The sequence below is a fragment of the Vibrio sp. YIC-376 genome (genome assembly GCF_052353105.1).
In the GTDB taxonomy this organism is placed as follows: domain Bacteria; phylum Pseudomonadota; class Gammaproteobacteria; order Enterobacterales; family Vibrionaceae; genus Vibrio.
Map to the genome: position 1 here is coordinate 403,008 of NZ_JBBWFK010000003.1, position 57,671 is coordinate 460,678.

The window sequence follows — 57,671 nt, forward strand, 5'->3', positions numbered from 1 at the left end:
TGATCCGGCGAGAAGCAGATCACACGGCTCTCCCCTTTTGCGCTATGAAGTTGAAAAAGAGGATCATCACTCACTAGTGAATCAGGGGTTTGCTCGGTAAGGGCAGCAAAGTCGTTCTTAAAAACGAAAGTGCCTCGGTAATCCGGATTCACATCACCACTGATTCGCGTATTTGTTGGACACAAAAAGCAGGTATCGTCATAACTTGGCTGACTTTCAATATTGAGTGTTTCTTGTTGTCCCTGCCACGGTCTTTTTGCGCGATGAGGCGACACCAACACCCACTCGCCAATAAGGGGATTAAAACGACGATGAGGATGCTCTGCAACATCAAATGATTGAGACATTATGTTTCCTTTAAGATTAAAATTGGTAACCATTTGGATTGCGCTGTTGCCAGTTCCAACTGTGCTCAACCATATCCATTAAATCGTGATTCGCTGTCCAACCAAGCTCTCGCTCAGCCTTATCCACTTGGGCAAAGCACTGAGCAATATCACCCGCTCTCCTTGGTTCAATGCGCACTGGCAACTCCCTACCCAGCACCTTATTCATCGCAGCCACCATATCTAATACGCTGACACCGTTACCCGTTCCTAGGTTATAGACATGCAATCCGCTGATGTGACCACGTACTTCCAGTGCTGCCACGTGGCCTTCTACCAAATCTTGCACATGAATGTAGTCACGTACGCCTGTACCATCCGTCGTTGGATAATCGTTACCGAAAATAGACAGGGTGTCTCGACGTCCAATCGCCACTTGGGTAATAAATGGCATTAGGTTATTGGGAATGCCTGTTGGGTCTTCTCCAATCAAACCACTAGGATGAGCACCGATAGGATTGAAATAACGTAACAGAGTGATACTCCAATCAGGATTGGCGGCTGAAAAGTCACTTAAGCAGCGTTCAACCATATGCTTACTGGTCCCATAAGGATTTGTCGTGGATCCAGTAGCAGCGGTTTCTGCAATAGGGACACTCAGAGGATCGCCATAAACTGTTGCTGACGAGCTAAAAATCAACCGATGAACCTTCGAGGCTCGCATCGCAGCGAGTAAATTTAGCGTGCCTACGACGTTGTTATCGTAATATTCAAGAGGTTTAGCCACCGATTCACCCACCGCTTTTAACCCGGCGAAATGCATCACGGCATCGATATCATGCTGCTCAAAAATGCAATCAAGCGCCTGGCGATCGCGAATGTCACCCTGATAAACAATTAACGGCTGTTCAATCAACTTTTCTATACGAACAACAACTCTAGGATTACTGTTACTGAAATTGTCGAGCACTATCGGTTGATGCCCTGCTTTGGCCAAAGCAACACAAGCATGGCTACCAATGTAACCACATCCCCCTGTCACTAATACGTTCATGAATTACCTCTTACAAATTAGGTTTAACAACGGCGTCAATCGTTCAGAAAAGTGCTCTTCCCGAACTGACGTTGAGCCGTTGAGTAGTGATCCTTTGACGTTGGCTTTAAAGCGACAGAAATGTACTGTGCGCCCGCTCGTCGAAACATAGTCATCAAGCATCTGCACACCAAGATGATCAATGAAGTTGACACCTCGCCCCAGAATAATCAGTTGCTTAGCACTGACCTTCTGTAGTTCCTGATGTATGTATTGAACACAGCCAAAGAAAATTGAACCATTAATGCGGATCACCGCGATATCTTCTTGTTCATCAATATTCAACACATCACGACTTAACAGCTCGATGACAGGACGAGAAGTTCTGCGTAGATAAAAGAAAAGAGAAGTCGCGACACCAACATAAATAGAAAACTCCAAGTGAAGAAAAAGAGCGGCGAAACAAGTCACAGTTAGAATCCACGTCTCTTTGCTGTCATGCTTTGCAATAACTTTAATGTGATGAACATCCACCAGGTTCCAAGCAACTACCAGCAATAGTCCTCCCATCCCAGCAACCGGTATATAGGAGGAGTAAGGAGCAAATAACACCATGATGAGTAACAGAAAGAGCCCTGCAAATACGGCCGCTAGTGGGGTTTGAGCACCGCTAGCGTAATTAACGCCACTACGAGTAAACGACCCGGAAGAGACATAACAGGAGAAAAAAGAACCAACAACGTTTGAAATGCCCTGTCCAATAAACTCTTGATTACTATCAAGTTGCTGGCGTGATTTCATCGCAACTGAGCGGCTAATGGAGATAGCTTCTACAAGTCCCAATACCGCTACAGCGATAATTCCACCGAGCATTGGATGAACATAGTTAAACCCAGTAAAAGGAGAAGAGAGTTTTAAATAGCTGCTGCTGACTTCTCTAACCATCAACACCTCGCTCCCAGCTTTATTCATCCAAAATGCGAAGAGCATTGCGGTCAAAGTTGCGAACAGCATATGAGGTAATTTGGGCCAAATGCGTTTACACACCACGCATACCACGATAGTGACTAGCCCCACTAGAAGCTCTTTACCATTTGCTGTGTTGAGGTGACTGAAGAGTAAAACTATGTTTTCAATTGCCGTTTCACCAGAGTCATAGTGCAAACCTAATACATGTTTTAACTGGCTGATACCAATAACAATAGCGGCTCCTGCGGTGAACCCAAGTACTACAGAATGGGAAACGAAATTTACCACGACACCAAAACGCAATAATCCGAAAAGTAGTTGGATAATCCCGGCACATAAAGTCAAGGTAAAACAGAGCTGAATATAAAGCGGCGTACCCGGCTCTGCAAATTGACTGATCGTGGTAAAAACAATCACAGATAACGCGGCGGTCGGCCCAGAGATCAAGTGATGTGAAGAGCCAAACAGCGATGCCAAAATAGCAGGAATAATTGCAGTGTATAAACCAAATTCAGGCGGCAAACCCGCAATCATGGCATAAGCAATACCTTGGGGTAGCACAATAATTGCGCCAGTAAATCCGGCCAGGATATCCGCTTTCAGCGATTGAAAGCTCAACTTTGATAACCACTTTAAAAACGGAAAAAGCAGCGACAATTGGCGATGTTCCACAGCGCTCATCACTATTCCTCTAACAACAGTCGATTGATGACGGGGAGATGACTACCACTCTTAACTTACGATGGAACTGGACGAGCACACCGAAAAGGAAACGCCTCCGTATCCCAAAATTGGTTTACACAAAAACATCGTTGTTCTGCTGCTTTAAAGTAGCTGAGACATTTTTAGAAGCGGACTTCTAATCACATTCAAGTACGGTTTTCGTGCTTTGACTAAACGTGCTTTCCTGTCTTTACCCACGACTTCATACATAAACAGAATGAATGAAAAAACTATAAACAATCAAAGTTCATTAATCAACATTAATGAAATTCCATTTCATTTTTATTGTAAATATAAACTTAATTATGTGATATGCGCTGTAAAACGTCGTTTCAAAAATTATTTTATTAAAATTTGAATGATAAAATTCAGATGTGTTCATTATTCACCCAATTTTGTGTAAATAATTTAATATAATAGCATTGAGAAACAAATTGAATATAAATCCATATTCAATTAATAGATTTTTCATATTAATCATTAAAAATGATACTTTATTAACAAAGGGGAAAACTCCATATTTAATTTTAATTAGTATTGGCCCTATATAAATAGTTACTAGTTAAAATAAGGTATAGATATACCCAAACAAACTCGAGATGCTAGGTTCAGCGAGAATGAGTTGGTTTACAGATGCGGCAACGATTTGAAGATCTAGTGGTTATAAATCAAAATTCGTTAACAAAGGCTTTGAGCTAATACAACTCACCCTTCAGGAGCGTGTCACTGAATCCTTAATTTTGAAGTCGTTTGGGTATATAAATCTTTTAAGAAATTTTAAATATTAAAGAGCCCGTTTGGGCTCTTTTTATTTGTACCAAAAGCAAACGATCGTCTCATTTTTTCTGTTAAAACCTACCAAGTTAATAATCACTAACATTTAAAAACATTATCTTAAATCAAACACTTTAAACTTTAGGTTTTATTGACAACAAAACAAAATTAATTTCATTTACAAGATGTTTATAGTAATAAGAACACCAACAACTTTATATTAACAACTTATTTTCATTCAAAAAATACCGATAAGAAACAAAGCACATAAAATTAAAGCAATACTTTTTTAAATTTGAACAGCGTCGAGAAATTTATTCATGAAATAATGTTTCATTTTAAATAATCACAAATATCAATAATATTCACATGGCAAATAAATTACTGTTAAAACAAAAATGGAATATATTGATATGCAACATAGAATCAATCTTTCTCTGCTCTCAACCGCTGTACTGGCTGCCCTTGCTTCTGGATCAGTTTTCGCTAATGACGTAGACCCTAACGACATTCTTAACCAAAGTGCGGCTGCTGTAGATCTAGCTTCCGAAGCCAAACAAGCGTTTTATGATGGTTCCACTTCTAGTCTACATTCATTTTTGTACATTCGTGACCGCGAACAAAAAGACATGACGACAGGAAAATGGTCACCAAACATTGAAAACCAAACCTTGCAACTTGCTTGGGATTACAAATCAGGCTACTTCAAAGACACGATCGGACTAGATCTCTGGGCTAATACCAACCTACAAGTAGGTAATACTACGGGTATGTCTGAGATCCTTTACTATGATCACGATTGTAAAAACAACCCGGCATACGATGATAATGGTTGTGAAAAATCTTATGCTGCACTGTCTGTTGCCGCGCTAAAAGCCAAATTTGGTAACGATGACATGGGCTTAGCCGTTCGTGGTGGCTACACACAAATCAACATTGGTACTATCCGCTCAAGCTGGGGATTAAACCCACACGCTTACCGTGGTATTGAGGCAAAAGCACACTTTGGTGACCTGATTTTAGGCTACGCGATTGCAGATCAATTCAAAAACGATTGGCGTAAAGAGTTCTTGCCAATGACAACGAAATGGCACCAGAACCAAACGAAAGATGCTGATTCCACGAATACCGTCATCGACAACATCCAAACCGTAGGCGCAATCTACAAGTTCGACCAAGGTCAAATCGATCTAGGCTATGGTATTGGTAAAGACTACCGCACAAACTGGCAGGCACTGGGTAAGTACAGCTTTGATATGGGCTCTGCAAACGTAGGCCTAAGCGCGTTCTACCACGGTTCGATCCTAGAAAAGAGCGATCTAACCGCAGGCGTTACGACAAACAAAGAAGAAGCTCAAAGCTACATCGGCCTTGGTGCCAACATCAAACACGGCGGCTTTACCTGGATTGCCGGTATTAGTAGCACAGATACTGGAGGCCAAGAGCTTAACTATAACTTCCGCCTTACCCCTTGGGCTAACTCGGATAACCGTAACTTCCAGCAAACCACTTCTGGCCTAGATGATTACAATACAGACGGTACAAGAGCTGTAAAACTGGCAGTAAACTACAACTTCGCAGACTGGGGACTTCCTGAGTTAACTGCAGGTGTTGGTGGCAACTATGGTACTAACGTTCGCTCAAGTGCTACAGAAAATGAATACGATGGTTCAATGCACTCTTTTGACTGGAACATCGGCTATAAATTCATGGATGGCGCTTTGGAAGGTCTGAATATTCGCACTTACCGCAGCAAATTCCGTGGAGACGACATCGTGCACAAAGCAGATCGTAACGACCTGAAAGTGCTGATTTCGTACAGCGTAAAACTAAAATAACCTTACTACTCATACCCTGTCTTTTGCCCGGCTTAACGCCGGGCCTTTTTTTATCTCAATTTAATATTAGTAGCGGAATTTCCAATCTAGGTATACTTAGTCGTTAGAAGGCCAATGTTTCAAACCATAAACTTGTGACGTTGCATAATCGGAAATCAGAAGTCTGTTCTCCAGTGAAACTATCACGTCTTTCTCCGCCCCCCATTATCGTCGATTTCATTGATTTCTTTTTGCAAGATCAGCTCATAAAGCCCCAATGCAGGACATACAGTCCGTGGACACTCTAACGTCACTCCTTCGATCCCCTGAGTAGTAATAATATCCTTCGTATCTTTTGACTTAACCAATAAAAACACACTGAAGAACAACTATCGGCAGCAGTAATGGCAGATGGTCGATAAAGTCGTTACCAGGAGCTATGAGACAGGATTTAACCTGTTATGGAAAAACAAAGCGAATGGAATGCGTAGATACAACGAACCAATATGGACTGCCACAAACAGCTAAAGCAACGATCGTTGTGTCTAGATTCGATCAGCAAAAAGGGAAGTTAATGAAAAACGTACAGTCCAACCCATGACTGGGCTTTATGGGGAAGCGTGAAAGTGAAGCGAGATAATTAAGCCTCCTGTCGGACAGGAGGCTTTTGTCGAAGAATAATCGTTAGGTCGCAATAGCAACCATCTACGATTTCTACCGGTATAAATGATGAATTATTTAACCTGAGATCAGGCTGTTTAGATTGGCATTATGCAATCTTTTTTGCTTCTAACTCTGGCGGTAACTCTGCAACCGGTACAGCAGCAATCAACTGTTTCGTATAGCTTTGTTGAGGGTTGAAGATGACTTGTTCCACGAACCCCTGTTCGACAATATGGCCATGCTGTAGCACCAACACGCGATCACAGAAATACTTAACCGTCGCAATGTCATGGGTAATTAAAATAAACGCGGTTCCGTAAGTGTTTTGAAATTCGATAAGTAGATCCAGAACTTGAGACCGAAGCGAAACATCAAGTGCAGCGGTTGCTTCGTCGGCAATGACGACTTTAGGAATCGTCACAAGTGCGCGAGCAATAACGATACGTTGGCGTTGCCCCCCCGAGAAAGCATGTGGATACCGGCTGGAAAACTCAGGTGGTAATCCAACCCACTTCATAATGTTGCGAACACGCTCTTCGCGCTGTTGTTTGTTCATCTCTGTACGCAACTTAATCAGCGGCTCTTCTATGATATCAAAGACGGTCATACGTGGGTTTAACGACGACCAAGGGTCCTGGAAAATCAAACGTAAATCGGCAAACAGAGGATCGCGTGTTTGGCGTTTGTAGTCGGAGAGTTCAATTTCACAATCAGTTGATTCATCGACGTATTTTATCGAACCCGTACTTGCTGGAGACATACCTAGAATTGCACGACCTAAGGTACTCTTACCAGAACCAGACTCACCCACAATACCCAAAGATTCACCAGGGAAAAGGGTTAAGCTGGCATTATCTACTGCCGTCATAAAACTCTTTTTCTGGAACATTTTCGAAGGCTTTTCAAAAATTTTGCTTACGCCACTGAGGTCTAAAATCGGACGTGGCGCATTGTCGACATCGAGTTTAAAGGGCACTTTAACCTTTGACGGCTTTTCTAACGAGCGAGTCGCTTCCATCAATTTACAGGTATATGGGTGCTGTGGATTTTCGAAGATCTGTCTGACTTCACCACACTCCACCAACACGCCTTTCTCCATTACCGCGACGCGGTCTGAGATTTGCGCTACCACACCTAAATCGTGAGTAATGAACAAAATCGCCATACCAAACTGTTGTTGCAACTCCGCGAACAGGTCGAGAATTTCCGCCTGTGTGGTTACGTCAAGTGCAGTCGTTGGCTCGTCAGCAATCAAAATGTCTGGATTTGACGCAATTGCCATCGCGATAACCACACGCTGGCGTTGGCCTCCTGACAGCTCGAACGAATATTTGTTAATCAGCGTTTCAGGCTCCGGCATCTGAACCTGATAAAGTAACTCTAATGCGCGGGCATGAGCGCCCTCTTTAGTGATGTTCGGGTCAACCAGACAAAGCACTTCTTTGATTTGGTCGCCGACTGTGTGAACCGGGCTCAGCGCTGCCATTGGCTCTTGTGAAACCAACGAGATGTTAAAGCAACGCATATAGCGCATCTCTCTACTACGCGGATCCATTTGGGCGATATCGATAATCTGCCCTTCTTCATTATGGTAAAGAATTTCACCTGAATCGATACGGCCCGGTTTGTCCAATAACTGCATAATCGCAGAAGAAGTCACCGATTTACCGGAACCCGACTCACCAATCACTGAGAGTGTTTCGCCGCGATAGAGATCAAAGCTTACACCTTTTACCGCGTGGAAATGTTCCGTACTGGTCGGGAAGCTCACATTAAGGTCTTTTACTTGTAAAATGCATTGTTTCATTATTATTTCGCTCCCTGATCATGATATGGGTCACACGCATCACGCAAACCATCACCAACAAAGTTCATTGCTAAGATAACTACTACTACCGCCACTGCAGGTATCAGTAGCCAAGATGCTTCTGCTAGCGCACGGATGTTTTGCGCTTCTTGAAGTAATACACCCCAACTCACCATCGGCGCTTGCAATCCAAGCCCCAGAAAACTCAGCGCAGTTTCACCCAAAATCATCGCCGGGATAGCCAGAGTCACAACTGCAATAATGTGGCTGAGGAAGTTAGGCACCATGTAACGGCGGATGATTTCAAAAGGACTGTTGCCATCTAGCCAAGCTGCAGCTACGTATTCTTCACTGCGCAGTGACATAAAGCGGCTGCGCACCACTCGAGCCATATCTGGCCAAGAGACTAAACCGAGGATAATGGTGATAAGGAAATACTTAGTCAGCGAACTCCACTCCGCAGGGAGCGACGCAGATAGCGCCATCCACAAAGGTAGTGTTGGAATCGACTTCATAAACTCGATACTACGTTGGATAAAGTTATCGATAGCGCCACCAAAGTAGCCAGAGATACCGCCAATCACAATGCCAAGAACAAAGGTGGTAAATACCCCCATCAAACCCACCGAAAGAGAAATTCGTGCGCCATAAATCAAGCGTGAAAGCATGTCACGACCCATTCTGTCTGAACCCAGAACAAAGAATGGTTGTTTAGGATCGTGCGGCACGATGAACTTACGATTCATTGGAATGAAACCGAGAAGGTGGTAGCGCTCGGTCTCACCAAAGAATGAGAAGTAAACTTTCTTGCTCTCATCTAAGGTGTAATGACGTTTCAAAGTGCGAGGATCTGTTTTGCTCTCGTAAAACTCAAGATGCGGAGCCCAACGCCAACCATCTTCCGTCGATTCAATCAAACTTACAACTTGAGGTGGTGCATAGGTGTAACGACGCCAGTTGTCACTCGGGTCAAATGGAGCGAAAAATTCAGCGAAAATCGCAATAATATACACCCACACCAAAAACCACATGCTGTACCAAGCCAACTTATGTTGACGCATTTTCAGGCCAATTAACTGCCATTGGGTCGCAGTCGTCAAATCGAGAGTTTGCTTTTTACGGCCCAATAAACGGCCAAATAGATTGATTGATTGCGTCGTCATGACTAAAACTCCTTCGCTACACCAACACGCACACGGGGATCAACCCAATAGAGCAGCAAGTCTGAAATTAAGGTACCAATAATGGTGAGAATAGACATAATGAGCAGGACATCACCCGCAACAAACATGTCTTGAGCCCGAAGTGCTGAAAGCATCAAAGGACCTAATGTGGGAATGTTCATTACTTGGCTCACGATAATATCGGCGCCAAGTAACGCAGGTAACATCCAGCCGATGGTAGAAACGATTGGCAGAATCGCAATGCGTACCGGATATTTCATGATCAATTTCGCTTCGGTTTGACCTTTAGCTCGCGCCGTTTTTACATAAGGTTTTTTCAACTCATCCAATAAGTTCGCGCGCATAATCCGAATAATGCCAGCTAATCCCGCAGTGCCAACCACCAAGATGTAAATCCAACTGCGTGATGCGGCATCAAGGAATTTTGCCCAAGACATTGGCTGGTCAAGGAACTCTTCAGAATAGAGTCCTGACACAACGGTATCGAAGCTGTAATAGCCAATCAGCAGAGCTAAAATGGCGATAACAAAGTTAGGCGTGGCCATACCGATGAAACCTAAAATAGTTGCCACGTAGTCGCCCCAAGAATATTGGCGGAGTGCTGAATACATACCGATAGGAATGGCGATCACAAACTGAAAAAGAAACACGGCAGCAGCCAGTGATACCGTAGGCCAGATGCGGGGTTCGATAGTTTCCCATACTGGCTGGTTGTTGGTGAGGGAGATACCTAGATCCCCAGTGAGTAACCCGCATATCCAGGCAAAGTAACGCTCAAGCAGTGGTTTATCCAAACCATACATCTCACGCAGGGTATAAATCATTTGTGGGTCAACCGTTTGTCCCATTGATTGTAACTCTGCAATTTTGGAAGAGGCAAAATCTCCCGGCGGCAAATCGATTACCGCAAAAATAACGATAGACACGGCCAATAATGTCACCAGTATCGACATCAATCGCTTACCTATAAACAGAAAAAAACTGCTCATTGTTGTTCCTTAATCCCAATCCTATTCGGAATATTTAATTTGGTTTATGAAGGCCGAAACCTCCGCTGTCAGGTGAAGAAAAATGGTGATTGGACCCCTCCAAGTGCAACCAATTTAATAACCAAACCCTACATTCATTTTTATTAGAACTTACAAGAATTTATTTTTAAAACGCATTTTCATTTTTTTGATAACAAGATCATCATTAAAGATTTGAAGCGTGATATGCGCCGAATTATTCGCATCGAAAATTTACTTTTAATTACCATTCACCCAACAGATAATTAAAACCATAGGGATAACACTTAACGACTTAAGGATTATCAGCGATGAAATCCAAGGTGAAATGAAATTGTGAAAAACGAGAATTCGAGAGCAATAAATCACACTAAAACAGTGTGTAATTCTCTAATTTTCATCTCCTCCACTTCCACGTAAGGCCTTTATTTCATGACCAAATTATTCACATAGTGGTTTGAATCGGTTGCGATTCTATTGTCTATACAGAGCCAGTTTTCGAAGCTGAATCTCATGAAGGGAGATATTTGAAAATAACGTTTGAGGCTCATTCAAAGATCGTTGTCACGAGCTTTTGAAAAGCTTCGAATAAGAGTTTGTGAGGAAAAAAGTGACGTAATGAATGAACAATTTTGTTCACGAACAGAGAGAACTCACGGTACTGAAGACAAAATACACAAGGAAAGTAAAAAGGCACAGTAAACACGGCAGCAACTCGTAAAAATTGAACTGAGAACGCTGAGGTCATATTAAAATAAAAAATCTATATTTCAATAATTTATATTTTAAAAAGTCAAATTACGAGTCAAATAAAGGCATTAAACTCGCTCAAATATATTATTTCTTTTCATAAAATAAGACTCGGCTGTCAAAGCCGAGTCTTATTTGATTTAGCCTGTCACGCTAATGACGATTTACTGCTGTTTCCACAACTGGCTCATACGCATTGGCCCAGGAGTAGGGAAAGTCCAGGATTGAGGCATATTTTCAGGTACGTTTTGCAGCTTATTATTAACCACGACACCCACAGGTAGTGATTCCACCGTACCAATCACATAGAAATGTTCTTTGGCAATATCAAGAATCTCATCCATGCATTTAGCCTGAGTTTCTTGAGATGAAGTATTTTGAATCTTCTGCCAAAGTTCCAATTGCTTCTTCACATGTGCAGGTGGTTCAACTGCAAACTCATTAGCTGGCTCAGTTGACCACAAGTAGTAACCTAGCCCCCAGGTAGATTCAGGGCTAAACGGCATGTAGTGACGAGCTTCATCGATAATACCAACACCACCATCACCAACGATTGGGATCATATCGAAATCATTCGTTAAACGAATGTTGGTCACGTGGTTGATTTCAAGAATACGGATATCCAGGAAAACACCGACCTCTTTCCACTGTTTTTTCACTAGCTCTAGTGAGTCCGCTAACACGCCTTTATCGTTGACCTTAGAAACCGCCTCAACACGAAGACGCTCACCATTTTTCATCAAACGGTAGCCTTCTTTGTCGCGCTTAGTCAGATCGAGGGAATCCAATATCTCATTTGCTTTGTCTAAATCAAATTCAGTGTACTGTGTCGCCATCTCCTCGTCGTAAAACGGTGAGATTTCAATTGGTGCCGCTTGATGAGGACCTACTGCACCAGAGAACACTGTTTCACTGATCTCTTCGCGATCGATCGCGTGAGAAAGCGCAATTCGGAAGTTTCTGTTTTGGAACAACTCACGTTTTACCGGATCTTTCACCGTCTGGTTCAGTGCAATTGCAAGCTCTGTGCTGCGTGTATTTGGACGGAACTCGTAGGTATAGCCACTGTTCTTCTCATTTTCGATCAACATTGGACGGTAGCTTGGCTGACCAATGTGACGGTGCTGGTAGTCTGCTTCGCCTGCCGCCGCACGTAAAACCATTTCCTCTTGGTCTTCACTAAAACGCCAGCGAACACTATCTAGATAAGGTAACTGGTTACCCTCGGTATCCACTTGCCAGTAATACGGGTTACGCTCGAATTCAGCAAAACTTGCATTTGGCCCTGGCGCGACTTTAACTTTCCACGCGGTTAACACTGGGCGATCAACGTTGCTGTAGTGCTCCATGAAGTAGTGAGCTTCACATTTAGTAGACGCGTACTGACGCCAAGAGTCGAAACCTGCTGCTTTTGCGACTTCTACCGCTTTAGGATTGAATTTAGGAATGAACTGTTCACAGTAGTGCTTTGGAAAGGCAGTAAAGCTTTCACTGTCCACTGTCGCTAAGCTACGGATAAACAAACCATTCGGCTTCGCTAAAGTAATTTTAACGGTGTATTGATCTAACACTTCTGCTTTTGCAGAGTCGTGAGTTGGCAGAGCCAGTGGGCGGTTACCTGCGTGTCCTGGATCACCAACAATGTCGTTGATGTAAAAGGCAATATCTTCAGCAGTGAAAGGAACACCGTCTGACCACTTAACACCTTTACGCAAAGTAATGGTGAATTCCGTATTCTCTTCATTCGAAGTAAAATTTGTGGCCAAGTTCGGCACAACTTTGGAGTAGTTAACATCGAAATTAAACAAGTTGTCGTAGGCAATAGTACGTGCGCGGTGGCCATTATCTACGACCTTACCAACAAGATTTAGTGTCCCACCATATTGGCCTACTGATTCAAATGGCTCTACAACCAAAGGATTTTCTGGCAAGCGCTCCGCCACAGGGGCAAGTATTCCTGCTTCAACCAACTCTTTTAGTTGTGGTGCTTCATTGTAAGTATCAGCCCACGTTGAAAAAGAAACAGAGGCTGCAACCGCGATAGCGACTTTGCCAAGTAGAGGTAAGCTATTTTTATAGTTCATCAGTCACTCCCTGATGTAATTAATAAAATTAAGGGTTAATTCTTAGTGCTTCGCGTAAGCCATCCAACTTAGCGAGACACTTCGCCAGCGTTCACCGCTACAACATACTGGTGTGTACCGGGTTCAATACGACCAGTGATAGCGGGCACGCTCGCATGGGGATAAAGTAAATTAGTGTTTGGTGCGCACGGGTATACACGGGTCTGCCCTTCACCCTGCAATAAAATCAGTTCACTGAAGAGGCTCTCAGATTCCACTCGTGCTGGCTGAATCATCTGATGACTGAACCAGACTGACCAGCTGTCCACCGCATGGCCTGTCATCACAAATTCCAAAGCGATATCTGTGGTTATTTCATGGCTACGAAGTTCACCCTGCTCAGAAAACTGTTGGCGGGTTTGCACAACACATCCTTCAAAAGGCTGCCATAGAGAAACCAACGCATCACCGTCACGATAACTATCGCTGTTTCGGGTGCGACTAATCCATTGACGAGTTTGCGGATGAGCAAAGGCAAAGATATTGTCACCAGCCCAACCCTGATCCAACCAACGGGTTGATTCAACGCACAATCCATGCGCCGAGCTATAGGCAAACTTGCTGTATTTGTCCTCACAATGACGCAGTTCGTTTGCAGGCGAGCCATTGGTTAATAGGTAGCTTCCTTGACGGCGGACAAGCTGATGATGCTCACCAATCCAAGTCGCAGGCATGTTGCTGGCTAAAGGCTGATCTACTGCTGTCCAAAATGGATGCTGTTCAGGTAGATAAAGGGCGTTGAATGCTTTCAGTGCCAGCATCGGTGATGCGTAGCTGGTGTAAAACTCACTAGCCAGCAAATTGGGGTATGCAAAGCCCGGCAGCAGTTGTGCCTGTTGATCCCAAATTGGTTGTTCAGCCCACCAGCGCATGGTATGCATCCAGTAACTTTTCGCTTTTGCCATATCAATATCTGGATGTTCGCTTCGGGCTAATTCTGACCAAAATGCCGCTCCGGCAAATCGGTAATTCAAAGAACGACCGTAACAAAGAGGCTGCCCATCATCAGCAAACCAATACTGATAACCATGAGAAAAGGCCACCGCGCGGTCTAATAAGCGTTGGCAAAAATCACCTTCCCCTTGTTGCCAACGCACGTAAACCAACGCATAAAGCTGAAAAGCAAAAGGATTGTAGTAATCCACCACGCCGTTAGCCCCATCTTGATACCAGCCATCAACGAGATATAAAGCATCCACAAAGGAGAGATCATCCGCTAACACGTTTTCATCAATGCTTTCACCCAGTATCTTTAATGCGCTCAAAATAAGAATGCGGAACCAACGCCAATTGTTCGGGGGAATTTGGAGATAAGTGACTGAGCCAAGCCAGTCAACGAGTTGTTTTTTCTCTTGCTGAGAAAGAGGCTGCCAATAGCACTCCTCTGCATCCACCATAGCAACGGCGATTGAGGCCATCTCTACGACTCGTTGATCATAGTTATGCGGCAATTGCCAATAACTCTCGCTCTTCGGATCACAGCCTGCCACAATCATTTGACGCAATAGCTGATGGACATCTTCGAGCTCGCTATTCGCAGGTGCAGCTCCCCATAATAATCGACAAAGGTGCTCTAGCTTAGCCACTACCGCTGGATAATGAGCCGCACTGTTGTAGGTAGGACTCTCGCAACTGCGTTCTGTTAATACCAGAAGCTGACGCTGCACAACCTGATTCAATAGCTGAAGAGTTTCCTCTCTACAGCTAAAATTTGCTTCACGCTTCACTAATTGATTGAGACTGATCGCCACGAGTTGCTCACTTATCAACAAATCCATCAATGTCGCGATTAGAACTCATCACTGCCAGTTATAGAAATGGTTTTTTATATTTATGATATAAAGATCAAAACTACGTTTCATTTATAATATTCAATGTATGTATCGCTCGCAAAAATCGATAATTATAGGAAAACACAATTAAATCATCGCTTTATTTATAATTAAGCAAACATAAATCCTGCTCGGTTACTTTTAAACCAAATAAAAGTGGCCGAAGTAACTTTAATTTTTAAGTCAAGATTCTATAAGCGTGGGAAATCTGGTCGCTCTATCTAAATGCGACAAAACCAGATAACCGCTGATTGGTATTAAACTGGCAGAGGAAAAGTGACACTGCTCTGCCATGTGCAATTTGGTGGGAAAGGCTGAGGCTGTTACTGACACTCAGGTAAGGCGCATTACTTTAAGTCTGACATAGAAACTGGGCGTAAGCAGAGGCAGGTAATTGACGACGCAAACACGTTCCCATCGCCTGAAGATACGGGCGAATATGGGAGAAAAAGGCAAAATACCCCTCACACAAATAGTGCTTAGCCGTTAGCGATAATTCTCCTTGATCATCAATACGCTGGGCAGGACAAGCCCCGTGACACAAAGTGCGCTGGCTGCATCCCTGACAGTGAACCTGACTACCTAAGGGCTTCCTATGAGAAAAATGCTGCTGAATCGGAGTTTCAATAAGATCTGGGTAACCACACAGGTTAACATTCCCCAATTTAAATTCTGGGTGAACAAAATGGTCACAGCTATAAACATCCCCATTGTGCTCAACAACAAGGTTATCGCCACACCGAGGGGCATGAACACAGATAGAAGAAGGTAAACCAAGGTGCATTCCTAGTGCATTATCAAAATGGCTGACAAATACATCACCGATGTCATGTTGGCGCCACTCTTCAAACACATCTATCATAAACTGCCCAAACTGCTCGGCCGAAACACTACGCTCAGAAATCCCTTCACCTTTGACAGCTTCAACAATCGGAATGAATTGAATAAACTTCGCCCCCAACTGTTTAAGATGCTGATATACCTTTTTGCCGTGATTACCATTGTGATTTTGTATTACGGACAAGACATTAAACTCTACCTGATGCTTTTGCAAAACACGTAGCCCGCGCACTACTTGCTCATAAGAGCCTCTTCCACTTCGGCTTTTACGGTAAACATCATGCAGCGCCTTATCGCCATCAATACTAATTCCGACTAAGAAATGATGACGACTTAAAAATTCCCCCCACTTATCATCTAATAACACCCCGTTCGTCTGAAGCGTGTTGACGATCTGCACCCCTTGCCGCGCATATTTACTTTGTAACTCGACGACACGTTGATAGAACTCAACCCCTCTTAATGTTGGTTCACCACCTTGCCAGCCAAAAGTCACCTCAACGCAATCTGCAGGCTGACTTTCAATGTAGCTTTTGATGTGTGCTTCCAATGTTGCGTCATTCATATCAAATCGCTTAGTGCTCGGATAATACTCGGTTTTATCGAGATAAAAGCAGTATTCACAGTCTAAATTACACACAGGTCCAATCGGCTTAGCAAGGACATGAAATGGACGTTTAGAGCGCGGGCTTACAACAGAAATCAGTGACGGCTGCATTTTGATATCTCAATAAAATAAGTGACTCGTAAATTTTACTTATTTTTTTTAAAACATCTTTTTATTTTAGTGATGATGTGATCAGATACAGATATATGAAACGCAATTTCAATATGAAAAAACAATCATTTCATAAACATGGCCATTTTGAATCTATGAAAAAACCCAATTTGCTCTACGTTTTTCCTGATCAGTTTCGCTTAATGTCACTCAGTCTATGGCAAAAAAAAGGTTACCAAGACCTTCTGCCGGGACAGGGAGATCCGGTTTCGACGCCAAACTTAGACCTGTTTGCTGAACAAGCGACTCTGCTCCCCAATGCCGTAAGTAACTGCCCAGTTTGCAGTCCACACCGAGGCAGCTTATTGACCGGACAATTTCCCTCAAAAAGTGGCGTGCCTTTAAATTGCAATTCAGATCGCATTGAATCCCAGTTACCCGAAGATACTCGCTGTTTTACCGATGTCCTCGCCGATGCGGGTTACTATATCGGCTACATTGGTAAGTGGCATCTTGATCTGCCCACCCCAAATGACCCAGCCAATCCAGGCCATTATGTCGATCCTAATCGACCAGCATGGGATTCTTATACCGAGCCACAACGCCGTCACGGTATTCACGAATGGTATGGTTATGGCACATTCGATCAGCACCGAAATCCCCATTATTACGATACTTTTGGCCAACGCCACGAGCCACAAAAATGGTCCGCTGAGCATGAAACAGACAAAGCGATTGAATTTCTCACCCGCCATCAGCAGCAGCGGCCAGATCAATCCTTTGCCTTATTTGTTTCGATGAACCCTCCACACAGTCCATATGATAGTTTGAATGATTGTCGAGAGTCAGATTGGCGACACTACTGTGACAACTCACCCAAGCAACTTCTGCGACGTACAAATGCTGATCATCAGATGGACAAAGCGCGAAGTGCCCCTTTCTATTTCGCCAACGTAACAGGAGTCGACCACGAATTTGGACGCTTGGTGGCGACATTAAAAGCACTAGGCGAGTGGGATAACACCATCGTTGTATTTACCAGTGATCATGGCGAAACCCTCTGTAGCCATGGCATCACCGATGCTAAAAATAGCCTCTATAATGAGGCCTTTTGTGTGCCTTTCTTGCTCAAGAACACTTCACAAACGCAAGCGAACCAACACCCAGCTTTTTTGAGTAGTGCTGATATTATGCCGACCGTGTTGAGTTTGATGGGGCTTTCGTCATCTTGCCCGGCAAATATTCACGGCCGGGATCTCGCCGAAATTTTCCGCTCTGGTGCGATCGACACCAGACCGACTTACGCTCTCTATCTAAAGAACATAGATAATCCCCCTGGTGAAGATGGAAAAATCCGTGGCTATTTTGCTGCCGCCCGCGGCATTAAAACTGAGCGTTATTCCTTAGCACTACATATCAATGCTTCCGGTCAGCTCGAAGAAACCCAATTTTACGACAATTTTCTAGACCCATACCAAACCAACAATCTGGCCTTCGATCCGGAAACACCTGATCTACGCCGCCTATTACGAGCGATGGCGGAAGAATTAGTGCGTGTGGATGACCCATGGGCAGAAAACCGAATACTTGCTCACTTGCTCCCATATGACTTGTTCAATAACTGTAGCACCGATAAGGAATTTTCATGAGTAACCACACACTCCCTAACGTAATTATTATGTATGCCGATGATCTCGGTTTCGGCGATTTGAGCTGCTATGGAGCCAATGACATTCCAACACCTAACCTGGATAAACTGGCAGAAGAAGGGCTTAAATTCCATCAAGGTTATGCCACTGCGGCGACATGCACACCTTCACGCTACAGTTTACTTACAGGCTCTTACCCTTGGCGTAACCCTAAAGCTGCCGTTTTACCTGGAGATGCCCCGCAGATCATCACCATCTCTGATTTCACAATGCCAAAAATGTTCCAAAAGGCAGGATATCGAACCGGAATCGTGGGGAAATGGCATTTAGGGCTTGGCAATGGTGAACTCGATTTCAATCAGGAAATTCAGGGAACACCTAATGATGTAGGTTTTGACGATTCGTTTATTATGGCGGCGACCAATGACCGAGTTCCTTGCGTTTTTATCAACAACCGTCACGTGGAAAATTTAGATCCGTCTGACCCAATAGAAGTGACTTACGATTGGGATCATGCATTTGATGGCGTTCCCACTGGTCGTCACAATCCGGAGCTTCTGGATGTGATGTACGACCACGGCCATGACGGCACCATTATCAATGGTGTTAGCCGAATCGGTCACATGCGTGGTGGTCAATCCGCAATCTGGGATGATGAAACCATGGGTGAAGAGTTCGCCAACAAAGCGATAGAGTTTATTGAACAAAATCAACACCAGCCTTTCTTCCTATATTACGCACTACACCAACCACATGTACCACGCATTCCCAATCCTAGATTCCGTGGCGTCACCCCCCACGGTGTACGCGGTGATGTGATCGTCGAAATGGATTGGTGCATTGGGCAGGTACTCGAGAAATTGGAAGAGCTGCAACTGGCAGACAACACGATCGTGATCTTCTCCAGCGATAATGGCCCGGTACTAAACGATGGCTACAAAGATGAAGCCGTAGAGCTCAATGCGAATCATCGTATTGCGGGACCGCTACGCGGCGGCAAGTACAGCTTGTTTGAAGGTGGAACCCGAGTGCCATTTATCATTCGCTGGCCAAACGGCGCTGCCCGAGGAGAGACGGAAGCGTTGTTCAACCAAGTAGACCTTTATCACTGCTTTGCTCAGCTAACAGGCTCCGAGCTGCAAGAGCAAGAAGCGCCAGATAGCCAAGCGCTCCTGAACACCTTGCTAGGTAAGGAACACTTGGGACGAAACAATATGGTGCTAGAGGGCATGCAATATAAGAAGGTATTCAGAGACCAACGCTACGCTTATATTCCGCCGCACGATGACGATTTTATCTGCCAATACACGGGCAATGAAAAAGGCAACCTGTCTACCGCTCAGTTATTTGATTTGCAGGATGACATTGGCCAAGTTGTTAACATTGCCGAGCAGTACCCCGAGAAAGTCGCTGAGCTAGCAGAATTGCTTAAGCGTAGTATCAAAACACCACGTTCTCGATAACGGCTTGTCATTTATCATCACTTAGAGCACGAGTCATAGGTTATGCCCCAGCAGTTGGGGCTTTTTTACTTAAATTAGCCACTTTGCCAAATAGCAATGACTCGAATCAATATACTAATAGGCCAGAACATAAGTTGGCTCAACGGCAACCCACTCACCGTTACCTCTTTCAAAGGTTCCTACTATAGCGCCAAGAGCCAGAGGCTCAACATCATCAAATCCGATCACGAGTTGAAGACTCAGGCTGATGCGGTTGTCCTGAATGCTGGGTTGCTGGAACCGTAAGAAGTAAAACGGACCAAGTTCAGCGGCCTTTTTCGAAACTTCTGCCTCGGAAAGAATTTCGGCCAAATCAGTCAGCATGTTGGGCTGAGTAAGATGTTCGGACGAGACATATTTGACCTCCGCCTGCCGCAAGGTAGCAAGATCGGGAAAGTCGAGATCGCAATCAAGACCGGGCAGTTTAATCCCCTGGATAGCAGCGCGTACCATCAGAACCTGGAGCTGTGCGAGATCTGTTTTGTTCACAGGACTTCCCCTCTAATTTTTGTTTACTAATGAACCTAGCTCATCTGTTCGAGTCGAACCAGAGTATCCATATCCATAGGCTCGGGCGCGACGTCTTCTTCAACAGTTGAGGATGACATTGTATTTAACTCTAACGGTTGTGGTGGAGCATCAACCAACACCGTTTCCATATCCGCTTCCATCATGGGTTCAGGTGGAGCAGAAGTATCGGCTAAAGTGGCTTCAGCTCCTAGCGGCAACGGAGTCGGCGCTTCGTTCTCACCAGACATCCCTGCATTACTTAGTTCAGCCAGTTCCACGGGAGTTGGTCCATCTGAAAAGTCATCATTGTATGACGCTGAGTTAATCATTTCCGATCTCCTCTCTTGACTCTTTTAAAGGTAAACCTGTGTGATCAGCTTGTCATCGGAATCCGTAACTGCAGTTACAACCTTGCCGTTGGCACGGCCAGACGTTAGCGCGATATGTACGTTTGTGCAGCCATCAGCGTTACCAGTCTTGACCTTCTTCCACCCAACACCGGACAAATAAGCCCAGTTGTTCTGAGAATGGTAAGTCGTAAAAATACGGCTGATGAGCTTATTGCTATGAGTAGCCATTGTAATATCTCCTTAAAATTAGACGTAAAGTTGTTCGATTTCGCTGGCGGTAGTTAATGCATTAACAGTCAGCCCATTGGCTCGCGCCTCGCAAGCTGCATAAAACATTGAAGTAACACCCTCTGGATTTTCGGGCTTGATTTTTCGCCAACCCACGTCTTGAATGTATGCCCAAGCATTCTTGCCATGGTAGCTGGCAAACACTTTTAGAAGTTGCTTGTTATTGGCCCATTGCTGCACGCCATAAATAGACTGTATACCGTCAATGTCGTCTTGGTGCAGGTACCGATGTGGTCCTCCATAATATGGTGCCATAAGAGCACCGTTCACTGAGGAATGCCCGAGCCCTAACGCATGACCGAATTCATGAGCGGCCACAGTGTAGAGATCTATGTTTGACGCTGGTAAATCGATTGACCAAGTTTCAGCATCATCAAAATGAGAATCTCCTGAGATTGCCCCTTGTTCGGGGTAGAAAGCATGAGCCAGAACACCGCCGCCACCATCGAAGGGACTGCCGTCACTATGGTCGCCAGTTACAAAGCGAATGATGATATCTGGGCTTGCCGACATTGCCACCTCTTGGAAACTCAGAGGTGTTACCGCAGCCCAGTAACCAAATGCAGCACTAATCGCGGTGCGGATTTCAGCCGGGGTCAGATCACCGGTGAACTCCTGGAACGCATAGGTAAGGTTGTTACTGTTCCATTTGCGCCCACTGTCGTTGTATTCACCTCCTTCTATATATCCGCAGCGTTTGTGGCTCATCTTATCTAGAGTAGCTTCATCTAACTTACCGGTAGGGACGAGACCGTTGAACTCTTGAAACTTGCGTAATGCATGTTCGGTTTGTTCACTAAACTCCATTTCATTCGGCGGAGGAGCCACAGCATCCTTTGCCGACATGCCGTAACGCGCATGGATACCATTGTCGAAATAGCCAAATTTGCCCAAGTATTTGTTTAGCCTTACGACATCGTCACCAGCCGAGCCGAACTCTGCTCCGGCCGATTTAGGTGTCACCGCATCATCTCGCGGTGCTTTTTTTCCTGAAACCATGAAAGAACTCCTTATTTCAAGAATTTTCTTTGTGAGTGTCCGGCACTTACGTCTTGCCTTAAGGCAACCGTTTCATATGCCCCCAGTTTCATTATAAAGGAGTGTAGAACAAGATCACAAAAATGCACCACAGAAAATACAAAATTATCAATAAAAAATTTACCGAGAAGCTTATATAGCAGGGTGAGAGGTAGATAAAATAGGATTAAGGCTTTAAAAATCAACAAATTTTACGTGTTTGAATCGTATGGAAGAGAACTAAATTGAAGCACTAATCTCTATTTATCGTTAAAGAGCAATCTCCTCCGCAGCCAGCATACCGCGATTCAAAGACCACAATTGCGGTGAAACCTCGACAACTTGTTGCTTTTTCACCGAAGTCATCAACAACAAGAGGATTGTGACCCCTAAATCATTCCATTCACTTTTTTACCACCTACCTAAGCAAACCAATCCGTCCTGATTAATTGATGCAGATTAATAAAGCGTCAACTAACCAAGCAGCGGCAGCGTGAAATACGTAACATGCGCGACCTGTTTGTTGAGTGAGAGTAAAGCAGTGACACGTGATCAATTTGAGTTGTTAGCACCGGGTGGTGATTTAGATGCGATTAAAGCTGCCATAGCAGCAGGCGCTGATGCCATATACTGCGGACTGGACCGTTTTAACGCCCGTAATAGAGCAGCTAACCTAACATTGGACAACTTAAACGGTGTGTTAGCACTGGCGCATCAGCACAACTGTAAGATCTTCTTAACGCTTAATGTGCTGATTCTGGAGAGTGAAATCCCTGCCATTGCTCGCTTGCTTAGCCAACTGAACACCACCAAGATCGATGGTGTGATCGTGCAAGATCTCGGCCTTGCCTACATTCTCAAGCACCACTTCTCTGGCTTGGATGTACACGCTTCTACTCAGCTCAATACCCATAACGAAGGGCAGATCCTGTTCCTCAATCAGTTAACGGCAAGCCGTGTTAACCTGTCGCGTGAGTTGAATATCGACGAGATAAAGCACCTTGCTCAATTTGGGCGCGAGCATAATGTGATGATGGAAGTGTTTGTTCATGGCTCTTACTGCATTGGTTTTTCAGGTATTTGCTATATCAGTTCTGCTCGTAATGGCGCTTCAGGCAACAGGGGCCGTTGTAGTCAACCATGCCGCGAACAGTATCAAATCACAAAAACCGGCAACAGCTATCCGCTGAACCTGAAAGACAATTCAGCGTTTAGTAACCTACAAGCTCTTGCCGACGCGGGAGTGTACTCGTTAAAAGTCGAAGGTCGTATCAAGAAATCGCACTACGTTTACACCGTTGTTGACAACTGGCGTCAGCAAATCGATCGCCTGTGTGATGGTTCAGATCTATCTGATGATACTACCGAGCTTTACACCGTCTTCAACCGTGATTTCTCCAACGCGTTTTTGCAAGGTAACTTTGGCAAAGCGATGTATATCGACAACCCTCGCGATCATGCCGTAAAACACTTCTCGAAAATTTATCAGTGCCAATCTGAGGATGAAGTCCAACAGGTTAAAAAGAAGCTCTACGACGACAAAACCGCCATCATCGAGAAAGTGGCGGAAAAGACGCAGAACTTTGATATCAGCTCAACTCAAGACTCAGGCAGCAGTTTAAAAGGTGCGATTGATGTGCCGAAACTTCCTCAACTTGCACAGCCCGAACCGAATCAAGGCTCAGCAAAGTTGTCGGTGCTGATCTCTTCTGCACAAGAAGCCATGCTGTGTGAATATCAAAATGTCGATGTGTATTTCCAACTGCCAATGGGGTTGGCGGGTGAGTTGACGCCAATGATCGAGTTATTCCAAGCCACCCCTGCGCTGAAACCTTGGTTCCCAGCGATTTTAATTGGTGACGATTACCAAGCTGCACGTGCATTTTTAGAAACCATTCAGCCCGAACTACTCATCACTAATAACTCTGGAGTGGGAATGCTGGCGCAAGAGCTTGGGTTACGTTGGGTTGCCGGACCGCAGATGAACACCACCAACTCTTATGCGCTGAAGTGTTTGCAAAACGAATTTTCTGCGAGCGGTGCATTTATTTCCAATGAACTCAACATGAAGCAGATGCGTCACATCAAGCGTCCGCAATCCATGCGCAGCTATTACAGCATCTACCACCCAAATACTTTGCTAACCAGTCGCCAATGCCTGTTCCAGCAGACTGAAGGCTGTCGCAAAGTGAAGGTCAACAAAGGTTGTTTGAAACGTTGTGATAAACGTACCTCAATCATCAACCTGAACGATAACCCGTATGTCTTACAAAAACAGAAAGGCAGCCATAACTCCCTTTACGGTGAACATCATGTGTTGAACTTACAAGTGTTGCAGGATTTGCCACAGCTGTTTACCGATGTGCTCATTGATCTGAGAGACATACAGAGCGAAACCAAAGTATCGGTAACTAAACCTGAACTGATAGATGCATTCTTGAAACGACTCGACGAGAGCAGAAAGACAAACACTCAAACCTTACAGCAGATGATTCATCCAACCGTCAACGCGCAGTACCTCAAAGGGTTGTAAGCCGAAAAATAAAAAGTCCCCTCATAACTGAAGGGACTTTTTCTAAATTAACTTTCGAGGTTCAGCTTTTGACTTATGCTTTAGCTGTCTGTTTGTAACGGTCGAAGATAACAGCCGCTAGCAAGATGGCACCACGTACAACATACTGAGCAAATGGAGACATGTTGAGAAGGTTCATCGCGTTCTCAACGGTACCCAGGATCAGGACACCAGCGATAACGTAAGAAACTTTACCGATACCACCTTTCAGCGATACACCACCCAGAACACAAGCCGAGATAACCACGAGCTCAAAACCAACGGAAGTCATTGGCTGACCACTGGTCATACGCGCGGCTAAGATAACCCCGGCAAGTGCAGAGATAAAGCCTGACACAGTGAAGATGATCATCTTAGTTTTAACTACGTCCACACCCGCCAGACGCGCCGCTTCTTCGTTACCACCAATCGCTAGTGTATTGCGGCCGTAAACCGTGCGGTTTAGTAAGAAAGCAAACACACCAAAGGTAATAATGGTGAGCCAGATTGGCGTTGGAATACCGATGAAAGATGAGTTACCCAAAGCGAAGAAGCTCTCTTCAGTAATACCTACCGCTTTACCATCAGAAATTATATAGCCCAGACCACGCGCAATCTGCATGGTAGCGAGCGTTGTAATCAGTGCGTTGATTTGCAGTTTAGCGATCACAAAACCGTTAAGCAGACCAAACACAACACCAGAGAGCAAACCAGCTCCAACACCGAGTACAACACTGCTGGTTGCGTTAATCGCTACCGCTGTAACGACGCCCGAGCAAGCGATAATCGAAGCAACCGACAAATCAAGGTCACCACACGCCAAGCAGAACAGCATCGCACACGCCACCATGCCACTCATCGAAATAGCCAGACCAAGACCTTTCATGTTGATGAACGTCGCGAAGTAAGGTACGAAGAACGCACACAATAAAAACAGGCCGGCGAACACCATCAGCATACCGAATCGGTCCCAAATCCCAGCAAAATTCAATGAGCGCTTGGCACCCTGTTGATCAAGTAGTTTTGTAGAGCTTGTTACAGACATAATGATATTCCTTAATTTTAAGCGGCTGCCGAATCTTCTTTATCCAGCATTGCCAGACGAAGCGCAGTTTGTTCGTTAAATTCCTCGCGTTGTAGTTCACCTGTCACCGCACCTTCCTTCATAACAAGAACGCGATCAGAGATCCCCAACACTTCCGGTAAGTCGCTGGAAACGACAAGCACTGTCACCCCGTTTTCCGCCAGCTTAAAAATGAGTTCGTAAATTTCAGACTTGGCACCCACATCGATACCGCGGGTAGGTTCATCTAGCAAGATGACGCTCATTGCCGTTGACAACCAACGACCAAGAATCACTTTCTGCTGGTTACCACCTGATAGCTTTCCGATAGGTTGCTCCAGAGAGGAAGCTTTTACATTCAACGCTTCTTTCTGCTTCAAAGCGTTATTTTTCTCCCAATCGAAATCAATCAAGCTCTTGAACTTTAAGTGCCAAGGACGCGCACTGATGTTGGTGTTCTCTTTGACAGACATGATAGGGACGATGCCATCAGCTTTACGGTCTTCTGAACAAAGCGTAATACCGTATCGAATTGCGTCGCGTGGGTTTTTAACGCCGATTTTGACATCATGTAAGTAAAGTTCGCCAGCTGTTTTTCTGTCAGCGCCGAAAATAAGGCGAGTCAACTCCGTACGACCTGCGCCAACCAGACCAAACAGGCCTAATATTTCACCTTGCTGGATATCTAGTGACACAGGAGCGGTTAAACCAGGACCTTCAAAGTTTTCTAAACGCAGACCACTTTTGCCTAAGTTACGCGAACGGTAGTTGTAGATATCGTTGATTTCACGGCCAACCATCAATTCCACTAAGCGATCATGTGTCAGTTCAGACATGTCGTGGAAAGATTGCACATGCTGGCCATCTTTGAAGATCGTAATTGCATCACACAGGTCGAAGATCTCTTCCATACGGTGTGATACATACATAATGACTTTGCCAGAATCGCGCAATTCACGAATAACCTTAAACAGGTTTTTAATTTCACGTTGTGACAAGCTACTGGTCGGTTCATCAAAAGCGATAATTTGTGCATTTCGGCTTAGAGCTTTGGCAATTTCAACCATTTGCCATTGGCCGATGGATAACTCTTTTAACTGGCAAGAAGGGTCAAATGTTTCACCTAAACGCTCCAACTGAACTCGTGCATTCTTGTTGAGGGTTTCCGTGTCTACTCGGCCACCTTTAGTCGGCAATTGACCTAGGTAAATGTTTTCAGCAACCGTCAGTTCAGGAACTAAGTTGAGCTCCTGATAAATAATAGCGATACCGTGCTCTAACGCATCGTTGGTTGAGTTCAGAGCCACTTCTTTGCCATCAATAGCGATGTGGCCTTCGGTTGGTTGGTGGAAGCCACTTAAGGTTTTGAGCAGAGTTGACTTACCAGCACCATTTTCGCCCATCAAAGCGTGAACGCTGCCCGCATCTGCGCGGAAACTAACATTGTTCAATGCCTTCACACCGGGGAAGTGCTTCGAGATATTTCGAAACTCTATATAAGAGGGGGACTTCGCCATGACATTCTCTCCGTAAAATCAGTTGGCGACGACCACCACGTTGGCCGTCACCAAAAATGAACTTAAAGCCCTTTTTTCGCTAGTTCGTCTTTGAAGTTGTCACGAGTGATCAGAACAACGTCTGTTACTTCTACAAATTGCTCCGGCTGAACGTCTTCTTTCACCCACTTGTATAGAGATTCGATACTCTTGTAGCCATGTACGTCTGGACTAGGTAGCAGCGAGCCATAGAAACCTGTCGCTTGAGATTTCGCCAGTTCGTTCACTGCATCAACACCATTGATACCAATACCGATTACGTTGTTTGCATCGAAACCTTGACCTTCGGTTGCACGAACGCCACCCAGTACTGTGTTGTCGTTCATACCAACCACAAGCCATTGTTTAACATCTGGATATTGAACGAGAAGCGAGTTCGCAGCATCCAATGCTCCTGGGATGTCATTGGTTTTTGTTGGTACGCGGTAGATTTGACCTTCAGGAAAGCCAGCTTGTTTAAGTGCAGAAATAGAACCGTCTACACGACGACGGGCAGTATCAAGCTCGTCCGCTGTGATTGCCATAACGCCTGTTGTAGACGCATCCCAGCTACGTTTCTGCATTTCTTTGTAAAGCTCGATACCTTGGCGTTCACCGATAGCGGTTGCCGCCATCATAACCAATGGTACGTCTGTCATTGGTTCGCCTTTAGCGTTTAAGAACTGGTCATCAACCGTAATGACTTTTAGGTCGTAGCTTTTCGCTTTAGCCATGATTGCAGGACCCAATTTAGGGTCAGGAGTACAGATAACGAAACCTTTAGCACCTTGCGCTGCTAGAGTATCGATAGCATTAAGCGTTTTTTCGCCATCTGGCACCGCCATTTTTACTACTTCAAAGCCTAAATCTTTACCGGCTTTTTCAGCAAATGACCATTCAGTTTGGAACCATGGCTCTTCAGGTTGTTTAACCAGGTAACCTAGTCGAGTGTCATCATTTGAACCAAAAAATGCATTAGCAGAAGCGCTTAGCATAGTGACGCCAGATAGGGCAGCGATTGTGAGTAGTTTTTTTAGTTTCATTGTTATCCATCCACTGGTAGAGGTGAGTGTTCGCTGTACATATTTGTGCATCTAAGAACATTTGTTAGTGACAAGAATCACAGCTAAAAAATGTAGCGAATTTGTCCATTCATTTAGCCAGAGTGGCTATGACACAGCTCTCAATTGTGCGACGCCTCGTTAGAACACACGGGAAAAACTGCCATACAAACGTTAAATTCAACGAATAATTTGCAATTACAGACAACATGAGAAGGTGTTAAAAGGAACACAAAAAACACCCAATGACGTTTTTATCCATAAAATTAGCAGCCTTATTTATGGGATAACGTCCGAGCTCTGGCTATAACAACAAGTAGATTTAGTTTGCTGGCCAAAAGTTGGAGCTGTCATGGACACAATGAACACACATCAGCAGCATGTAATTGGTTTAGATTTCGGATCGGACTCCGTACGTGCTCTTATCGTTAATGCAGAAAGCGGCGAAGAAGTATCTTCGTCTGTCGTCTATTACCCAAGATGGATGAAAGGGCTATATTGTCAGCCTGCTCAATCTCAGTTCAGACATCACCCTCAGGATTATCTGGATGCGATGACCAGTGCAATCCAAGAAGTACTGACTACCGTGCCACCATCATTGGCCTCATCTATCGTTGGTATCGGCGTGGATACAACAGGCTCTACACCCGCTCCAATCGATGAAAACGGCACGATTCTGGCCCTACTGCCAGAGTTCGAGAACAACCCAAATGCGATGTTTGTGCTGTGGAAAGACCACACCTCAGTGACAAAAGCGGACCTGATTAATGAGCTCGCCCATTCAGGCAAATTTATGGATTACACCCGATTCATCGGTGGTGTGTATTCATCGGAATGGTTCTGGGCAAAAGCGGCTTGGGTTAGCGAACAAGATGAGCAAGTCGCGAAACGTGCCTACAGCTGGGTTGAACTTTGTGACTGGATTCCAGCAATTCTGGCGGACACTCAACATCCGAAAAAACTGCGTCGCGGCATTTGTGCAGCCGGACACAAAGCCATGTGGCATGACTGCTGGGGCGGTCTGCCTGACCAAGAGTTTTTAAGCGCGATTTCTCCGACACTCGATGGTATTCGCGATCGTATGTTCACAGAGGTATTTACTTCAGACCAAGCTGCCGGTTACCTGTCAAAAGCATGGGCAGAGAAACTGGGACTACCAGAAGGCATTGCGATTGCGATTGGTGAATTCGACTGTCATATGGGTGCGGTGGGTGCAGGTGCTGGCGCACATGACTTGGTGAAAGTCATCGGAACCTCGACTTGTGACATTTTGATGGTTGAACCTGACCAGGTGGGTGATCGCACCATTCACGGTATTTGTGGTCAGGTTGAAGGCAGCGCGATGCCAGAGTTACTTGCCCTAGAAGCGGGACAATCTGCATTTGGTGATATGTACGCCTGGTTCAAAAACGTTCTAATGTGGCCTTTACAAGCGTACGCCGAGCGCAATCCTGATTTTGCACTGACTGCAGAAGAAATCGCGTCTGACCTATTGCCAATGCTCTCGCAAGCGGCAGAACAACAAGGCATCGACCAGTACACTCCGGTGGCGATGGACTGGCTAAATGGCCGACGCACACCTTACGCAAACCAACGCTTAAAAGGTGCCATCTGCGATTTAAACCTTGGAAGTGCTTCGCCAGCCATATTCTCAGCGCTGGTTGAGTCTACGGCTCACGGAGCAAAAGCGATTGTGGATTGTTTCATTGAGCAAGACGTCAAAGTTGAGCGCGTGATTGCAATCGGTGGTATTGCTCAGAAATCCCCTTTCGTGATGCAGATGTGCGCGGATGTGATTGGTCGCGAGATCATCGTCGTTGAATCCGATCAGTGTTGTGCACTGGGTGCTGCGATTTTTGCTGCAGTCGCAGCCGGCGTTTACCCAGACACCAAAGCCGCACAAGACGTAATGGCAAGTCCAGTTCGTCAAACTTACTCTCCAAATCCGCAAGTACAAGCACTACGCGCAGAACGTTACGCAACTTATCGTCAACTCGGTCAGCACATGGAACAAGTAGCCGAGTTCCACCAATCTCAGGAGCGTCAAGATGTCTGAACAAACAGCATGGAATGAAGTGGACTCATTGGCTGAACGCCTGACAACCCTTCGCCATCAAGTGTGGCAAGCCAACATGGATCTTCAGCGTCATAATCTCGTGACCTTCACCTGGGGCAATGTTTCAGGCATCGATCGCGAGTCCGGCTTAGTGGTCATCAAACCAAGTGGCGTCGAATACGGCGAACTCAGCGCAGAAAACATGGTGGTTGTGGATCTTCATGGTCAAATTGTCGAAGGCGATCTCAACCCTTCTTCAGACACTGCGACACACCTAGAGCTTTACCGCCAGTTCCCAGAGATTGGTGGCATCGTGCATACCCACTCGCCACAGGCAACAGCATGGGCACAAGCAGGTCGTGCGATCCCAGCACTGGGCACAACACACGCCGATTATTTCTATGGCGAAATTGCCTGTACGCGAGCATTGAGCGACAAAGAAATTGCAGATGATTACGAACTGAATACTGGCAAAGTCATTGTAGAAACCATTGGCGAATCAAGCGTCATGGCTTCACCAGGCATTCTTGTCAAAGAGCATGCACCGTTCACCTGGGGCAAAGATGCACATCAAGCCGTTCACAACGCGGTTGTCGTCGAAGTCGTCGCTGGCATGGCACTGCAAACCATGCAAATAAACTCGGACGTCAGCTCAATTAACCCTTCGCTCCTCGACAAACATTATTTACGTAAGCACGGCGCCAACGCCTACTACGGTCAAACCAAGAAATAAGGACACATGATGAAGATTTTCAATGAGAAACAAGTATGGTTTGTAACAGGCTCACAGCATCTTTACGGCCCAAAAGTATTAGAAAGTGTGGCAAACAACAGTGAAGAGATTGTTGCTGGTTTAAATGCCGCTGAAGGTATCTCGGTTTCTATTGCCAATAAAGGCACCGTAAAAACGCCTGACGAAATACTTGCGGTTTGCCGTGCCGCGAACAATGATCCTGATTGTGTCGGCTTAATGCTTTGGATGCACACCTTCTCACCGGCGAAAATGTGGATTGCAGGTCTAACCCAACTAAACAAGCCATTCTTGCACCTACACACTCAGTTCAACGCCGCACTACCGTGGGATGAAATCGACATGGATTTCATGAACCTGAACCAAAGTGCGCACGGTTGTCGTGAGTTTGGCTTCATCGGCACTCGCCTGAACATAGAGCGTAAAGTTGTCGTTGGTCACTGGAAAGATGAGCAAGTTCATAAAGATGTTGATGACTGGTGTCGTGCCGCTATCGGTGTGAATGCAGGTCAGCAGCTGAAAGTTGCGCGCTTTGGTGACAACATGCGTCAGGTTGCGGTAACCGAAGGCAACAAAGTTTCTGCACAAATCCAATTCGGCTACGAAGTGAATGCTTACGGGCTGGGTGAACTAAGCGACGTAGTTAACGCAGTTACAGAAACCGAAGTGAACCACCTTCTGGACGAATACGCATCAACGTACGAGATGTCTCCAGAGCTATTTAGCGACGCTGACCTGAAAAAGCTGATGGTACAAGAAGCGCGTCTAGAACTGGGGATGGAATCTTTCCTTAAATCTGTTGGTGCTGGCGCATTCACTAACACGTTTGAAAACCTGACTGGCCTGACTAACCTGCCGGGACTTGCGACACAACGATTGATGAGCAAAGGCTTTGGTTACGGTGGTGAAGGCGACTGGAAAACGGCAGCAATGACTCACATCATGAAGGTCATGGGTCAGGGAAAAGCGGGCGGAACATCTTTCATGGAAGACTACACCTACAACTTCGGTGGTAAAGGTCAGGTTCTGGGTGCACACATGCTGGAAGTATGCCCTTCTATCGCAGCTGCAAAACCAAAACTAGAAATTCACCGACATACCATCGGTTGCCGCTGTGATATCCCACGTTTAATTTTCAGTGGTCAATCTGGCGAAGCGTTAAATGTGTCAATTATTGACCTTGGCGATCGCTTTAGAATGGTCGTAAATATGGTTGATACCGTGACACCACCTGCGTCATTGCCGCATCTGCCAGTCGCACACGCATTGTGGGAACCACAGCCAAACCTTAACGTCGCAGCAGCAACTTGGATTCACGCAGGTGGTGCACATCATGCGGTTTACAGCCAAGCAGTAACACTGGCGACGTTAGCTGACTATGCAGAAATCCTTGGCATCGAAATGGTTGTGATTGATAACAACACTAACATACGTCAATTTAAACAAGATTTGCGTAACAACGGGATTTACTACCGCCGTTAATTAAGTACTTAATTAGATTGCAATTAAATGTGCTCCCGCGAGGGAGCACTTTGGAGTCAATTTGTGAATGATACAGATGTAGCAGCTACTCCCTCTTTCCAATTGAACAAGTCGCGCTGGATGCTGAAATTGTCCACTTCACACCCTGCGAGCTTCGAACTGCAATTCGACGGGGAAACTCACTATGTTGGCACAATGGAAGTGATGAACAACGGGCATATCCTTCCGGTGACAAAAGCAAACTGGCGCTTTCGTCAAAAACCAGAGCGATTAGAGCAATGGTGTCAGATTCACCATTCAGAAACCTTGTCCATTAACATGAACTACTACTTTGCCGACGATGCTTTGGTGATTGAATATTTGGCACGTAATACCGTGCCTACACGTTTAGACATCCGTCACGCAATCCAACATCTACCACAACCAACCGATAAGGAGACAGCCCCTGCTTCTCACTCTCCGTGGCAGCATAGGCGAGATGGACTGCCAAGTGATTTTCTATCCAAAACGGAAAAAACCGATTTCTTCAGAGAAGCATTTTCTGCTAAACAGTGGATTGTTCTGGATAAATTGTGAGGAATCGCGATGACACTTTTTCTCGGCCAGAATAAACTGACACAAAACTCATTATAGATAGTGCATGCAAAACAACGATCCATTAAAGCCCGGATATAACTTCGACGCTCACCTTGTGGCGGGACTCACCCCGATCATTGAAGGAGACGAGTTAGACTTTGTCATCGATCGCCCAAATGGGATGAAAGGCTTCATTATTAACATCACTAGCCAGGGAGAGGGCACCATTTTCCACGGCGATGACGCATTCGATGTCAAAGCTGGCGACTTGTTGCTCTTTCCACCGAGTGCGACGCACTTTTATCATCGCAAAGAAGACAACGCATCATGGTTTCACCGTTGGGTCTATTTTCGCCCACGAGCCTTTTGGAATGACTGGCTGTGCTGGCATGATCAACGTAACGGCGTATATCTCACTAAAGAGCTAGATAACAGCACCATTTCTCAGATCGAGCGTCTGTTTATCGACATTGAGTACATTTCAAAATCCGATATTCCATATCGAGATGATTTAGCGATCAACCTTCTCGAGCAGTTGCTTATTCGCTGTAAAAGCATCCAACCTGACGTCGTCAGTAAGCCACTCGATCCTCGCGTGATCGAAGCGATGAACTACATGACCCAGAATTTGAATCAAAATTTTACCTTGGAAGATATTGCCGATTTCACCTGTTTGTCAGCATCGCGCTTAGGTCACCTGTTCCGTGATGAAGTAGGTATGACCATCACCCAGTGGCGCGATGACCAGCGCATCAGCCGAGCGAAGCAATTACTGGTGACCACCAACTACTCAGTCAACCATATTGGTCGCATTGTCGGCTACACGGATCCCCTCTATTTCTCGCGCGTTTTCAAACGTAAGTCCGGCGCCAGCCCTAAGCTGTACCGTGAACAGATTAGTTAAAGGTTATCTTGAACACTAAGCTGACACTGACTACAATGACGCACTTTCTTTACGGAATCTAGGTCATAAAATGAACGACATTACTAAACCAGCTCTACCAGATCGCCTTGCGGGTAACCCACGTAGCCCATTCTTTGTGAAAGAGTGCTTTGAGCACCAAATCGGTATTCGTTTTAACGGCAAAGAGCGTACTGACGTTGAAGAATACTGCGTGAGCGAAGGTTGGGTAAAAATCGCGTCTCCAAAAGCAAAAGACCGTTTCGGTAACCCAATGCTGATCAAACTGAAAGGCGAAGTTGAAGCGTACTACGTGTAAGCTTTAAGTCTGAATCCAATCTTACAAGCTCGAGTATCACTCGGGCTTTTTTAATGCCTGCTATCTCCCCAAGCCACTCATCCATCCCCTTCTCTTTTGAGTACAAGTAGTCAGGAAGTCGACGTTAATCGCTATCTTCTTCAGTTTGTTGTCTAAAATCTTATAGATACAAAACCGCCAAAAGAAACGACACTAGTTGTTGGATTACAGGGAGAGGGAGAGGAAATGGAAAGCCCACTTGTCACACTTAAAAGTGCCAGCAAAAACTTTGTGGATGGCAAAGAGACACACCGCGTGCTGGAAGACGTAAACTTAACCCTAACAAGAGGCGCAAGTGTGGCATTAACGGGAGCAAGTGGTAGTGGAAAAAGTACCCTGCTGAATTTGATTGCAGGCTTTGAGCCTCTCTCTGGCGGTGAATTATGGTTGGATGGAGAAAACACCGCCACGTGGAAAGACCCTCAATGGAGCCGTTTTCGATATCAAAAGCTCGGCGTTATCTTCCAGCAATTCAACCTGTTAACCCCACTCAACGTTAAACAAAACATTGCCTTTCCATTGCACTTGAACCAAGAGAAATGGAACGAATGGTGTGACTATCTGGTGGAAACGTTAGGCATCAGTCCCCTGCTTGATAGACATATCTCTGCCCTTTCTGGCGGTCAGCAGCAGCGTGTCGCGATAGCCCGAGCCTTAGCCCACAAACCCAAGCTTTTGCTCGCCGATGAACCTACCGGAAACCTCGACCAAAAAGCAGGATTAGAGGTAATGAAGCTACTGAGTGAAATCACCACTCAAGGTAAAGCCGCGGTGATATTGGTGACTCACAGCGCTGAATGTGCTGACTTTATGCAGACTCAGTTACGTTTAACGAATGGCCACCTGCAACATAACCACGTTGATCGTGAACGAGAAAACCAAGAGCCGAGCTATGAAACAAACTAGGTTCGCGCACATCAAACTCGCCCTTCACCTGTTTGCGGCTCATTATCGGCAAGCGCCACTGCAAGCGGCTGCGATTCTAATTGGTATCGTGCTGGCCGTGACGTTATTTGTCGCAGTGCAAGCCATCAACCTCAATGCCAAGCGTAGCTATGCAGAATCCACCGAGCAACTTAGCGCTCAAGCACAAAACCTGATTATTCCACCAGCCGGGCAGCGCTATTTACCCGAATCGCTCTACTTCTCACTAAGGCAGAATGGATTAAGTGCCTCGCTGCCAGTGATTGAAGGTAAAGTCAGAGATGAACAAGGTCGTCGGTGGTCAATACAGGGCAGTGACCTCATTGCGGCACTCTCCTCAAGATCTCGTTACGCCAGCGATGCTAATGGCCAGCAAGATGTTTCTCTTTTTGATAGCTCACTACCTCTGCCTCAGCTCTTGGCTGGCGAGCCGATTGTAATAATGAGTCAGTCCCAACACCAAAATCTGGGTGCAGTGAACTTCATTATTCTGGATGACATCAAAACCAAAGTGGTTGTGTTGCCCGATGAGCGGCAACTAGGCAGTCGAATGTTGATGGATATTGGTTTCGCTCAACAGTTACTCAACAAACAAGGGCAACTGAGCTATATCGCGGTTTTCAGCACCGATGGTAGTGACCTTAAGAAATGGCAAAGTCTAGTCGGAGAACAAGGACAATGGATTGCCAACAGAAACAGTACCGATCTGGGTTCGCTGACGGAAAGCTTCCACCTCAATCTCACGGCAATGAGCTTATTGGCGTTTTTGGTCGGTCTGTTTATCGCCTACAACGGCGTGAAATACAGCTTACTCAAACGTAATCGTCTTTTGGTACAAATTCAGCAAGCAGGCATTGCGCCGGCCATTGTATTCTCTGCTCTGTTAGTGGAGTTGACGATTCTGGTCGCACTCGGGGCTTCACTTGGTTTCGTTTTAGGGATGCAATTGAGCCATTGGCTACATCCAACCGTCGCCCTGACGCTTGAGCAACTTTATGGTGCAACCCTGCTGCCTGGTACATGGCAGTGGCAATGGTGGGCACAAGCACTCTTGCTGACTTTAGCAGCCACTTTGTTCGCGTGCTGGCAGCACTTTAAACAGCGAGTTCATCAGCCGCTCTCTTCTCATGGTGGATTTTATCAAGCGCCGGAAACATCCAACGAAAATCAGCTTTTCATCATTGGCGCTCTGCTCACTGTGTTAGCGCTAGCGGGTTTATGGATGAGCGAGAGTCACCGCTTCACCATGGCATGGCTCGGTGTGTTGGTGATATCCATTCCTTTATATCTGCCGAAAACACTCAGTGTATTAGCTCATTGGAGCGAACAACGTGCCACATCCGGTTTACTCCAATATTTGTTTGCCGAACTACTCGAGCTGATTTCCCCACTCTCACTCGCCATGATGGCGTTGCTGCTCGCGGTTACCGCCAATATCGGCATGAATACCTTGGTTGGCAGCTTTGAATCCACCTTAAAGCATTGGCTTGACCAAAGGCTACACGCGGATATCTATGTCAGCCCATCACAAAGTGAAATCGCGAGCGTCGAGCGCGCTCTGGAGCAGTTCAACAACGTTGAGAAGGTTTATAAGCAGTATTATGTCGACGATAACCTGCAAGGTTTGCCAATTTTGCTTGGTACCAAAGATAAAGACACCTTGGAGCAAACCATGGTCTTCAAGTCTCGTGTTCCTGAGTTCTGGCCGCGCTTTTATCAAGGGGAATTGGTTGCGATCAGTGAACCAACAGCGGTGAAGCTTGGTTTATCCCTAGGCAGTCAGTTGAAACTCGACGCGCTGCAAGACGAGACTCTGACCGTCGGAGCCATTTTCTTTGACTACGGCGCACCCAACGGAGAAGTGCTACTCGCCCCTAAATTGTGGCGAGAGAGTGGCTTTACTGACTTACCGATTAGTCTGGGCATCAAAGTCTCTGGCGACAAAAAAAAGATGTACGAACACCTGCAACAGCAACTGAATCTGCATCCAAGTCAGCTCTACGATCAGGCGCACATCAAATCCATTGCCTTGGATATCTTCTCGCAAACTTTTGCTATCACACGCGCGCTCAATGGCGTGACCTTAATGGTGGCCGTGGTTGGTTTGTTCAGCGCCTGCTTTATGCTGCTCGATGCACGTAAAGCCGCCATAGCAAAGTTGTACGCGCTTGGTGTGAGTCGTCGAAAGTTGATGGCGATGGTGATTGGGCAAATTGCCGCCTTGGTCTGCTTCACGCTGGTTATCGCTTTACCACTTGGCGCGATGGTCGGATATTTACTTACTGATGTTGTCACCTTGCGTGCTTTTGGATGGAGCTTACATTACCTTTGGAGTTGGAGTGACGCTCTAAGCATCGCCCTCGTCACCATTTTGGTTGCCGTGATTGCTACTTTAATTCCACTTTGGCGCTTGGTGAGCAAACCTGTGGTGTCCAGCTTGCAGAGTGAGGTGCTGTGATGAATCACATCGTGAAAAATATCGCGCTAGTACTTGGTTGCTTATCTCTTATCTGCTGTGAAGAATCCAAACAGGAAAACATAGGTCCTTTATTGGGAGGAAGTGAACCACAGGCTGAAACCGAGCCGTTCACACCGGTGGTGAAAGGCGTTGAGATCACCTTCCCTGTTGATCATCAAGCGCATCGCGATTTTCGTCATGAATGGTGGTACTTAACCGCGAACCTAATCGATGAGCAAGGTCAGCCGCTTGGCGTACAATGGACGCAATTCCGTTTCGCTGCTGCTCCACAGAAAAATAAACAAGAAATAAAGAAAACCACATGGCAAAGCCAACAAATTTACATGGCCCACAGCGCCGTCACCACCAAAGACAAACACTACGCCGATGAAAAATGGTCACGGGATCAAACCGATATTGCCGGAGTGGACTCCTCACCATTTCGTGTTTATCTCGATGATTGGCAGTGGGTGTCTTCGACCGATGACTTGTTTCCTGCCACACTCAATACCAACTCCAGGCAATTTGGTTACTCACTCATGCTAACCAATACTGCGCCCTATCAAAAACAAGGAGAGCGAGGCTACAGCACAAAAAGTGCCGATGGTCAGGCCGCATCGTATTACTACAGCCAGCCCTTTATTGATGTAGAGGGAGAAGTCACCATTGATGGCGAAACTCGCCAGGTATCGGGTAAAGGTTGGATGGACAGAGAGTGGAGTTCACAGTACCTACTCGAATCACAACAGGGTTGGGATTGGTTTGCGCTAAGGCTGAATAGTGAAACGAGCTTGGTCGTGTTCCAACTTCGCGATTCAAAAACCGGACAAGCCAGTTACTCACATGCGCAACTGATGAACCAAGATGGTACCGCAACTGCAATTCAACAAAACGAAATCCGCTTAAAACCAAACAAACAAACGCAAATTCAAGGACGTCATTATCCGACCGAGTGGCAGCTTTCGATTCCTAGCCAACAAGTTAATCTCACTATATCTGCACTCAATGTAAACGCGAAAATGCCGCTATCTGTCGCGTATTGGGAAGGTCCGGTGACCATAGACGGTTCTCATTCGGGAACAGGCTATATGGAGCTGACTGGGTATTGAGCACTTTATTGTGTGCTTCGCTTACCAGTGTGAGGCTTAACCTATTGTTGAACAACAATATCTTTATTGAAAACAACCGACCGCGACGCATTTATCCAATAACAGCCTTGAAAGCTTGCCTTGTTACGATACGCTTTGAGCAAATCAAACAAGGATGAACCAATAATGCGCGTCGATTATCATAAACGACTCGTTCCTGTGATTCGCTATCTGGAACAGCACTTTAACGAACCTCTCAATTTGCTCGAAGTGGCGGCGTTAGCGAACCTATCTCCCTATCACTTTCATCGTACCTTTAAAGCCGTACAGGGCGAGACCTTAGCCGATTTCATTCGACGTTTAAGACTAGAAGCCGCAGCGGATGACCTGTTCAAATCCAAACAACCGGTGCTCAATATTGCTTTAGAGTACAGTTTTTCTAGCTCGCAAAGCTTAGCCAAAGCCTTCAAACAACATTACGGCGTGACGCCAACGGCCTTTCGCGATTGCGAAAACTACCAACAGTTTTCTGAATTAGCGCGAAGCAGCAAGATTGGACACACGTTGCGCAAGAATGGAAACGAAGAAAATCCCAGCGGTTCATATACTGGTTCTGAACTCACAACATGGAACATTATTATGGAAACGCAACACTTTGAATCCACCAAACTGGCGTACATTCGCGTGAATGGCCCTTACGGCGAAGGATATGAAGAGCCAGCAGGTCGCCTGTATCAATGGGCTGGCATGAAAGGTCTTGCAGGCAATACCTGCATCTTTATTTACCACGATAACCCAGAAATCACGCCGAACGAGAAATGTCGAACGGACATCTGTTTGATGGTGCCTGAAAGCACCGAAGTCCCAAGTGGCATTGAGCTGCAAGACTTTCCTGGTGGCCAATACGCAGTCATGCGTCAACACATCACGGAAAACAACCAATACTCAAAAGCGTGGGATGATTTGATGAGTAAAGTGATTGAGTCTGGCATTGAAAATGATGATCGTCCTTGCTTCGAACTTTACCATAGCTTTGACCCACAAACTCACCATGCAGATGTTAGTTTCTGCACTGCCATCAAATAGCCGAAAAGCCTGCGACTATGCAGGCTTTTTATCTGATTAAGCATTCCAACTCAATTAAATCGCTTCGCCATTTACAGTGACTGCAACGTCGATATTACCTCGTACCGCATTTGAGTATGGGCAAACCTGATGCGAAGTACGAGTCAGTTCAAGCGCTTGCTCTTGTGGTAAATCCAGCTCAACCGCCAGGCTAACTGTCAAAGCAAAACCACCGTTGCCGTTCTGACCAATTCCCACTTCCGCCGTTACTGGCGCCTGTTTGAGATTCACTTTAGCTTCACGGGCTACGTGTAGAATCGCGTTAGAAAAACACGCCGAGTAACCCGCAGCAAACAGTTGCTCAGGGTTTGTCGCTGCACCAGTGCCCCCCATTTCTTTCGGGTACGCTAAGTCAAGAGACAATAGGCCATCATTGGTTTTCACTTGGCCATTACGACCAGCAAGAGCCGTTGCTTGAGTTTTGTATAACGTCGTCATACGAATATCCCCTTTCAATTTAAGTTGCGCACAATTTAATTGCTTGCAATCTTATATCGAAACAAAGATAACTTGCAACTATATTGTGCACAATTTATTTTGCTACCAACACAAAGTGATCAGATAGGCCAACTCCATGAATCAGTGCTACACAGAAAATCCGTTGAACGACGATGAGAAAATTTTGCTGGAGAATCAAGTTTGCTTTCCGCTCTACAGCGCTGCGAATGCCGTGATTCGTGCCTATCGCCCACTTTTAGATGAGCTGGAACTCACCTACTCTCAATATCTGGTGATGATGGTTCTGTGGGAACAAGACGGCGCTAGTGTAAAAGAGTTAGGCTCGCGCCTTCATTTAGATTCAGGCACCCTGACACCATTGTTAAAGCGACTAGAAGCAAAAAAATTCGTCACCAGAGGCAGAAGTGAAACAGATGAGCGCGTGCGGGTCTTGAACCTGACCGAGGAAGGAAAACAGTTAAAAACACGTGCTAAATCGGTTCCTAACGCCATAGCCTGCAAAATAACATTGGAACTGGATGAACTGATTACTTTAAAGAATTTGTGCAACAAACTATTGGCTACATTGGGATAACCTTGTTAGTTAATATCCTGATAAATCGATATAAACCTGCATATGCAGGTTTTTTTATGCATCAGATTTAGACACCGCACCGACACTGATGCGCAAAAAGTAAAACCCAATGAGTCATTGCAACAAAAGAGGCGTAATAGGTTTTTTCTATTTAGAAAAATAGGAATCAGCTATCAATAGGATAGCTAAAAGCAATTTTATTTAATCTAACTCAGGTGCGAATATACTTTCCGACAGCAAGATTTGCTAATCCAAAAATAACCGAAAGGAAAGTAAAGTAATGATCAATACTAAAATCAAACCATTTACAGCTACAGCGTTTAAAGAAGGCGAATTCGTACAAGTAACAGAGCAGGATGTTCTAGGTAAGTGGGCGGTATTCTTCTTCTACCCAGCAGACTTTACATTCGTTTGTCCGACAGAGCTAGGTGACTTAGCAGACCACTACGCAGAGCTACAAAGCCGTGGCGTTGAAGTGTACTCAGTATCAACAGACACTCACTTCACTCACAAAGCATGGCACGACAGTTCTGAAACTATCGGCAAGATCAACTACTACATGCTTGGCGACCAAACTGGCAACATCACAAACAACTTTGGTGTGATGCGTGAAGGTCAAGGTCTTGCAGACCGTGCGACTTTCCTAATCGACCCAGAAGGTGTTATCCAAGCAATGGAAATCACTGCAGAAGGCATCGGCCGTGACGCAGAAGACCTACTACGCAAAGTGAAAGCGGCTCAATACGTAGCTTCACACCCAGGCGAAGTTTGCCCAGCAAAATGGAAAGAAGGCGAAGAAACTCTAGCTCCTTCTCTAGACCTAGTAGGCAAAATCTAATTCTAGGCTAGCCAACTCCGGTTCAGTCTACGAACCGAAACCTAATTAAAGATTAAAGAGAGCAATCCGGGTTAGATACCTTGACGACCTTCTTCCCGGTTGCTCTCTCCTCTTGTTTTTATCCAGAGTAACCACTCTTCTGTTTATTAAAAGGTAATAACAACTATGTTAGACCAAGCGATCCAACAACAACTCAAACAATATCTGGCTAATGTAAAAGAAGACGTACGTCTAGTGGTTAGCCTAGATGAAAGCAAAGCAGCGAACGATATTTTGTCTCTGGCAAATCAAATCGCAGATATGAGCGACCTTATTTCTGTTGTTCGTGACGACGCGGCCAGCGATCGTAAACCAGTAATGACGGTAACTAACCCAGCGAAAGGCACAGCACTTAGCTTTGCAGGCCTGCCTATGGGTCATGAATTTACATCACTAGTGCTTGCGCTTCTTCATTCTGGTGGCCATCCGATCAAGCTAGAACCAGAAGTGATTGAACAAATAGCAGCGCTAGACAAAGAACTGAATGTAGAAATCTTTATTTCATTATCGTGCCAAAACTGTCCTGACGTTGTTCAAGCCTTCAATATGATGGCTGCTATTAACCCGAAAGTGAAAGCAACGATGATTGACGGTGCGTTGTTCCAGGACGAAGTGAAGCAGCGTGATATCATGGCTGTACCAAGCGTATTTGTTAACGGTGAGCTATTCGGTCAAGGCCGTATGTCACTGACAGAAATCCTGAACAAAGTAGACGACAGCGCGAGCGAGAAAGCAGCAAAAGCACTGGAAGAAAAAGAACCATACGACGTACTCGTTGTAGGTGGTGGACCTGGTGGTAGTGCAGCGGCACTTTACGCAGCTCGTAAAGGTATCCGTACTGGTGTTGTAGCTAAGCGCTTTGGTGGTCAGGTTATGGATACCATGGCGATCGAAAACTTTGTGTCAGTTAAACGTACTGAAGGTCCAAAGCTTGCTGCTGATCTTGGCGAACATTTGAAAGAGTACGACGTTGACGTTGTCACAGAGCAACAAGCTAAGAAACTAATGGGTGCTGCACACACTGAAGACGGTCTCATCCATATTCAACTAGAAAGCGGCGCAACACTGAAGAGTCAGAGTGTTATTCTGAGCCCTGGCGCTCGCTGGCGTGAAATGAATGTTCCGGGTGAGCAAGAGTACCGTAACAAAGGTGTAGCATACTGCCCACACTGTGACGGCCCGCTATTCAAAGGCAAAAAGACAGCCGTTATCGGCGGCGGTAACTCAGGTATTGAAGCGGCAATTGACCTTGCTGGTATTGTAGAACACGTTACTGTACTAGAGTTTGCTGACGTTCTTCGTGCAGACCAAGTGCTTATCAACAAAGCCAACTCACTGCCGAATATTGACATCATTATGATGGCACAAACGACTGAAGTTGTGGGTGACGGCAAACGCGTAACTGGTCTGAAGTACAAAGACCGTAACACAGATGAAATCAAAGAGCTGGAGCTATCGGGTATTTTCGTACAAATCGGTCTGGTTCCAAACACTGAGTGGTTGAAAGATTCAGATGTGAACTTGTCTCCACGCGGTGAGATTGAAGTAGGTAGCCATGGTGAAACCAGCTTGGAAGGTGTTTTCGCTGCGGGTGACGCAACAACCGTTCCTTACAAGCAGATCATCATCGCGATGGGTGAAGGTGCAAAAGCTAGCTTAGGCGCGTTCGACTACCTGATTCGCAAACAAGGTTAAGATCCAGCACTTCTGGAATAAAAACAAAAGAAGCCCAAAGATTTTGCCAGCAGACCTCTATCTGCTGGCTTTTTTTATCCACTAATTTTGTAATCCATAAATACTAAAAACCACTTTCTCTTTTAAACCAGACAGTTAAAAACACCTTCCTTTGATTGCAGAACGCCACAGCTCTATATGCCATGCATCATTGTCAACACAGAAAATATTCACCATTTAAATACCTGCAATACACAAATGTAATGACTTTTTGATGGACGTACATCGCTTCATATATACAATGCAAATCATTCTTATTTACAATAACGTCTAGACTGGATAAAGATGTACACTCTCCCATTCAAATTAACCCCTATTGCTTTACTTATTGGCGCAGCAACCGCTTTTACTTCTGCAGCGAATGCTGAAGATCAAGCCACACAAAAGAGCACCGACACCACAGAGGTTCTCAGCGTTTGGGGTACTTCCGTCGGCGACTCAACCTCACTACTAAGTGACGATATTTCAATGAAACAAGCCGACCACTTAAGTGATCTACTACGCGACCAAGCAGGCGTTGACGTCGGTGGAACGCATTCATTGAACCAAAGCATCAACATTCGTGGTGTCAGTGAACTGGATTTGGATATCACGATTGATGGCGCGAGTCAGGCGAATAACGTTTTCCACCATGTCGGCAACCTTCTGATCAACCCGGACATCATCAAAGCTGTTGATATCCAAGTCGGCACTAACTCTGTGCTAAACAGCGGCTTAGGTGGTGGCGTTGCTTTTGAGACTAAAGATGCCAAAGATTTGCTACGCGCAGGTGAAAAAGCCGGTTTCCGAGCGAATGCTGGCTATGCATCTAATGATTACTACCAGTACTCAGGTACAGGTTACGCCCAACTCACTGATAGTGTTGATGCACTTGCCTATTACAGCGTTGTCGACCGCAACAACCCCGAAGATGGCGATGGTGAGAAACAAGTCGGTGAAGAAGGAAAAACAGAAAACTACTTTGTGAAATTTGGCTGGGATGCGAACGATGCCAACCGCTTTGAACTAAGTTACGACTACTACAAGGATGCTGGGGATTACACGCTTAAATCCAATATGGGTAACTCTTACGATCACTCAAGTTTCATCCGGCCAATTGAATACACGCGTGAAACCATTGCTCTGATCCATGAGCTAGCGCTGCGCAACACAGATGTTCGTTCTAATGTCTACTTCAACGAAATGAACTATCAGAACAAGAGCCCAAGCACAGGCGATGTTGGCGAGGGAAACACCCAAGTTTATGGTGCAAAAGTACTGGCTGAGACCATGCTCGAAACGGCAGGTATTGAGCACACTGCAAGATATGGCGCCGAAGGTGCAATGCAAGAAGCGAAGAAAGTCACCAATGGAACTACCGTTTCTGGCAGTAAAGAAACCGCAGATTCTTTTGCTGTTTATGTTGAAGATGAAATTACGTTAACAGATGCTTGGTTTGTTACACCAGGTGCCCGCTACAACCATTACAAAGTTGATATGGCGGCGTCAGACAAGACCTTTAAAGACTTCACGTTTGCACTGTCTACGCAATACGCTCTTACTGAAAACTGGACTTTGCGCGCAGCTGCAACTGAGCTGTTCAAAGGGCCGGGTCTAACCGGTTCATACATTTCATCTGGTTCTAGTTACAACTCAGATTTAAAAGCGGAAACGGGTGTGAACTACGAAGCAGCGATTGCCTACGAGTCTCAGAAAGTGCTGGGATTAGACAGTCTGGGCTTCTCTTTCACGGCGTTTGAAACGCAGATTGACGACTACATCGACGATACCATGACGGCAAAAGCGTCAACATACAGCAACGAAGGTGACGTTGAAATCCAAGGTTTCGAATCTGTTTTCAACCTGCGTAAAGGTGATCTTAGCGGCCGTATTACGTACTCGCACTCCGATTCAGAGTTCGTCAAAGTCAACAGCGGAAGCAGCTACGTAACTGGCCAATCTCTGGATGACGAAGTTGGCGATAGCATCTCACTAAACATTGGCTACGACATTGTTGATTTGGGCGTATCGGTAAACTGGACAAGTCAATGGGCACTGGACCTAAGCAAAGATGTCGAAGAAGACTCTGAGAAAGACGGCTACAATGTCCACGACATCAATGTTCGATGGATTCCAAATACGTTCCAAGATCTAAGCATCACTGCTGCGGTTGAGAACATGTTCGATGAACACTACTCATCTCATGCATCTCATGACTTTGGCCGCACAGACTACGAGCCAGGACGTAACTTTAAGCTTTCAGCGGCTTACCAGTTCTAAGCAATTAGTGATTACTTTAATGTACTACAAAGGCTAGCTTCTTAAAGTTAGCCTTTTTAATTATCTTATCCAAAACAAAAGTAAGCACTTACTCCAAACCATAAATGCTCCCAAGCCAGTGCCTTTGTTTAAACCTCACTTTGAAGAGAACTTTGTCTTAAAAAAAGGACTGTTCTGAAAAAACTGAAATTCCCATCCCCAAAATATTCAAAAAAGAGATTCAAACTCAAACGCTATGAAATCATTACACTATACTGACCTAGACACTTAGTAGCATATGGAAGCTGATATATGAAAATAAAATCAATAGCAGCAATGATAGGAGCAGCATTACCAGTCACTGCCCTAGCTGCAGATAAGCCAAACATCGTGGTAATATTTGGCGATGATATTGGCTGGCAAAACGTCAGTGCTTATGGCATGGGTACGATGGGATACAAAACGCCCAACATCGATAGTATCGCCAACGAAGGCATCATGTTTACCGACCACTATGCTCAGCCAAGTTCTACTGCGGGTCGAGCAGCGTTTATTACCGGTCAATATCCTATACGTTCAGGCATGACCACTGTACAGTTTCCCGGTGGTGAATTAGGCCTCAAAAAAGAGTCCCCTTCTTTGGCCGAAGTCTTAAAAGAAGTGGGTTACGCGACAGGACAATTTGGTAAAAACCATCTCGGCGACCACAACTTTGCCTTACCAACCGTTCATGGCTTTGATGAATTTTTCGGTAATTTATATCACTTAAATACTCAGGAAGAGCACGAACAGAGAGACTACATTAACTTTGCCAAAGAGTATTCAGGCTCTGTTGAAGAGTACTCGAAAAAATTTGGAACTCGTGGCGTCCTGCATTGCTATGCAACTGAGAAAGAGGACAAAACCGTTGAACCAAGATTCGGAGAAGTCGGTAAACAAAAATGCACTGATACAGGCCCTCTGGGTAATGAACGAATGAAGAATTTTGACCGTGAGGAAATGCTCCCAGCGGCGATCAAGTTTATCGACCAATCCGTTAAAGACGACAAGCCATTCTTTACTTGGATCAATACCAGTCGCATGCACTTGTATACACGTTTAGATGACAAGTGGCGCTACGCAGCCGAGAAATACACCAGTGAATTTGACTATTATGGCAGCGGCATGCTGCAACACGATGCCGACATTGGATATTTATTGGCAGAACTAGATAAAAGGGGCTTAACCGAGAACACGATTATCATCTACTCAACAGATAACGGCCCAGAACACTCATCGTGGCCACACGGCGGTACAACACCATTCCGTGGTGAAAAGATGACCACCTATGAGGGTGGGGTAAGAGTACCGACGATGGTTAAATGGCCTGCAGCAATTCCTGCGGGGCAAGTGTTGAACGGTATTCAAGGACATCAGGATCTCTTTACCACGTTAGCCTCGGCTGCTGGGATCAAGGATGTTAACGAAAAAATGATCAAAGAAAAGAAACAGTATATCGACGGTGTTGATAACTTAGCGTATTGGAAAGGAGAATCCGATCACTCCGCTCGTAAATCCATTTTTTACTACTTCGAAGGTCAGTTGTCTGCTGTGCGTGTCGGACCTTGGAAGTTCCACTTCGCCGTTGCAGAACATTACTACGACAACCTAGTCACACTTAACAAACCTAAAGTGTACAACTTACGCGCCGATCCATTCGAAAGCTATGATTCGATAGATTCAAACGGCCACTTAGCTCAGAAAATTTCATGGCTGCTTGCGCCGGTAAGTGAAATGGTTCAAGAACATGTGAAGAGCTTGGTGGAGTATCCTCCAACGCAAGGAGGTACGTCATTTGACATGACGAAAACGATCGAAGATGCGATGAGTTCAACGCAACAATAAGTGATATCTTGGAAATCATTTAAAAGGGTGAACAGAATGCAGTTCGCCCTTTTTTTTGCCAAGGTGGTACGGCTGTAAAACAATTTACGCCAGATAGAAACGGTTTCGCCAACCCTAAATAGGATTGGCGAAAGCTAATAGTTCGAAATAGTTAGTGAGTACTTACAGTATGGCTTGACGGCTTGGTAGGAAGACTTCACCCAGCATACAGCGAACAGAACCGCCACCAATAGATTCGATTGTAGTCACGTCAAACGGCAGTAATTTACCATGCGTCGCCAACTGATTTCTTTGTGCTGGAGAAAATGCATCGTACGCCGATTGAGACATAGCAATCACCTTATCACCGTTCACGGTTTCCAGTTGAAGGATGTTGCCACAGAACTGGTTCATCTGGTCAATCGAAATTGAGATCACTTGTTTGTCTTTAGCTAGTGATTTCAATACAAAACGGCGCTCAAACTCAGGGATCACTTCATCACAGATAACACAGAATTGCTCACCTACCGCCATCATCACGTTTGTATGATAAATAGGCGATCCAGACGGTAAACGTGTTTGGAATGAGATCACGCGATCGTAACCAATGCGATTGGCATAATCTTCCAATACTAAACGATCGCAGCGCTGAGAAAGTGCCGCATAAACCGCCTTGTTGAAGTGGTCGAAAATCATCACGCCAGTGCTTTCCAGATACGCATGATCATTCACGTACTCTGTCAAACTGCTTTGCTTATGTACTTCTCGGCCAGCTTGTGCAAGCGCTGCAACCAAAGCTTCTGGACGCACTTCTTTCTGGCGGTTTTCACAAGCCATCGGGAATGTATATAAGGTTCCGTCACACGTAGTACTAAACCAGTTATTCGGGAAAACAGCATCAGGAGTCGCGACATCGGACAGCGGATAATCAAATTCCACGACCTGAACACCTTCCTGACGCAACGTTGCTACCATGGCAGCAAATTCAGCCATTGTTTTTCGCGAGACGTCTTCTTGACTGAGCGACACCTGGTTCTGAAACTCATTGTCTCTCGCAGTTTCTTCGTTAAAACGAAATTCTTTAGGTGGCACCATCACTACACAGTTTGCGGTATGGCGCAGAGCACTTGGCGTGCTTTCTTCGTTCCCATTGGCAAATTGGGGTACTGATTCGTGTAATAGCATCCGATACATTCCTTATCACTAGAATGAAGAGATTGTAAATACATTGTTAAGTAAGGTTTTACTGTTTTCACGATTATTTCATCACTCCAAAAGTAATTTTTACTGCTTTAAACCATCTGTACAGTAATATTTCTTGCCACCTTATAGGCTAAAAATTTTGTGTTAAGCGAGTTACAAATCGAAAAAATCAGTGTTACTAACTCAAATTATAGCCAATTACACAGAGTTAGCTTAAAGATATACGCAATTCATCATTGAACTTGCTTTAAATACAAGAAATAGCAAATATAGAAACAACAATAAAAAACCTATAAATCTGAATATAAATTCAGGCAATTAAAGGGCACATCAAGACCTTTTCAACTAAAAGTATGAACGCTCAATTTAGATTTTTATATATAAAAAGACACTCGAAAAGCAATGAGTACGCTTTGATTTCAACTCTGTTACGGGAGATGGAAACCATCAAAGGAATGTATTCTCAGATATGAAGCGATAAACATCACATTTATTCTGCTAATATCACATCTTGTTGCGTATCTATGACAATGGACACCATACAGAGTATCTGGCTGACTGCATTTATCCCTTCATTTTCTGATAAACGGCTATACTCAGTGAATGGCTGGTTCTACCCAAACCACGACAAATGGTAACGGGCACTTAAACTTATAAGAAGGTAATTAGCTTATGTGTAAATGTGGTTCAATGCAGATCGTACAAGTAAAACCTAGTTGGGCTGACAAGCTATTTGGCTACACAGAAAGATGGAAATGCCAACTTTGTAGTAAGATATACCGCATATAAAAAATAAAAAGTACTCTTAGTTTTCCTAAGAAAAAGCAGTGTGACCCGACAATGACAGTCGGGTTTTATTTTTTCCGCACAGAGCACCAGCCTCGCACAGCAATTGCAGCCTTACCTCGCTTAGGTGTATCCAAATTACTTCAATATGCAGGATTCAGAGCCTTGCCGCGCCTGTGAACCAAGACATTCTCGCGGAACCTAGCATCTCGAGGTTATTTGGGTATAAAATCAGGCCCACTTATTTCCTCCTAAAGTCATACATATTTGATCACTATGAACAAAAGTTTGTTAACTAATGTCCTCGCAATAGTATTGATGGGCGCTGGCCATCAACTTCAAAACAACTATCTTTGGTATGCGGGTTTGTTCGCATTTTCAGGCGCTATTACCAACTGGCTTGCGATCCACATGCTGTTTGAAAAGGTACCTGGGTTATACGGTTCTGGCGTCATTCCTGCACGATTTGAGGAATTCAAACTTGCGATCAAAAACCTGATGATGGAGCAGTTCTTTACTGCAGCCAATATTGATCGCTTTCTGAATAAAGAGATGACAAGTGGCGCGAGCATTAATCTTCAACCTGTGATTGATAAAGTAGATTTTAATCCAGCTTTTGACTCTTTGGTCGAGGTCATCGAGGGCTCTCAGTTTGGGGGCATGCTGGCTATGTTTGGGGGCGCTGAAGCACTCCAGCCGATGAAGCAACCTTTCGTTGAGAAGATGCAGCAATCTTTAGTTGAGCTTAGCCAAAGTGATTCAGTGAAAGAAGCACTAAAAGAACAGTTTGAATCGCCTGCCATGATGGACGAAATCAAACAAAATATAGAAAGTATCATCGATCAACGCCTCAGCGAACTCACGCCAGCGCTCGTTAAGGAAATGGTACAAAGAATGATTAAAGAACACTTAGGCTGGCTTGTCGTTTGGGGCGGCGTCTTTGGTGGTCTGATAGGGATTCTGACCACCTTAATCAGTGGCTAGTAGCCCTACATTCTAAGCTGAACAAAAAGGAGCCGCAGGCTCCTTTTTAAATTGCAATCGTTCAAGATTATCCGAGCAACTCGGGGTTCACACCAAACCCGGTTTTGTGTTCTTCAATCACCACTTCACTGCGCGTCTGAATGACACCAGGCAACGTACCAAGCTTACTTGACATAAATTCCTGATAAGCTTTCATACTTTTGACACGAACTTTGATCATGGTATCGAAGTCCCCAGAAAGCGAATAACACTCTTCTATTTCTGGCATTAACTCAACCGCCTTGGCAAATTTCTCGAAAATCGAGAAGCTGGTTTGATCCAGACGAATGTGAATGAACACCTGTACGTCCAGCCCCAATTTTTCAGCATTGAGATCGGCATGATAACCATTGATAAAACCTTCCTTCTCCAGCCTTTTTACCCGATCAGAACAAGGAGAGGTGGTTAAATTTATCAGCTTTGCTAGTTCTACAACTGGAATTCGGCCTCGCGAATGAAGCACTCTCAAAATATGTAAATCAATCCTGTCCAATTGATAACTCATCAATTACACCCTAGTCACAACTTTTGGAGCTTCACATTAATCGCTAGCGCTTCATTTGCAAACTGGCAATTGAGCAACGTGTGAAATCTGCTTTATTTTAATTTTGGCTAAGTATAAAAAACGGACACCAATAAGACATCCACCTAGTACGATAACGGTAGTTTAAGGCCGAGAGGGCACCGACACCGGTATATACGTAGGGTAAAGAACGAGCCAAAGATGTTAGCCAGGATGGGGCAACGAAAAGAATCGGAGCGACTCGCAAGATGGAATGACGATGAAGCAATTAAAATTGAGATCATGAGGAGACGTAGATTCCGCACGGAAGCGATACAGAGAGAACATTACTGAGGGAGAAGTAATGTTAAACATACCACTTACGCGCAAACTTTTTGGGCCTAGCGAATAGCATCCATGTAATTCACAAAAACATGAGGCGGGAGCTCGCTAAGATGCCCCTTAATAAACAATTCATGTTCTGAAACGAAACCAGTTTCAACACTAATCTAAATTATACGATTGCCGATGTTTGTCTCGTTGGGTGTGATACCACTTCACCAATAGCGCGATGGTTACAGCGTCGACAGAAGTACTGGGGCTCCATTTCATAATAGTGCTCTCCCGATACAAACTTTGCCATCAACTGCGTAAAGCTCAGCACTTTCCCTGTGAAAGTTTCACCCGGTTGTGAATCACAACGTCTCATAATGACCTTGTGTTGAGTCGACTTTCTACAAGCTGAACAATATATTTCCGGCATCTAATTTTCTCCCATCATTTTCTGTGGCTACTGATAATTGACATATTTTGTTCAAAATAATTCCACATTAAAAAACACACTTTCCTGTTTTGTGTACTACCTTCAAAAATTAGGCCCAATGTGTCAAAAAATTGAGACGTTGGTCAGATATCAACTTTTATTCCATTTTTGTAAATATCAACGCCTATTGGTGTCACAACACGGCGAACTACACATAACTTATTGTTACCCATTACTATTTTAACTACCTCTTTACAAATTAACTGTCACCGCAATGTTAGTTTTGTGCTGGTTTAAGTGAAGAATTCACACTGTTGATAAGGCATTTAGCGCAGACTTTCACTTTTCATTCAATGATATAGCGCCATCGTTGTGACCATTTTTTGCCAAAAAGAAAACCAAAGAAAAGTGTGATATCGAATAAAAATAAGGCTGACATTGACGCTCTGTTACCAATAGGCGACAGCATCAATTGAGATATGAAGGAAAGTCGCTAGCCTCACGAGGACTTACAAGAGGTGAGATTCAGATAAAAATAAAGCCCGCTATCAAAGCGGGCTCTATTCGTTCTATCTGTAGAAATAGATTAATCTAAATCAATCAATTTTTGCTTGTATGATTTGTGTTGCTCAAGCACATCGTGTGCAGCACCACCGGTCAGTTTACTGACCAGAACAATCGCAATGGTAGAGAAGATGATTCCCGGTACAATTTCGTACACATCGAACCAACCGCCAGATAGCTGCTTCCATATAACGATGGTTACGCCACCCACTAGGATACCCGCAAGTGCGCCGTGGCGGTTCATGCCACTCCAGTACAGGCTAAGTACAACAGCAGGGCCAAATGCGGCACCGAAGCCTGCCCACGCGTAAGAAACAAGACCTAATACTGAACTGTCTGGCGTCATCGCCAGGAATAGAGCCAACAAAGAAATAACGATTACGCCGATGCGACCAATCATTACGATCTCTTCTGAAGAAGCACTTGGCTTAAACACTTGCTTATAGAAGTCTTCTGCTAATGCTGAAGAAGAAACAAGAAGCTGAGAGTCCGCTGTACTCATTACTGCTGCAAGAATCGCCGCAAGCAGAATACCTGCTATAACTGGGTGGAACACAGTGTTCACGAGTAGCATGAAGATTTTCTCACCATCTTCAAGTTGCGTACCCGGATGACCAGTTACCCACACGAGCCCAACAAGACCCACAAGCAACGCACCTGCCATAGACAAAGCAGTCCAGCCTACAGCGATACGACGTGCAGTTGAAAGATCTCTGTTTGAACGAGTGGCTTTGAAACGAGCTAGGATGTGAGGCTGACCAAAGTAGCCCAGACCCCAAGCGGCTAGAGAGATAATCGCGATGGCCGATAGCGGTTCGCCTTTCACGTCGTTCCACAGCGTTAGTAGTTCAGGGTTAATGTTGTGCATATCTGATGAAAGCTGACCGAAACCACCTTGCATGACAGTAACTGGCACAATCATCAGCGCCGCAGCCATCAACAATCCTTGCACTAAGTCAGTCCAAGATACCGCCAGGAAACCACCAAACAATGTGTAAGAAACCACACATAATGTGCCAATAATTACCGCGTAGGTGTAATCAAGGCCAAATACTGTTTCAAACAGCTTACCACCGGCTACTAAGCCTGAGCTTGTGTAGAAAAGGAAGAATAGAAGAATGAAAAACGCAGAGATAGTCTGAATCAGTTTTGAAGTATCATTGAATCGGCGTGACAAAAACTCTGGTAGCGTTAACGCATCTGTTTGGATGCTATATGTACGCAGACGTTTTGCACTGATCAACCAGTTTGCCCATGTACCGATAAGCAGACCACCGGCCAGCCAAAGTGCTTCAATACCTGCAGCATAAGCGTAACCCGGCAGACCCAATAGCAGCCAGCCACTCATATCTGATGCACCAGCTGAAAGTGCCGCAGGCCATGGGCCCAAGCTACGACCACCCAGGAAGTAATCAGATGAGTTAGAAGTCCTCTTATACGCATAAATGCCAATGGCAACCATGATGATTAAATACGCCACAAATGTGGACGTGATAGCAATGCTATTTTCTATCATTTGATAGTCCTCGTTATAATAATTTCCTTCCTTGTATCCTTTGACATTTTACTGTCTCAGCAATGCGTCAAAGTAAAAGAGACCAATCTGGTCAGCTTTCCGGCTGATAATTCCAGATTGGTTTCGCAAGTCAGGTTTAGTGAGCCTCGTTCCCCAACTCAAGTAGAGTCGCGTTACCACCCACCGCGGTAATATTTATCGTTCGAGTACGCTCAGTAATAAAGCGCAACGACAGATGAGGATCGTGAGCCAGTTTAGCTGACTCTAAATCCGTTTCAGAAACTAAACCAACGATGGCACCATCGCGCTTAGCCAGTTGAAGATTGAGCGCGTGCTCAACCTGAGAATGCCCAACATAACCCACACTACGTACATCGCTCTCAAGCAATGCGGCTGACGCATCGTACGCAACTACCTGAACTAGGTTAGATGGGAAGTTTGCTGACGACACAGCTTGCGTAACCAATTGGTTTAGCTCTGTATTGTCACTGCAAATCACAACGCTGTTCCCTGCAATCAGGGCGCAGGTGATCATCGCAAAAGCACTGTATAACGCGTTTGCAGTGTTATCGGTGTTGTTTTCACAAATCACCAAAGCAACACCACGTCCAGCGGTATACAGTTCGTTAGTTTCACCCGTAGGTCCTACTAACAGATGAGATTCTGCAAGAAGTGCCGACGCTTGTTGCAAGTGAAAAGAAACCACTTTTGCAACAACCGTATTCTTCACTTCCAATGCAGATTTAAATGCCAGCACATGCTCACATTTGTAATCAAAATCAGTCAGATTCCACTGTTCCCAGGCAGAAAATGCATCTTTAAAATATGTGATCTGATGAACCATAATGCGACTCCTTATGCGTTCTCTGCTTGAGCAATTGTTTGTTGAGCAAGAAATTGTTGAGTAAAGCGGTACAGGTAGTGCGGACCACCAGCTTTTGGGCCAGTACCAGACAGTCCTTGGCCACCAAATGGCTGAACACCAACTACCGCACCAACTTGATCTCGGTTGATGTAGCAGTTACCTACTCGTGCGTGTTTTTCAATCCAACGGTATGTGGTTTCGTTACGGCTATGGATACCCATAGTCAGGCCGAAACCAGTTTGGTTGATCTGCTCTATCACGTTTGGTAACTCTGATGCTTTAAAACGAACAATATGCAGAATCGGGCCAAATTGCTCTTCTTTAAGAACATCAATGCCAGAGATTTCGAACGCACTTGGTGACACAAAATCACCGTACTGACACGCTTCATCCAGTTGCAATTCAGCAACTTTAGTTTGCGTCTTGCTCATATGCTCAAGGTGAGCCAGGAGTTTTTGCTTCGCATTTTGGTCGATAACCGGACCAACATCGGTTTTGTGCAGATATGGCAAGCCAACATGCAGCTCTTTCATCGCACCTTGGATTAGGTTGATGATACGACCTGCTACCTCTTCCTGTACGAACAGTACACGCAGCGCAGAACAACGCTGACCCGCAGAGGCAAATGCAGAACGAATCACATCACGGACCACCTGCTCTGGCAGAGCAGTACTGTCGACGATCATCGCGTTCTGACCACCTGTTTCGGCGATAAACGGTACTGGTTTCGCCGTACGCTCTGCCAACGTCACGTTGATACGCTGCGCTGTTGCCGTAGAACCGGTAAATGCCACACCCGCGATCGCATCGTGAGAAGTCAGTGCATGACCAATTTCACCACCACGACCAGGAAGCAACTGAATTACGCCTGCCGGGAAACCTGCCTCTAGCATTAGTTCAATCGCACGAGCTGCGATTAAGCTGGTTTGCTCTGCTGGTTTCGCAACCACAGTGTTACCCGCAACCAATGCCGCTGTAACCTGACCAAGGAAAATCGCCAGAGGGAAGTTCCACGGACTGATACAAACGAAGACACCCAAACCTTCACGGCTCGCAATGCGTTTCACGCCATCGAAACCTTCCAGCTCAAATGGCTGTAAGTTTTGCGCTTGTTTTGCATAGTAACGACAGAAATCAACCGCTTCACGAACTTCATCAATGCTGTCGTGAATTGTCTTACCTGCTTCTTGATGACAGATTGCCACCAGTTCCGCTAAGTTTTCTTCCATTAAGTCAGCAAGCGTTTCTAAGCACTTCGCTTTCTGTTCAATCGCTGTACCTTTCCATTCAGGGAAGGCGCTCTGCGCTGCTTGAATTGCTGCGGAAACATGATCAAGAGTAGCGAAAGCCACTTTACCAACCTCAATGCGGCGATCATATGGTGCGGTAACGATCTCAGCAGCGTTATCCTTGATCATGCTTTCGGCAAAAGACTCACCGTTGATCACAGGACCTGCTGTCCATTGATTTGCCATGAAGCTTTCAACTTGAGATTCAAACGATGTAGCTTCGCTCTCAATATCAATGTTGACGCCGTAAGAGTTCTTACGCTCAGAGAAAATACCTGATGGCAACGGAATCTTCTCGTTGTTCAGAGTACTGAAGCTCTTCAACATATCCACTGGATGGTGCGTCAACTCATAAATTGGGCAACGAGCATCAACCAGACGGTGTACAAACGAACTGTTCGCACCGTTTTCTAACAGGCGACGAACCAGGTAAGGAAGCAGATCCGCATGGCTGCCAACAGGCGCGTAGATTCGCACTGGTTGACCGTACTTAGCCATCACATGGTTATAAAGAGAATCACCCATGCCATGCAGACGCTGGAACTCGTAGTCTTTGTGCTGAGCCATAACCGCAATCGCCGTTACGGTGTGAGCATTGTGACTCGCAAATTGTGGGAAGATATTGCCACGCACACCTTCGCTCAATAGGAAACGAGCACAAGCAAGGTAGGCTACATCCGTCGCTTCTTTACGCGTATAAACTGGGTAGTTTTCGTAACCAGCTTGTTGAGACCATTTAATTTCGCTGTCCCAGTAGGCGCCTTTAACCAAACGTAATGGGATAAGATCGCCCTGCTCTTTTGCTAAACCATTCAGCCATACAAGCACTGGTAGAGCGCGTTTTGAGTACGCCTGAACAACAAGACCAAATTTACCCCAGCCTTTCAAAAGATCGCTGCGGTAGATTTTCTCAAACAGCTTGAGAGAAAGCTCAAGACGGTCGGCTTCTTCCGCATCGACAGTGATTGCTACGTCGACTTCGATTGCGCGTTTCAGCAACTGCATTAACGTGTCATACAGTTCGGTCATCACACGCTCTTCATTTGCCACTTCGTAACGAGGGTGCAATGCGGATAGCTTAATTGAGACTGAAGGAGCAGGGCTGGTGTCATTACCGTATGTCTCTCGACCTACCGCTTCGATCGCCATTAGATAGTCTTTGAAGTATTTGTTCGCATCAGCTGTCGTTAGCGCTGCTTCACCCAACATATCAAATGAGTATGTGAAACCTTTGTCACGCATTGGACGACCATTTTTTTGCGCTTCTTCAATCGTGCGGCCACGAACAAACTGGTGGCCCATGATCTTCATCGCCTGATACATGGCTTTGCGGATCACAGGTTCAGAGAATTTGTTTACCAGACGGTTTACAGCCTGACTTGGGCTCTGGGTGCCTTTTTCACCAAGACCGATCACTTTCCCGGTTAACATCAAACCCCATGTTGATGCGTTTACGAACACAGAATCAGAGTTCTTCAGGTGAGATTTCCAGTCCGCAACGCTTAGCTTGTCTTTGATCAACGCATCAGCGGTTGCAGCATCAGGAATACGCATTAATGCTTCTGCAAGACACATCAGCAAGATACCTTCTTGTGTATCTAAAC

General features: G+C 45.3%; 43 protein-coding genes (2 of these 43 cut by a window edge). 20 read left to right on the plus strand and 23 right to left on the minus strand.

Going from position 1 to position 57,671, the window contains the following annotated elements; translation table 11 throughout:
• The 3 genes in view from WJM94_RS08750 to WJM94_RS08760 are tightly spaced (at most 16 nt apart) and all read right to left on the minus strand, a layout consistent with a single transcriptional unit that may run on beyond the window.
• Positions 1–347: the beginning of a UDP-glucose--hexose-1-phosphate uridylyltransferase gene (locus WJM94_RS08750; protein WP_444493865.1), read on the minus strand. Its footprint begins 700 nt before the window's first position; the window shows 347 of its 1,047 coding nt (coding positions 1–347); it begins with the start codon at positions 345–347; its stop codon lies off the left edge, out of view.
• Between the two features lie 16 nt (positions 348–363).
• A complete protein-coding gene (gene galE / locus WJM94_RS08755; RefSeq protein WP_444493866.1) occupies positions 364–1,380 on the minus strand; it encodes a UDP-glucose 4-epimerase GalE in 1,017 nt (338 codons plus the stop codon).
• Between the two features lie 3 nt (positions 1,381–1,383).
• Positions 1,384–3,009, minus strand: a complete 1,626-nt coding sequence (locus tag WJM94_RS08760; protein WP_444493867.1) for a SulP family inorganic anion transporter — start codon at positions 3,007–3,009, stop codon at positions 1,384–1,386.
• 1,214 nt (positions 3,010–4,223) lie between these two features.
• On the opposite strand from WJM94_RS08760, the gene WJM94_RS08765 reads away from it, so the two are divergent.
• Complete coding sequence (locus WJM94_RS08765; protein WP_444493868.1) at positions 4,224–5,663, plus strand: OprD family outer membrane porin; 1,440 nt, start codon at positions 4,224–4,226, stop codon at positions 5,661–5,663.
• 748 nt (positions 5,664–6,411) lie between these two features.
• Here the strand turns inward: WJM94_RS08765 and WJM94_RS08770 are convergent.
• From WJM94_RS08770 to WJM94_RS08795, 6 genes are all read right to left on the minus strand, one after another.
• Positions 6,412–8,112: a dipeptide ABC transporter ATP-binding protein gene (locus WJM94_RS08770; protein ID WP_444493869.1), complete on the minus strand. Its 1,701-nt coding sequence runs from the start codon at positions 8,110–8,112 to the stop codon at positions 6,412–6,414.
• A gap of 2 nt (positions 8,113–8,114) precedes the next feature.
• Entirely contained in the window at positions 8,115–9,275 is a 1,161-nt protein-coding gene (locus WJM94_RS08775; protein ID WP_444493870.1) for an ABC transporter permease, read from the minus strand.
• 2 nt (positions 9,276–9,277) lie between these two features.
• Positions 9,278–10,285 (minus strand): ABC transporter permease, encoded by a 1,008-nt coding sequence (locus WJM94_RS08780; RefSeq protein ID WP_444493871.1) that lies wholly within the window; start codon positions 10,283–10,285, stop codon positions 9,278–9,280.
• A gap of 932 nt (positions 10,286–11,217) precedes the next feature.
• Positions 11,218–13,137, minus strand: a complete 1,920-nt coding sequence (locus WJM94_RS08785; RefSeq protein WP_444493872.1) for an ABC transporter substrate-binding protein — start codon at positions 13,135–13,137, stop codon at positions 11,218–11,220.
• Positions 13,138–13,205: 68 nt separating this feature from the next.
• On the minus strand, positions 13,206–14,927 hold the full coding sequence (locus WJM94_RS08790) for a DUF2264 domain-containing protein (RefSeq protein ID WP_444493918.1): 1,722 nt from the start codon (positions 14,925–14,927) through the stop codon (positions 13,206–13,208).
• 433 nt (positions 14,928–15,360) lie between these two features.
• Positions 15,361–16,566, minus strand: coding sequence for an anaerobic sulfatase maturase (locus tag WJM94_RS08795; RefSeq protein ID WP_444493873.1), 1,206 nt, complete (start codon positions 16,564–16,566; stop codon positions 15,361–15,363).
• 155 nt (positions 16,567–16,721) lie between these two features.
• Between WJM94_RS08795 and WJM94_RS08800 the strand changes: the two genes are divergently transcribed.
• Positions 16,722–18,215, plus strand: coding sequence for a sulfatase family protein (locus tag WJM94_RS08800; RefSeq protein ID WP_444493919.1), 1,494 nt, complete (start codon positions 16,722–16,724; stop codon positions 18,213–18,215).
• Entirely contained in the window at positions 18,212–19,678 is a 1,467-nt protein-coding gene (locus tag WJM94_RS08805; protein ID WP_444493874.1) for a sulfatase family protein, read from the plus strand. Before WJM94_RS08800 ends, WJM94_RS08805 begins: the two co-directional genes overlap by 4 nt.
• Before the next feature lie 114 nt (positions 19,679–19,792).
• On the opposite strand, the gene WJM94_RS08810 is transcribed toward WJM94_RS08805, so the two are convergent.
• The 4 genes from WJM94_RS08810 to WJM94_RS08825 are packed head-to-tail and all read right to left on the minus strand — an operon-like array spanning position 19,793 to position 21,864.
• Entirely contained in the window at positions 19,793–20,206 is a 414-nt protein-coding gene (locus WJM94_RS08810) for a hypothetical protein (protein ID WP_444493875.1), read from the minus strand.
• A gap of 35 nt (positions 20,207–20,241) precedes the next feature.
• Positions 20,242–20,556 (minus strand): hypothetical protein, encoded by a 315-nt coding sequence (locus WJM94_RS08815; RefSeq protein ID WP_444493876.1) that lies wholly within the window; start codon positions 20,554–20,556, stop codon positions 20,242–20,244.
• Positions 20,557–20,580: 24 nt separating this feature from the next.
• On the minus strand, positions 20,581–20,805 hold the full coding sequence (locus WJM94_RS08820; RefSeq protein ID WP_444493877.1) for a hypothetical protein: 225 nt from the start codon (positions 20,803–20,805) through the stop codon (positions 20,581–20,583).
• A gap of 18 nt (positions 20,806–20,823) precedes the next feature.
• Positions 20,824–21,864 carry a matrixin family metalloprotease gene (locus WJM94_RS08825; RefSeq protein ID WP_444493878.1) on the minus strand — a complete coding sequence of 347 codons (1,041 nt, stop codon included), beginning with the start codon at positions 21,862–21,864 and terminating at the stop codon, positions 20,824–20,826.
• Positions 21,865–22,423: 559 nt separating this feature from the next.
• Between WJM94_RS08825 and WJM94_RS08830 the strand changes: the two genes are divergently transcribed.
• Complete coding sequence (locus WJM94_RS08830) at positions 22,424–24,415, plus strand: U32 family peptidase (RefSeq protein WP_444493920.1); 1,992 nt, start codon at positions 22,424–22,426, stop codon at positions 24,413–24,415.
• A 73-nt stretch (positions 24,416–24,488) separates the two neighbouring features.
• Here the strand turns inward: WJM94_RS08830 and araH are convergent, their stop codons facing one another.
• The 3 genes from araH to WJM94_RS08845 form a co-directional block, all read right to left on the minus strand.
• Positions 24,489–25,478, minus strand: coding sequence for an L-arabinose ABC transporter permease AraH (gene araH, locus WJM94_RS08835; RefSeq protein WP_444493879.1), 990 nt, complete (start codon positions 25,476–25,478; stop codon positions 24,489–24,491).
• A 17-nt stretch (positions 25,479–25,495) separates the two neighbouring features.
• Complete coding sequence (araG, locus tag WJM94_RS08840) at positions 25,496–27,013, minus strand: L-arabinose ABC transporter ATP-binding protein AraG (RefSeq protein ID WP_444493880.1); 1,518 nt, start codon at positions 27,011–27,013, stop codon at positions 25,496–25,498.
• 62 nt (positions 27,014–27,075) lie between these two features.
• Positions 27,076–28,074 (minus strand): arabinose ABC transporter substrate-binding protein, encoded by a 999-nt coding sequence (locus WJM94_RS08845; RefSeq protein ID WP_444493881.1) that lies wholly within the window; start codon positions 28,072–28,074, stop codon positions 27,076–27,078.
• 370 nt (positions 28,075–28,444) lie between these two features.
• Here WJM94_RS08845 and WJM94_RS08850 point away from each other — a divergent pair, with 370 nt between their 5' ends.
• The 10 genes from WJM94_RS08850 to WJM94_RS08895 all read left to right on the plus strand — a co-directional run bounded on the left by WJM94_RS08850 (position 28,445) and on the right by WJM94_RS08895 (position 39,772).
• A complete protein-coding gene (locus WJM94_RS08850; protein ID WP_444493882.1) occupies positions 28,445–30,148 on the plus strand; it encodes a ribulokinase in 1,704 nt (567 codons plus the stop codon).
• A complete protein-coding gene (locus WJM94_RS08855) occupies positions 30,141–30,881 on the plus strand; it encodes an L-ribulose-5-phosphate 4-epimerase (protein WP_444493883.1) in 741 nt (246 codons plus the stop codon). Before WJM94_RS08850 ends, WJM94_RS08855 begins: the two co-directional genes overlap by 8 nt.
• A gap of 9 nt (positions 30,882–30,890) precedes the next feature.
• A complete protein-coding gene (araA, locus tag WJM94_RS08860; protein WP_444493921.1) occupies positions 30,891–32,381 on the plus strand; it encodes an L-arabinose isomerase in 1,491 nt (496 codons plus the stop codon).
• Positions 32,382–32,444: 63 nt separating this feature from the next.
• Positions 32,445–32,957, plus strand: a complete 513-nt coding sequence (locus WJM94_RS08865) for a hypothetical protein (RefSeq protein WP_444493884.1) — start codon at positions 32,445–32,447, stop codon at positions 32,955–32,957.
• A 64-nt stretch (positions 32,958–33,021) separates the two neighbouring features.
• Positions 33,022–33,861, plus strand: coding sequence for an arabinose operon transcriptional regulator AraC (araC, locus tag WJM94_RS08870; protein WP_444493885.1), 840 nt, complete (start codon positions 33,022–33,024; stop codon positions 33,859–33,861).
• A gap of 70 nt (positions 33,862–33,931) precedes the next feature.
• Positions 33,932–34,177 (plus strand): DUF3297 family protein, encoded by a 246-nt coding sequence (locus tag WJM94_RS08875; RefSeq protein ID WP_444493886.1) that lies wholly within the window; start codon positions 33,932–33,934, stop codon positions 34,175–34,177.
• A 225-nt stretch (positions 34,178–34,402) separates the two neighbouring features.
• Positions 34,403–35,122, plus strand: coding sequence for an ABC transporter ATP-binding protein (locus tag WJM94_RS08880; RefSeq protein WP_444493887.1), 720 nt, complete (start codon positions 34,403–34,405; stop codon positions 35,120–35,122).
• Positions 35,109–37,598, plus strand: coding sequence for an FtsX-like permease family protein (locus tag WJM94_RS08885; protein ID WP_444493888.1), 2,490 nt, complete (start codon positions 35,109–35,111; stop codon positions 37,596–37,598). Before WJM94_RS08880 ends, WJM94_RS08885 begins: the two co-directional genes overlap by 14 nt.
• Entirely contained in the window at positions 37,598–38,707 is a 1,110-nt protein-coding gene (locus tag WJM94_RS08890) for a lipocalin-like domain-containing protein (RefSeq protein ID WP_444493889.1), read from the plus strand. Before WJM94_RS08885 ends, WJM94_RS08890 begins: the two co-directional genes overlap by 1 nt.
• Before the next feature lie 165 nt (positions 38,708–38,872).
• Positions 38,873–39,772 carry an AraC family transcriptional regulator gene (locus tag WJM94_RS08895; protein WP_444493890.1) on the plus strand — a complete coding sequence of 300 codons (900 nt, stop codon included), beginning with the start codon at positions 38,873–38,875 and terminating at the stop codon, positions 39,770–39,772.
• Between the two features lie 54 nt (positions 39,773–39,826).
• Here WJM94_RS08895 and WJM94_RS08900 read toward each other — a convergent pair whose 3' ends face one another.
• Positions 39,827–40,249 carry an organic hydroperoxide resistance protein gene (locus WJM94_RS08900; RefSeq protein ID WP_444493891.1) on the minus strand — a complete coding sequence of 141 codons (423 nt, stop codon included), beginning with the start codon at positions 40,247–40,249 and terminating at the stop codon, positions 39,827–39,829.
• 136 nt (positions 40,250–40,385) lie between these two features.
• Here WJM94_RS08900 and WJM94_RS08905 point away from each other — a divergent pair, with 136 nt between their 5' ends.
• The 5 genes from WJM94_RS08905 to WJM94_RS08925 all read left to right on the plus strand — a co-directional run bounded on the left by WJM94_RS08905 (position 40,386) and on the right by WJM94_RS08925 (position 47,577).
• Positions 40,386–40,844: a MarR family winged helix-turn-helix transcriptional regulator gene (locus tag WJM94_RS08905; RefSeq protein ID WP_444493892.1), complete on the plus strand. Its 459-nt coding sequence runs from the start codon at positions 40,386–40,388 to the stop codon at positions 40,842–40,844.
• 280 nt (positions 40,845–41,124) lie between these two features.
• Positions 41,125–41,682, plus strand: a complete 558-nt coding sequence (ahpC, locus tag WJM94_RS08910) for an alkyl hydroperoxide reductase subunit C (protein WP_444493893.1) — start codon at positions 41,125–41,127, stop codon at positions 41,680–41,682.
• A gap of 165 nt (positions 41,683–41,847) precedes the next feature.
• Positions 41,848–43,416, plus strand: coding sequence for an alkyl hydroperoxide reductase subunit F (gene ahpF / locus WJM94_RS08915; RefSeq protein WP_444493894.1), 1,569 nt, complete (start codon positions 41,848–41,850; stop codon positions 43,414–43,416).
• 324 nt (positions 43,417–43,740) lie between these two features.
• The gene (locus WJM94_RS08920) at positions 43,741–45,714 is read left to right on the plus strand and encodes a TonB-dependent receptor domain-containing protein (protein ID WP_444493895.1); all 1,974 of its coding nucleotides are present in this window, start codon (positions 43,741–43,743) and stop codon (positions 45,712–45,714) included.
• A 291-nt stretch (positions 45,715–46,005) separates the two neighbouring features.
• Positions 46,006–47,577 carry an arylsulfatase gene (locus tag WJM94_RS08925; RefSeq protein WP_444493896.1) on the plus strand — a complete coding sequence of 524 codons (1,572 nt, stop codon included), beginning with the start codon at positions 46,006–46,008 and terminating at the stop codon, positions 47,575–47,577.
• Between the two features lie 162 nt (positions 47,578–47,739).
• On the opposite strand, the gene WJM94_RS08930 is transcribed toward WJM94_RS08925, so the two are convergent.
• Positions 47,740–48,741 (minus strand): arginine deiminase-related protein, encoded by a 1,002-nt coding sequence (locus WJM94_RS08930; RefSeq protein ID WP_444493897.1) that lies wholly within the window; start codon positions 48,739–48,741, stop codon positions 47,740–47,742.
• Positions 48,742–49,821: 1,080 nt separating this feature from the next.
• On the opposite strand from WJM94_RS08930, the gene WJM94_RS08935 reads away from it, so the two are divergent.
• Complete coding sequence (locus WJM94_RS08935) at positions 49,822–50,529, plus strand: DUF445 domain-containing protein (RefSeq protein ID WP_444493898.1); 708 nt, start codon at positions 49,822–49,824, stop codon at positions 50,527–50,529.
• A gap of 67 nt (positions 50,530–50,596) precedes the next feature.
• On the opposite strand, the gene WJM94_RS08940 is transcribed toward WJM94_RS08935, so the two are convergent.
• The 5 genes from WJM94_RS08940 to putA form a co-directional block, all read right to left on the minus strand.
• Positions 50,597–51,073: an Lrp/AsnC family transcriptional regulator gene (locus WJM94_RS08940; protein WP_444493899.1), complete on the minus strand. Its 477-nt coding sequence runs from the start codon at positions 51,071–51,073 to the stop codon at positions 50,597–50,599.
• Between the two features lie 511 nt (positions 51,074–51,584).
• Positions 51,585–51,833 carry a hypothetical protein gene (locus WJM94_RS08945; protein WP_444493900.1) on the minus strand — a complete coding sequence of 83 codons (249 nt, stop codon included), beginning with the start codon at positions 51,831–51,833 and terminating at the stop codon, positions 51,585–51,587.
• Between the two features lie 586 nt (positions 51,834–52,419).
• A complete protein-coding gene (putP, locus tag WJM94_RS08950; protein ID WP_444493901.1) occupies positions 52,420–53,913 on the minus strand; it encodes a sodium/proline symporter PutP in 1,494 nt (497 codons plus the stop codon).
• Positions 53,914–54,049: 136 nt separating this feature from the next.
• A complete protein-coding gene (locus WJM94_RS08955) occupies positions 54,050–54,757 on the minus strand; it encodes a 1-pyrroline-5-carboxylate dehydrogenase (protein ID WP_444493902.1) in 708 nt (235 codons plus the stop codon).
• A gap of 11 nt (positions 54,758–54,768) precedes the next feature.
• Positions 54,769–57,671, minus strand: the 3' portion of a protein-coding gene (gene putA / locus WJM94_RS08960) for a bifunctional proline dehydrogenase/L-glutamate gamma-semialdehyde dehydrogenase PutA (RefSeq protein ID WP_444493903.1). 244 nt of this gene lie beyond the right edge of the window; only the last 2,903 of its 3,147 coding nucleotides appear in the window; its start codon lies beyond the right edge, outside the window — the gene reads right to left on this strand; the stop codon is at positions 54,769–54,771.

Excerpts from the sequence above, each read along its gene's own strand:
- galE (WP_444493866.1), bottom strand. The coding sequence starts at position 1,380 with ATGAACGTATTAGTGACAGGGGGATGTGGTTACATTGGTAGCCATGCT.
- WJM94_RS08760 (WP_444493867.1), bottom strand. The coding sequence starts at position 3,009 with ATGAGCGCTGTGGAACATCGCCAATTGTCGCTGCTTTTTCCGTTTTTA.
- WJM94_RS08765 (WP_444493868.1), top strand. The coding sequence starts at position 4,224 with ATGGAATATATTGATATGCAACATAGAATCAATCTTTCTCTGCTCTCA.
- WJM94_RS08770 (WP_444493869.1), bottom strand. The coding sequence starts at position 8,112 with ATGAAACAATGCATTTTACAAGTAAAAGACCTTAATGTGAGCTTCCCG.
- WJM94_RS08775 (WP_444493870.1), bottom strand. The coding sequence starts at position 9,275 with ATGACGACGCAATCAATCAATCTATTTGGCCGTTTATTGGGCCGTAAA.
- WJM94_RS08780 (WP_444493871.1), bottom strand. The coding sequence starts at position 10,285 with ATGAGCAGTTTTTTTCTGTTTATAGGTAAGCGATTGATGTCGATACTG.
- WJM94_RS08785 (WP_444493872.1), bottom strand. The coding sequence starts at position 13,137 with ATGAACTATAAAAATAGCTTACCTCTACTTGGCAAAGTCGCTATCGCG.
- WJM94_RS08795 (WP_444493873.1), bottom strand. The coding sequence starts at position 16,566 with ATGCAGCCGTCACTGATTTCTGTTGTAAGCCCGCGCTCTAAACGTCCA.
- WJM94_RS08800 (WP_444493919.1), top strand. The coding sequence starts at position 16,722 with ATGAAAAAACCCAATTTGCTCTACGTTTTTCCTGATCAGTTTCGCTTA.
- WJM94_RS08805 (WP_444493874.1), top strand. The coding sequence starts at position 18,212 with ATGAGTAACCACACACTCCCTAACGTAATTATTATGTATGCCGATGAT.
- WJM94_RS08815 (WP_444493876.1), bottom strand. The coding sequence starts at position 20,556 with ATGATTAACTCAGCGTCATACAATGATGACTTTTCAGATGGACCAACT.
- WJM94_RS08820 (WP_444493877.1), bottom strand. The coding sequence starts at position 20,805 with ATGGCTACTCATAGCAATAAGCTCATCAGCCGTATTTTTACGACTTAC.
- WJM94_RS08825 (WP_444493878.1), bottom strand. The coding sequence starts at position 21,864 with ATGGTTTCAGGAAAAAAAGCACCGCGAGATGATGCGGTGACACCTAAA.
- araH (WP_444493879.1), bottom strand. The coding sequence starts at position 25,478 with ATGTCTGTAACAAGCTCTACAAAACTACTTGATCAACAGGGTGCCAAG.
- araG (WP_444493880.1), bottom strand. The coding sequence starts at position 27,013 with ATGGCGAAGTCCCCCTCTTATATAGAGTTTCGAAATATCTCGAAGCAC.
- WJM94_RS08845 (WP_444493881.1), bottom strand. The coding sequence starts at position 28,074 with ATGAAACTAAAAAAACTACTCACAATCGCTGCCCTATCTGGCGTCACT.
- WJM94_RS08850 (WP_444493882.1), top strand. The coding sequence starts at position 28,445 with ATGGACACAATGAACACACATCAGCAGCATGTAATTGGTTTAGATTTC.
- WJM94_RS08855 (WP_444493883.1), top strand. The coding sequence starts at position 30,141 with ATGTCTGAACAAACAGCATGGAATGAAGTGGACTCATTGGCTGAACGC.
- araA (WP_444493921.1), top strand. The coding sequence starts at position 30,891 with ATGAAGATTTTCAATGAGAAACAAGTATGGTTTGTAACAGGCTCACAG.
- araC (WP_444493885.1), top strand. The coding sequence starts at position 33,022 with ATGCAAAACAACGATCCATTAAAGCCCGGATATAACTTCGACGCTCAC.
- WJM94_RS08875 (WP_444493886.1), top strand. The coding sequence starts at position 33,932 with ATGAACGACATTACTAAACCAGCTCTACCAGATCGCCTTGCGGGTAAC.
- WJM94_RS08880 (WP_444493887.1), top strand. The coding sequence starts at position 34,403 with ATGGAAAGCCCACTTGTCACACTTAAAAGTGCCAGCAAAAACTTTGTG.
- WJM94_RS08885 (WP_444493888.1), top strand. The coding sequence starts at position 35,109 with ATGAAACAAACTAGGTTCGCGCACATCAAACTCGCCCTTCACCTGTTT.
- WJM94_RS08890 (WP_444493889.1), top strand. The coding sequence starts at position 37,598 with ATGAATCACATCGTGAAAAATATCGCGCTAGTACTTGGTTGCTTATCT.
- WJM94_RS08895 (WP_444493890.1), top strand. The coding sequence starts at position 38,873 with ATGCGCGTCGATTATCATAAACGACTCGTTCCTGTGATTCGCTATCTG.
- WJM94_RS08900 (WP_444493891.1), bottom strand. The coding sequence starts at position 40,249 with ATGACGACGTTATACAAAACTCAAGCAACGGCTCTTGCTGGTCGTAAT.
- WJM94_RS08905 (WP_444493892.1), top strand. The coding sequence starts at position 40,386 with ATGAATCAGTGCTACACAGAAAATCCGTTGAACGACGATGAGAAAATT.
- ahpC (WP_444493893.1), top strand. The coding sequence starts at position 41,125 with ATGATCAATACTAAAATCAAACCATTTACAGCTACAGCGTTTAAAGAA.
- ahpF (WP_444493894.1), top strand. The coding sequence starts at position 41,848 with ATGTTAGACCAAGCGATCCAACAACAACTCAAACAATATCTGGCTAAT.
- WJM94_RS08920 (WP_444493895.1), top strand. The coding sequence starts at position 43,741 with ATGTACACTCTCCCATTCAAATTAACCCCTATTGCTTTACTTATTGGC.
- WJM94_RS08925 (WP_444493896.1), top strand. The coding sequence starts at position 46,006 with ATGAAAATAAAATCAATAGCAGCAATGATAGGAGCAGCATTACCAGTC.
- WJM94_RS08930 (WP_444493897.1), bottom strand. The coding sequence starts at position 48,741 with ATGCTATTACACGAATCAGTACCCCAATTTGCCAATGGGAACGAAGAA.
- WJM94_RS08935 (WP_444493898.1), top strand. The coding sequence starts at position 49,822 with ATGAACAAAAGTTTGTTAACTAATGTCCTCGCAATAGTATTGATGGGC.
- WJM94_RS08940 (WP_444493899.1), bottom strand. The coding sequence starts at position 51,073 with ATGAGTTATCAATTGGACAGGATTGATTTACATATTTTGAGAGTGCTT.
- WJM94_RS08945 (WP_444493900.1), bottom strand. The coding sequence starts at position 51,833 with ATGCCGGAAATATATTGTTCAGCTTGTAGAAAGTCGACTCAACACAAG.
- putP (WP_444493901.1), bottom strand. The coding sequence starts at position 53,913 with ATGATAGAAAATAGCATTGCTATCACGTCCACATTTGTGGCGTATTTA.
- WJM94_RS08955 (WP_444493902.1), bottom strand. The coding sequence starts at position 54,757 with ATGGTTCATCAGATCACATATTTTAAAGATGCATTTTCTGCCTGGGAA.